Origin of the sequence: Vibrio sp. 1751 (genome assembly GCF_033339895.1) — a bacterium.
Lineage (GTDB): Bacteria > Pseudomonadota > Gammaproteobacteria > Enterobacterales > Vibrionaceae > Vibrio > Vibrio alginolyticus.
The window spans coordinates 1-57,671 of the sequence record NZ_JAWOVM010000004.1 but is presented as its reverse complement, the minus strand read 5'-3'; the positions used below and the strand labels follow the sequence as shown (position 1 = coordinate 57,671).

The following is a 57,671-nucleotide window of genomic DNA, read 5'->3' as shown; positions in this document are numbered from 1 at the left end:
GTTTTGTCGAAGCCTATGGTTCAGGAACCGTGGCAAGTGTTTGGGCTCATACTGATGAATACGCACTGGATTATTACCACAATCAAATCGAATTAGGCAGCAAATGGCAAGTCAGCAACCGTTGGCAGTGGGAGCTCAACTATCGATGGGTCTTTGCCGCTGACAACCATTTAGATGGACTGACGAAAAGCTTCCATAAACTTTTCGGTATCGGACAAAATGGGCGGGATAAAGTAGACAGAGATCGTTTTTACATTTCAATGCCGCAATATGATGTGCTTGAAGATGATTTCGAAGGACAAACACTGGCCAATAACCTATCTACTTACTTACAGTATCAAGTGTTCCAAAATGAACATCACGGCCTATCGATTGGCGGCAGTTTGTATTTTAACGATGTGGCTCACGGCACTTTTCAAGGCAGCAGTTTCGAGCAAGGCTTCCAATTAAACTACAGCTACTTAAGTGATGCTCATGCATTTTATTCGATGATTGGCATGACTTTTCGTTCGGATGACCGTGCCTTGCTCGATCTGCCTTATCGACATAATACGATTGCCATTGCAGGTGGGTACCGTTATGCCTTAGAAGATAACCATCACCTGATGTTGGAATATCATTGGTATCAAGGCTCAACAGAAGGACCCACAGAGTTTGCTGATGCCTCTAATGAACTGGTATTGGGCTATCGATATCTAATGGAAAATTCAGCGCTTGAGTTTTTAGCCGTAGAGAACGCAAGAAACATGGATAACAGTACCGATATCGCTTTCACAATAGGATATCGGTACATATTTTCATCAAGTTGATGAGAGCTATAGATTTAGCGTTGGTGCAACTGCGGCTGCGACTTGAGCATCGGTTGCATTGATCGGCAACGTAAACGAGCGATATTGGTCACCAGCCAAACTGAGCGAACGGTCAATCTCTGCCAAACAATGCATGACCTGTCCTTCCAGAATAAAAGAAAGCTCAATTTCTTTTGATGAGATAAAGCCGTTGTTACGGAACTCTAGCTCTTGATAAATACCAGAGCGAGAGGAAAACGAGCCACCGCGCAAAAAGCCTTTTTCAACATCGGCTTTAACCATAGTGAAACCAGCTTGCTCGATCGCTTGAATAACCCGAGATGCTACTGGTAAAGGTTTCACTTCAATATAGTCACGGTCACGCGGATCAATTGCAAAATCAATATCTAACGTCGTCTCGACCCAAACATGACATTGATTCTTAAGTGCGCTAACCGCAGTAATTGGTGTTTCATCATGCAGTTTTAGCTCAAACGGAACCTGCTTTTCTTCATTAGGTTGAATCACAAAAGGGTCAACTGCTTTCAATTGATCAATAGTGAAGGTTTGGTAACTTACGCTATCATCCACTTCGACTTTCATTTCCGTGTTCAATTTAATCGTAATAGCATCAATTTGTTGTTCGACATCTCCGCCTTTGATATGAACATGCCCTTTCAGCGTCGCTCCTTGAAACACGCTCATTTCGTCCAAAATGGTATCTACTTTTGCAGAGCCGATCCCCAGTGATGCTTTCAATTTTTTAAACATATTTTTCCTTTTTTAGCGACTTTTCTTCTAATAATCGTTTGTTTACACAATTGTTTTCTGCTGTGCAAGCAATAGACCACAAGAAAATGTTTGAATTCAATCATCAAGCCAAATAATGCTCAGCAGCAAGAGTCATTCAGCCCTGCTATAGGATTGTTCGGTCACTAAGCGGTACATTCGTCGAGAAATGTTTGCAATTTGTACCTAAATTAAGCAGTATTTGTATAGTCAAATAAAGGGAAATCATTATGTCTGCACCACTCTATATTCAAATTAAACAATTTATCCTGGATAAAATTGATGCTGGAGAGTGGGTAGTTGGTCATCGCATCGCCACCGAGATTGAGCTTACCGAGCAATTTGGTGTCAGTAGAATGACAGTGAACAAAGCAATTCGGGATTTAGTAAATGAGGGCCGATTACAACGTCGCCCACGCTTAGGCACGTTCGTGTGTGATCCTGGTGAAAAGTCAGAATCTCCCCTGCTAGACATTCGAAACATTGCCGAAGAAGTCAGCGATAGAGGGCGAAAGTATGGCAGTAAAGTGCTCAAACAGATTGCCATAAAAGCAGATGACAACATTGCGACAAAACTCGGCGTTATGCTAGGCACGACAGTGTTTTACAGTGAAATTATTCACTATGAAGACCAAACGCCGATTCAATTGGAGCTCCGCTGGGTGAATAGCCAATATGCCCCGAGTTATTTAAATCAAGACTTCACACAAATCACTCCAAATCAATACCTGTCAGATAATTGCCCACTCAGCGCGATAGAACATACTGTAGAGGCAATTGTGCCTGAAAGCCGTATTAAGCAAGACTTAAAAATGCAAGCCAATGAACCTTGCCTTCTCTTGAATCGCAGAACGTGGAGCCAAGATAAGTTAGTCAGTACCGCCCTACTTTATCACCCTGGTAACAAATATAAGCTGAGCTCAAAAGTGCTCATTTAAGGACAAGGTTTGTCCTCTAGATCTACGTTTTGATCACATTTTAGCAACATCAATCTTGTCAGTGTTCTTATTTTGCTCTATTTATTTGTATATACATTTAATGATACAAATAAACACAGGGACACAAACATGGATTTGCTGATTGAAAACGCACGTCTAGTTACCATGCAATCGGGAGAATGCGGATACCTTCCAACGCCTCCAGCGCGCATTGGTATTCAATCTGGAAAAATCGTTGCGATCAGTACTTGTGCCATTGGTGAAGACGCACCGCAAACCGAGTCTCTGCTGTCTGCCCAACATTACGCTCAGAGTATCGACCTTCAAGGCAAGTTAGTTCTGCCAGGTTTGATCGACTGCCACACTCATCTTATTTACGCGGGCAATCGTGCCAACGAATTTGAAATGCGCTTAAACGGCGTGCCATATCAAGAAATTTCCAAACAAGGCGGTGGGATACTTTCAACGGTGCATGCGACGCGTTCAGCAACCGAAGCGCAATTAGTTGAGTTAGCGTTGCCACGTTTAGACGGGCTACTCGCGAGCGGCGTCACTTCTGTCGAAGTGAAATCAGGCTACGGATTGACACTGAATGATGAAGTAAAAATGCTCCGTGCAGCCAAAATGCTTGAACAAGAGCGCAAAGTTAAAATCACCACTACACTTCTCGCCGCTCACGCCATTCCGCCAGAGTTCCAAGGTCGTGCAGATGATTATATTGAGCACATTTGTCAGGACATAATCCCTGTTGTCGCAAAGGAAGAATTAGCTACGAGTGTCGATGTTTTTTGTGAATCGATTGGTTTCAATCTTGAACAAACAGAAAAAGTGTTTGTAGCTGCAAAACGCCACGGCTTAAAGGTTAAAGGGCATACTGAGCAACTTTCTAATCTCGGTGGTACAGCCCTCACTGCGCAATACAACGGTCTGTCAGCGGATCACATCGAGTTTTTAGATGAGCAAGGTGTTAAAGCACTTGCTCGATCAAACACCGTCGCCACTCTATTGCCTGGCGCTTTTTATTTTCTAAGAGAAACTCAGTTACCACCGATTGAGTTGTTGAGAGAGCATAACGTGCCGATGGCAATTGCTACGGACGTCAACCCAGGTACATCACCATTTTCTGATCTCACACTCATGCTGAATATGGCGTGCACACTATTTCGCCTTACACCGCAAGAAGCACTGCGTGGTGTAACGCAACATGCAGCCAAAGCTCTGGGTTATCAAAACTCACGTGGCGAAATCAAAGTAGGGTTTGATGCGGACTTCTCTATCTGGGATATCGAAAGCCCTGCGGATTTAAGCTATCAAGTCGGAGCAAAACGTCTGGTAGGTCGTATAGTAAATGGTGAATACATTTCACACGGAGGCCAATAATATGTCTCAATTCGACCTACACTCTCCCCTATTTCATTGGCAAGGCCGTCATGATGCCGAGGACGGCAAGCTTGGTCAGCGAATTCATCACGTTGTTCAACGCCAAAAAGCAGATGAGTTGAGTGCCGTTGCGCATGGCGTCTCATTACTCGGTTTTGCTACCGACGCTGGCGTTGCGAGAAACAAAGGACGCATTGGCGCGAAAAAAGCGCCAGACTTAATCCGACGAGCACTCGCTAATTTAGCATGGCACCAAGACGCCCCACTATATGACTTAGGTACTGTGGTGTGTGAAGACGACTTACTGGAGGAGAGCCAAGCTCTATGTGCAGCAACCATTTCAAGCGCACTGCCCCATACGCCAGTCATCGTGCTGGGTGGTGGGCATGAGATTGCGTGGGCCTCCTTTTCCGGCTTAGCGGGGTATTTTAAAGAGCACTATCCAGAGAAGAAACCTAAAATCGGCATTATCAATTTCGATGCGCATTTCGATTTGCGCGCATTTGAGAGTAACCTCGCCGACATAAGACCAAGCTCTGGTACACCCTTCAACCAAATTCATCATTTTTGTCAACGTAACGATTGGGACTTTCATTACGCTTGTATTGGTGTAAGCCGTAGTAGCAACACTAAAGCGCTATTTGAAAAAGCAGATGCGTTAAATGTTTGGTATGTAGAGGACAATCAGCTCTGCTACTTAAACCACAGTTATCACTTAACTCAGCTTCAGCATTTTATTGACGACTGTGACTACCTCTATTTGACCATTGATCTAGATGTATTTCCTGCCGCAACCGCACCTGGAGTCAGCGCACCAGCAGCTCGGGGAGTGAGTTACGACACTATTGCACCCTTTTTAGAGCGAATTCTTCATTACAAAAATAAGCTAATGCTGGCTGATATCGCCGAATACAACCCAAATTATGACGTCGATAGTCAAACTGCACGATTAGCTGCCCGTTTGTGTTGGGATATCGCCAACGCGATGGCGGAAAAACAGCACAAACCATAATGCATCCCAGATGCCACTGATTATTACGACCAAGCAAGTACTTGGTCATCACGAGAAACTAAAGGAGTCTGAAATGACACAGCGCCAGGGACAAGATCCACGACTTGATACAAGCAGAACAATTCGTGCACCTCACGGAGATAAACTGCGCGCAAAATCTTGGCTAACCGAAGCCCCTCTTCGTATGCTGATGAACAACCTTGATCCTGATGTTGCAGAACATCCACATTCACTGGTTGTATATGGCGGCATTGGCCGAGCAGCGCGAAACTGGGAATGTTACGACAAGATTGTTGAAGTACTTGAAAGACTCGAAGATGACCAAACGCTTTTAGTTCAATCAGGCAAGCCTGTTGGTGTTTTCCCTACTCATAAAAATGCCCCACGCGTGCTTATCGCAAACTCAAACCTTGTTCCGCATTGGGCAAACTGGGAACACTTCAACGAGCTAGATAAACAAGGCTTGATGATGTACGGCCAAATGACCGCTGGCAGCTGGATATACATTGGATCGCAAGGTATCGTACAAGGCACATACGAAACGTTCGTATCTGTTGCAAAAAAACACTTTGACGGTGAAGCAAAGGGCCGTTGGATTCTAACAGGTGGTCTCGGTGGCATGGGTGGTGCTCAACCTCTCGCTGGTACAATGGCGGGCTTCTCCATGATTGCAGTAGAGTGTGATGAATCACGTATCGATTACCGCCTACGTACAGGCTATGTCGATAAGAAAGCGGCTTCTTTAGATGAAGCGCTAGCTATCATTAAAGAGTCAGACACACCAATATCGGTTGGCCTACTAGGTAATGCAGCAGACGTTTTCTCTGAGCTGGTAGAACGTAATATCACGCCTGATGTCGTAACAGACCAAACGTCTGCACACGACCCGCTCAATGGCTATTTACCACAAGGCTGGAGCATGTCTCACGCAGCAGAAATGCGTTTGCAAGATGAAGCAATGGTCGTAAAAGCCGCGAAAAAATCCATGGCTGTGCAAGTTCAAGCGATGTTAGAGCTGCAAAATCGCGGCGCCGCAACACTCGACTATGGCAACAACATCCGCCAGATGGCCTTGGAAGAAGGCATAGAAAACGCATTTGATTTCCCTGGCTTCGTTCCAGCCTACATTCGTCCTCTATTCTGTGAAGGTATCGGTCCTTTCCGTTGGGCTGCTCTCTCTGGCGATCCTGAGGACATTTATAAAACCGACCAAAAAGTAAAAGAGCTAATTCCAGATAATCCGCACTTACATAACTGGCTAGATATGGCTCGCGAACGCATCCAGTTCCAAGGTTTACCTGCGCGTATTTGCTGGGTTGGTCTTAAAGATCGTGAGCGTCTTGGTCAAGCATTCAACGAAATGGTGAAAAATGGCGAACTTAAGGCGCCCGTTGTCATTGGTCGAGACCACTTAGACTCTGGCTCTGTAGCAAGCCCGAACCGTGAAACCGAAGGTATGATGGACGGTTCTGACGCCGTATCAGACTGGCCATTATTAAACGCGCTACTCAACACGGCGGGCGGCGCAACTTGGGTTTCACTACACCACGGTGGTGGCGTAGGTATGGGCTTCTCGCAACACTCAGGTATGGTTATCTGCTGTGACGGCAGTGAAGATGCCTCAGAACGTATTGCCCGCGTGCTGCATAACGACCCAGCAACAGGCGTGATGCGTCATGCTGATGCGGGATACGATATCGCTAAACAATGTGCAGCAGAGCAAGGGCTAGATTTGCCAATGCTCAACGAAGAACTGAAGAAGCTCAAGTAAGGATGAAAGAGATGTTAAATTTAACGCTAAAGCCAGGTCATATTAGCTTAAACGAACTACGCCAAGTGAGCCGTTCACCAGTCAACCTTACTTTGGATCCTGAAGCCATTCCGGCCATTGAAGAAAGCACACAGGTCGTAGACCGAGTCATCGCGGAAGATCGAACGGTTTACGGAATTAACACTGGTTTTGGGCTATTGGCTAACACACGAATAGCACCAGAAGATTTAGAAACACTGCAACGCAGTATCGTTCTCTCTCATGCGGCAGGTATCGGTGAGTTTATGTCAGATGAAACGGTTCGTCTGATGATGGTATTAAAAATCAATAGTCTGTCTCGTGGCTTTTCTGGGATTCGCCTAAAAGTCATTAATATGCTGACCGACCTAGTCAACGCACAAGTTTACCCTTGCGTACCTAAAAAGGGCTCTGTTGGCGCATCAGGTGACTTAGCTCCTCTAGCCCATATGAGCACAGTATTACTGGGAGAAGGACAAGCTCGCCACAACGGTAATATCATTTCCGGGCAAGAAGCTTTAAAAATCGCAGGTCTAGAGCCTATCACTCTGGCGCCAAAAGAAGGCTTAGCGCTACTAAATGGGACTCAGGCATCCACAGCGTTCGCATTGGAAGGCCTGTTTATCGCGGAAGACCTTTTCGCGTCAGCAACCGTTTGTGGTGCAATGTCTGTTGAAGCCGCTCTCGGCAGCCGACGTCCATTCGATCCGCGCATTCACCGTGTACGTGGTCATCGCAGCCAAATGGACGCAGCACTCGCATACCGTCATTTGTTAGACACATCGAGTGAAATAGGTGATTCGCACACTAACTGTGAAAAAGTACAAGACCCGTATTCTTTGCGCTGTCAGCCTCAAGTGATGGGTGCGTGTTTACAGCAAATCCGCAATGCGGCGGAAGTACTACAAGTAGAAGCGAACTCCGTATCAGATAATCCGTTGGTGTTTGCTGAAGATGGTGACATCATCTCTGGCGGTAACTTCCATGCGGAGCCTGTTGCAATGGCAGCCGACAACCTAGCACTTGCGATTGCCGAGATCGGCAGCTTGTCTGAACGTCGTATGGCATTACTTATCGATAGCGCGCTATCAAAACTGCCACCGTTCTTAGTCGACAATGGTGGTGTGAACTCTGGTTTCATGATTGCTCAGGTTACCTCTGCTGCGTTAGCAAGTGAAAACAAAACACTCGCTCACCCAGCGTCAGTAGACAGCTTGCCAACATCTGCAAACCAAGAAGATCACGTGTCAATGGCAACATTCGCGGCTCGCAGATTGAAAGAAATGGGCGAAAACACTCGCGGTATTCTGGCTGTCGAATACCTCTCAGCAGCACAAGGCCTAGACTTTAGAGCGCCAAACAAGTCCTCTGAGCGTATTGAGATTGCGAAACAAATGTTGCGTGAAAAAGTATCGTTCTACGATAAAGATCGCTACTTTGCGCCGGACATTGAACAGGCAAACACTCTGCTTAAGCTGGCTATCCACAACACGCTCATGCCAGAGAGCTTGTTACCAAGTATTCAATAATTAAGCATAACTGGCATTTCATCGAATAAACAGATGATGACTTGAAGGCTCTACGTTCTGCGTGGAGCCTTTTTACATACGATTAAACATGTTGATGGCACTGTTTATGAACGCCTGTCTACTTTGATGGCTATACTTTAAAAGATAGGCGAGCGAAAAGGTCGTTGTTTATTGCTTTCACAAATAAAAGCGTTGCTAAAGTATGCGTTTTTAACGGTTTATCCGCCGAAATAGTGTCTTATTGTTAGGATACGGTGAAGTTTTCACTGGATGGACCATTGCTACGCAGATATTCGCATATAATCCCACACAGTTTTGGTTACTACGTAAAAATTATGTTTCTAACACCTTATTTTTCAAACACTAATCACCAGTTTCAGTTCACTCGCGAACAAGCAAGCCACTTTGCAAAACGTGTCGCAGGTGACTACAACCCAATTCATGATGAAGACAACAAACGCTTTTGTGTCCCTGGGGATTTACTTTTCGCAGTGCTCCTTAGTAAAGAAGGCGTTAGCCAAAAGATGCGTTTTAACTTCTCTGGCATGGTAAACGATGGTGTAGCACTTCATATTGAAAATAAGTGTGACAAAGAAAGCGCTGTTGTTGACGAGGCAGGTAAAGAATACTTACACATGTCCCGTGAAGGTGAAACTAACCACGATCCGGCATTTATTGAGCATGTAGTGACAAATTACGTGCAATTTTCTGGTATGAACTTCCCTCACATCATGGTTCCTCTTATGGAAGAGAAGCAAATGATGATTAACTGCCAGCGTCCATTAGTTATTTATGAAAGCATGGAAGTCGAATTTTCACGCTTAGACCTTACGCATCCAGAGGTGGATTTCACTGGCGCAACATTCGATGTAGAAGGAAAACGAGGTGTAGTCACCTTAAACTTTGCGTTCAAAGAAGACGGTGAAGTCGTTGGTAAAGGTATTAAGCGCATGGTTGCAAGTGGCTTGAAGCCATATGACCAAGAAGCGGTTGACGACCTTGTACGCCGCTTTAATGAACGTAAGGATGCATTCCTAGCAAAGTTCGTTAAGGCAGCCTAGTCGACTGCCCTATCAGAAGCGCACAAAAAACGTGTTTACTAAAAGAAAGCCCAACGTCGACCGTTGGGCTTTCTTTTTATGTCTCATCCAAACAAAACTAAACGCAATGCTTAGAGCCAACGACGAACATGGTTTTTATAATCCACATACTCTTCACCAAACAATCGCTCTAAAACGCGTTCCTCAGGCTTGATTTGAAACCGATTCATATAACTGACAAATATCACGCCACAAAGCACCACACTCAAGTGCTGCCACCACAAACCAGTTGCTATGATTAGAAGCAATAATGCCGTGTACATAGGGTTGCGTGAAAAGGCAAACACACCAGTTCTTACAACAGAAGATGCCGCTTCAGGTTTTACTGGGTTCACTGTGGTTTTTACTTTGCGAAATTCATACACGCCAGCAATGCCCATGTAGCCAGACAACAAAGTTAATACACCTACTACAAATTCAACAAAGGGGACTCGAATGTTCATGCTCGGCGTCAAAACTTTAAGTCCGTACATCAAAAGTATGACTAGCAAAAACACCGCAACAGGTGGGACTTTGAGTTCAAGTTTTCTCAAGATTCATATCCTTTGAAAGGGTCTAAGTACGGTTTCTAAAAAGCCCAGTAAAACTGGGCTTGATTTAGTCCGATTACAACAAAGTTAACAATGCCTGAACGGGATGCTTGGGCTTCGTTCCTTCAAAGCGTTTCACTTGGCTGCGGCAAGAATAGCCTGTAATCAAACATCTCTCGCTATCCAACTTATCTAAGCTTGGCTTCCAGCTTAAATTGTAAATGTCTTTCGACATCGACAACTTATCAACCTCATGACCAAACGTACCCGCCATACCACAACAACCAACAGGTACCGTATTCAAAACTGCACCAAAGTGAGCAAAAATAGCGCCCCACTCTTTTTCCGCATTTGGCATTTTGGTTTTTTCAGTACAGTGCGCAAACAGATACCAAGGTTCCTGCGCCTTATGCTCTCCGCTTTCAAACGCTTCTAGTCTTGGGTAAAGCCATTCGTGGGCTGTTAGTACATCGAAATTACCTCGCTTACTGCCAAGCACTTCAGCGTATTCATCTCGATAACACAGCACCAAAGCAGGATCGACGCCAACTAATGGAATATCCAGATCCGCTACCATCGCCAAGAACTTCGCTGTGTCGGCTGCTGTGTCCTTAAACTGACGTAAAAACCCTTTAATGTGTTGTGCTTTACCATTCGGCTTAAACGGCAGAAGCACCGGATTCATACCCAGCTTTTTCAATAACTTAACGAAGTCTTCAACGACATCAGCGTCGTAGTAACTAGTGAATGGGTCTTGAACAATTAAAACATGCTTGCTCTTTTCAGACGAAGACAAACCACTGAGCGCTTGCAGATCATAAGGCGTTGTCAGCGACTCTACTCGTTGTTTCAAGGTGGGTACTGATAACAACGGCGCATCGACATACCCGACCGTAGATGCCGTTAAACTTTTCACCCACGACTGCTTCAAAACACCATTTACGACACCTGGCGCTTTCGCCATCATCGGCAGCATAGTCTCAATGTTCGCAACCAGATAGTCTTTTGCAGGACGTTGGTAACGAGAGTGATAGATGTTTAAAAAGCGCGAGCGAAAGCTCGGAACATCGACTTTAATCGGACACTGACTCGCACACGCTTTACACGCCAAACAACCATTCATCGCTTCATACACTTCGTGAGAGAAGTCATACTCGTGACGACGATTGATAGAATGACGTACGCGGTCAATCATGGTTTTGATTGATGTTTTGTTTTCTAGTGTTTGCTTTTCTAAGTCAAGAATATCAATGCCTTGCTCAGTAAGCTGACGCAACCACTCGCGAACCAAACCCGCACGACCTTTCGGTGAATGACGACGATCGGCTGTTACTTTCATCGATGGACACATTGGCGAGCTGGTATCGTAGTTAAAACACAAACCGTTACCGTTACATTCCATCGCTTGTTTAAAGCTGTCACGTACTTGAACGTCAATCTGACGGTCATAGTAACCACGTTTGGTATCGGTAACTTTGACAAGCTCTGCATCACTATCCAGCGGTGTACAGATTTTGCCCGGGTTCATTTTGTTGTGTGGATCGAATGCCGCTTTCACACGTCTCAGTTCAGTAAACAACTCGTCGCCGAAAAACTCAGGGCCATATTCTGAACGGAAACCTTTGCCGTGTTCACCCCACATCAAACCGCCGTATTTCGCCACCAGCTTGACCACTTCATCAGAAACTTCGTGCATCAATGCTTCTTGGTGCGGGTCACACAAATCCAACGCAGGACGTACGTGAAGCACCCCAGCATCGACGTGACCAAACATGCCGTAATTCAGAGACTTGCTGTCTAACAGTTCTCGAAACTCTACAATGAAGTCCGCCAGGTTTTCTGGTGGCACACAGGTATCTTCAGCGAATGCGACCGGTTTAGCACGACCTTTTGCTGCGCCTAACAAACCCACCGCTTTTTTACGCATGTTGTAAATACGCCCAATGCTCGCTACATCGTTACAAACTTGGTAGCCGATAATGCCCGCTTCTTCTGTTTCCAACATGGTATCGAGCTTGGCGGTCAACGCTGCAACCTGAGCAGCAACTTCCTCTTCGTCCTGACCTGCGTATTCCACCATATTGATGCCAAGCATCTCTTTATTTGGAACATCGGTAAGTAAATCGCTCACGGTGTGCCAAACGATATCTTGCTTCGCGAGATTAAGCACTTTTGAGTCAACGGTTTCTACAGACAGCGCTTTCGCCTCTACCATAAACGGTGCATTACGCAGTGCAGAATCAAAGCTGTTGTATTTAACGTTAACCAACGTACGCGCTTTCGGAATTGGCGTCAGGTTCAGCTTTGCTTCGGTAATAAATGCCAATGAACCTTCCGCGCCGCAAAGTACTCGTGTGATATCGAAACGGTCACCGTCTTCATTCAAGGCATTTTTTAAATCGTAGCCCGTTAAAAATCGGTTAAGAGGAGGAAACTTATCTACGATCTGCTGGCGTTTTTCACGACATACGGATTCCGTTACACGTAGCGCCTTGGCAGCAAACTCGCCTTCTTTTGGGTAACCATGGGACAAGTCCGACTCTAAAATTGAACCATCAGCAAACACCGCTTGTAGCGACAAAACATGATCGGATGTTTTTCCGTATTTCAGAGAGCCTTGACCAGAAGCATCGGTGTTGACCATGCCGCCAATCGTTGCACGGTTACTGGTAGATAAGTCTGGAGAGAAGAAGTAGCCATAAGGGCGAACAGCGTCATTTAACTGGTCTTTCACTACACCAGTTTGTACACGAACCCAGCCTTCTTTCTCATTAATCTCAAGCACTTTGTTCATGTGACGAGACATATCCACCACAATACCTTTGGTTAGCGACTGACCATTGGTCCCTGTGCCGCCACCACGAGGTGAAAAGGTAATTCGTTCGTACTTTTCTTTATTGCTCAGTTTCCCGAGGAGAGAAACATCTTCTGTCGTTTTGGGATGAACGACAGACTGAGGAAGTTGCTGGTAAACACTGTTGTCAGTGGCAACCGCTAGTCGGCTTGAATATTGGCTTTCGATATCACCAGTGAATCCGGCGTGCTCAAGCTCTTTCAGAAAACTAAGAACAAGAGGATCGACATCAGTTTGCGAGTGTAATCTTGGTAACATTTGCTTCCTGCCCCTACGACGCTGATCCGATCAGCTGCGGGTTATGTAATTATTTGCTCACTTCTCATACAAATTGGCGCTAAGCGAAAAAAAAACACCACAAAAGAGTTAGTGAAGTAATATTCTTTGAATTTCGTCACTTTACAACATTTAAAAAGACGAGCAAATCAGAATCTCGATACAATAATTAAACTTATGCTTTATTTTTTCACGCTTGATGCCTTACATTGGGGAACGAATCGCGTTTCTAGATGAGTTTTCAGAATGAAAAAAAATAAAATTGTGACCACTGAAGATATCCTTCTCAAACTTTGCCAGTCTGTTTCTGGCGTACTTACTTCGGCGACATCTTCTCAAGTAAATTATTCAGCAATGGTGCAAAAAATCCACAAGACTAGCCTCAAACCAGATTTTGGCTGTTTTGTTCTGTTTGATGGCGGATTTACCGGGCTAGTTGTGATTAATTTTACGGCAAAAGCCGCACTGGAGATCTACACGAACTACATGCGTAATATGGGCATGCCAGAAGAAGAACTGGCAATATCTCATACTTCTGACGAGGTAGGCGATGTTCTGGGTGAACTCATGAATCAACTGGTCGGAGACTTCACTAATAAAATTCGTAAAGACCTGCAAACGAACATCACACAAAACCAACCAAAAATGCTAGCGCTGAATAAGCAAGTTATCTTACAAGTTGATACCAACCTTGACCGCCCTCAAGCGCGCAGAGTGACGTTCTCCACCGAAAACAACAATATTTTCTATCTCGAACTAGCAATGGATAAAACTGAGTTCATCCAACTGGAAGAGTTTGAAGTTGCTGAAGACGAAAACCCAGACGACATTTTAGAGGCAACACGTAAACAGTTGGCTGAGAAAGAATCTAAATCGTCGGGATCAAACGATGATGCCGATGACTTGCTCAACCAGCTCGGGTTGTAATTCTAACGAATCTTAATGAAGAATGGCTTCTTAGACACAAGTACGACTTCATACTGATTACGACGAACTAAAACGCCAGCCTCGCTTAATGCGAGGCTTCTTTTTATGTGCAGAAATTATCTTCAGTCCCACCTTGTATTTCGTTTTTATGTCAAAAAAGGTAATATGTCTGACTTCATAAATTTTCTGCTTTCGTTACTGGTTGTCGATGGATAAACAAAAAGCTCTGAAAAAAATCGCCAAGTGCTTAGAACTGGGCAATTCCGCTAATGTGAATGAGGCTGCCAATGCTATCAAAATGGCACATCGCCTCATGCTTAAATATGGTCTCGATAAAGACGATATTGAGTTCATCAGAATGGGAAAAACACAATCTTCTCATCTGCTACCAGCGAACATCAGTTCTACCATATTGCGAGTGATTCGCGGCATTAACACAAAATTCGGTGTCGAAGCAGTATTGTTGAATCACAAAGGGCTCAAACGTGTCGAATTTATCGGTGAAGCAGATCGCGCTATTTTTGCTGCATTTGCTTTCGATATTGTTTATCGCGAGATGAACGAAAGTACCGGACAATTCCGAAACAGCTTTGCTGGCACCGGCACCTCTTCTCAGGAAGTGACTCGCCGTGTGAACTCATTTGTATCTGGCTGGGTGGAAGGCGCGATTGAAAAATTGCCAATTATTTCTCCAGATGAAGAGTCGGCCAATAAAATTAATGACTATATTGATAAAGAATTCCAAAACATTGACCGCGAAACGTTCAAGAAGCAATTGAAAGAAGCGATGAAAAACCTAACTGAAGACTACGAAGTGGGCTTAAAGAAAGGTAGAAAGGTTTCAGTTAATCGTGGAGTGGGCGGCGAACAAGCACGCAAAATGTTGGGCGATTCATCGAAATAGCCAGAATAGTAAAGGATTCACATAAGCAGCAATGACTTCGATGTCGATGGGGCTTACTTTGAGAGCTTTGGCAGTATTGATAGGAATTTTCTTACAGAAACTCTTATCAATCTTACTTTCTCATAACAAATATTAATGCTTGTTTATTCATAATTCGCATCCCATTATGAGGCATGGTTTCGCCTCAGTTTTATACGGAGATTTTCCCTTGAAAAAGATGCCTATTGCACTAGCTCTAGTGCTAGCTCTTACTGGCTGTCAAGCCACTCAACGCCAAAATGCAACAACGGGTGAATACGAAACTAACTCCACCACGCAAGGCGCGCTTATTGGTGCGATCGCTGGCGCAGCAATCGGCCTAGCAACGGGTGATGATGCTAAAGAACGTCGTCAGCATGCACTCATTGGTGCAGCCGCAGGCGGAGCGACTGGCGCTGGCGTTGGTTACTACTTTGACCAACAAGAAGCGGAATTACGTCGCGCTTTGCTAAACTCTGGCGTACAAGTTCAGCGTGTTGGTGAAAATCAGCTTTTACTGCGTATGGAAAACGGTATCGGCTTCTCTTCAAGCTCTTACCAACTTGATGCTAGTATCCATAATACTCTAAGCGGTGTTGCTCGCATCCTAGTTGAGTACCCAGATACCAGTCTCGTTATTGATGGTTACACGGATAGCACAGGCAGTGAGTCATACAACCAAACGTTGTCAGAGCGCCGTGCAGAGTCCGTACGTCAATTCCTAGTATCTCAAAACGTTGCACCTGGTCGTGCAATTGCACGCGGCTACGGCGAACGTAACCCAATTTGCTCAAACCAAACTTCTGAAGGTCGTGCGTGCAACCGTCGTGTTGAAATCCAGATCTTGCCACTGAAGTAATTTGGTTGCACCATAACGGTAATAATAAAAAATTACCGGAGCAGGCCTAACCATTATCGTTAGGCCTGACATATTAATGTCTGTCAAAACGTCTGCCCTACTCTGCTTATTTAGCCTCAGCTTTTCTGGCTACTCACTTGCCTCTCAAGCTCCAAATGACCCCATCGAACAATACGAGTACGCACAACAATTATTGGCATCAAACAAAGCTGAAGCCTCACCAGAAACGCGCTACTGGCTAGAGCAATCCGCCAACCAAGGTTACCTCCCTGCGCAAAAACAGCTCGCGAACGACTTTGCTAAAGGGATAAATGGCGAAAAAAATGAAACACAAGCGTTATATTGGCTAACCTCTATCGCACTCAATGACCCAACCGATCGTGGCTTTCTTCTCGCCGATTTTATTCAGCGCAATCCAGATAAGGTCACAACTGCTCAATTGACTGAAGCCTTGTATCAAATGGCTTCTCAGCATAATCCAGCAGCAGAACAAGCTTATAATCAACTGTTAGAGCAGCGCTTCAACCAACTGCGAGCTAAACAAGTCTCCCAAATAAAGTCGCTCGATAAAAAGGCTGAGCAAGCACAGGAAGAGAAAAGCACAGTTGCAAACCCCAAAGTAGAACACTCGCAGTTTTTATGGCTGATCTGGCTAGCGGCGATACTCATCATCAGCGGCTTAAGTTTTCTCGTAATCAAGAAACTTAAGCAGAATAGAAAAGCGCTTGAAGCCAAAGAGGAAAGCCAAAATCAACGAATGGCGAAAAAAATAAAAGAGCTAGAGTTTACGAACAAGCAACTGAAACGCCAGCTAGAGAAAGTATTCAAAGAATTTAAGAAATCCAAAACCCAGGCAGAGAACCATAAGCTAAGCGTCGCGTGTGCTATGTTTGGCTACACACCACAACACATCCCTGATTTACAAGCAATCAAGCTACGCTATAGACAGCTATCAAAGCTTTATCATCCTGACACAAGAGGCAGTGAAGAAGAAATGAAGCGACTCAATCATGCCTTTAAGCTCGTCTCACAAAATGTTACAAAACAGTAAAAATAGGTCAGGATACTTTGGCTAGCATGCTTTTAGACCTATATAATCAAGCGCCGCAATCGATCTCCCTCTCAAACAAATTAACAGACATTTAACTTAAGTCGCGCTTTTATGCCATAATGCCCGGCGCAAAATAACACCTAACGACTCAAATTAATCTAGGTGGGGAGAAAATCAATGTTCACTGAAGAAGGCACCTGTGATTGGTGTAAAAAACCTAGCCTTGTAACTCGTCACGATTATTTAGATGGCAAGCACCACTACTCATGTAAAGCTTGTTACGACATGGCGAAAATCGACGTGCGCCTATTTAACCAAGGCGAATTACAAATGCGCGAACGCTTGCAACGAGCGAGCTAAGCAAGACGGAATCAACGGAACTGATTTTCAAAGGCGCCTCTTAAGGCGCTTTTTTGATCGGCCAAGCCCTATTTCCAATCTCTATCTCGTATTCCCTCCTATCTTACATAGCACGTCGCATCGGTTATCAGCCCTCTCCCACTGTATACAAACCATTGTCCGTGAAAAACACCTGTATATACAGTAGTAAACCCCTGTATGTCTCTCGTCCAGTTTTCTACTCACCTCACATTTTTAAATTGATGTTAGACATATCAAAAATGAAAAACAACCACATAAATTCAATTACTTAGAATCAAATCCTTTTATTTCCTTCTCAAAAAACCGCAAATAACTTTTGAGAAACTGGTTGATCAGGTCACCAAAACAAACTACTGTATACACATACAGCATGTATAAAGGAACAGTAAGATGCAGTTACAAAGTCAATCTCATACATACTCTCGTTACAACGTATTGGCACAAGCAACTAAGCCCATGGCCGTTTCGGATCAGCTTCTATCTAAGCTGGCTGTTTTATCGCAGCAGAAACAATGGATTTTGTTTACAGCAGACTGCCCTCGTCCAGACTTTGAACAACTCACTGCTTCTAATATTTGCTGTAAAAACGTTATTCAAATGAAGCCCTCTCAACAGCTTTCAGAAGTCGAGATCGTGATAAAAGCCATCTGCTCAGGCAATGCCAGTGCTGTTGTCGCATCCAATAAAATTGCACTTATGAATCAATCTATGTTGCGCGACATGGCGCAGCGCTATCAGTGTGAAGTCTTTTTCGTCGAAGGCAGAGTTAATAAGTACCACTAATAAGTTCGACGTTATCCATCCTGCATCTCGCCTCCTTTTTAAGGGGGCTTTTTTTGTATTAAAGAAAACAGGCAAACGTTTGCTTTTTCTCTGGCGAGTTAAAATAGTTCTGGTATGATGCCCACATTCGATTTATTCAGCGCCCACATTTTGCTGAATATCTTCTCTTTCTGACGTTTGATTAAGATGATAGGAATGTCGCAATGAGCCTTGCTAATCAAGTACTTGCCGTCAATGACGACCTGCCAATTCGCACCCATAAACCCGTTCATAGTGGAAAAGTTCGTTCAGTTTACTGGTTAACTGAAGAAGACAGCGCCCGACTGATCAAAGAAAAAGGATACAATGTCGCTCCAGATGCGCCTTTGGCTATCATGGTGATTAGCGACCGAATCTCTGCATTCGATTGTATTTGGCATGCTGAAGGTGGTCTTAATGGTGTCCCGGGTAAAGGGGCTGCGCTTAATGCGATTTCTAATCACTGGTTCAAACTGTTCAAAGAAAATGGCTTAGCAGATAGCCATATTCTAGACATTCCTCACCCTTTTGTTTGGATTGTACAAAAAGCCAAACCGGTAAAAATCGAAGCCATCTGCCGCAAATACATCACGGGTTCGATGTGGCGCGCTTACGCAAATGGCGAGCGCGAGTTTTGTGGAATCCAACTTCCTGAAGGGTTAGAAAAAGACAAAGCACTGCCAGAGTTGCTAATGACCCCATCCACAAAAGGCATTCTAAAAGGCATTCCCGGTGTGCCAGAAGCGGATGACGTTAATATTACTCGTCAAAATATCGTAGACAACTACGAAGCATTTAACTTCTCAAGTGCGGACGATATCGCACTCTACGAAAAACTGCTGAAAGAAGGCTTTAACGTTATCAGTCAAGCATTAGAAGCAATTGACCAAATCTTTGTCGATACCAAATTCGAATTTGGTTATGTTCATGATGCTGCTGGCAATGAAAAGCTGATTTACATGGATGAAGTGGGTACACCAGACTCGTCTCGTATATGGGATGCTAAAGAGTACCAAGCAGGTCACATCGTAGAGAACTCAAAAGAAGGTTTCCGCCAGTTCCTACTTAACCACTTCCCTGACCCAGATATCTTGCTAAATAAAGAACGTATGCCAGAGCGTGAAGCACTCGCTCGTGATAATGCTTTACCCGTCGAATCTTTGATGGCGATTTCGAGCACCTACATTGGTATTGCCGAGAAGATTACAGGCAAGCCGATTCATTTGAGTGAGAATCCGAAAGCGGAAATCATCGAAGTTCTGAGCAAAGAATACGGATTGATTGACTAGCACTGTCGCTAGATTGCTAAATGCTTTCCAATAAAAAGTCCGCACTAGCTTGCGGACTTTTTTCGTATTAGGCTCAGTTTAGCCGATATTTAACGTAGTGCCATCTGTTGTAGAGGCTGACTTGGTCGTCACCTGATATGTTTTGTCTTTAATCGTTGATACGAAATACCAGGTCGACTCTGCCTTGTCGGGCGTAAAAGTAACGCGCATAAAGCCACGCTGTTTGATGTCTGCCCACTGTAATTCTGACACTAAGTGCGGCAGCGTGTATTCCATTTGAGCGATCGCAACAGGGTCTAACGCGAGGTAGGCCTCTAACCCAGGGGAACTCACAGAGCTAGTCGCAAACTCTACCCCGATAGGATGCTTAGATACGTCTTTAAGCTCACTTGCCCATGCGTTGTGCGTATCTCCTGCCAAACAGACAAAGTTACCACTGCTGGCTTTGGCCAGTTGATAAACGTTCTCTCGCTCAACGTAGTAACCATCCCATGCATCTAGGTTATATGGCAAAGCAATGGTATCTAAACTTGGGTCAGAGAGATAACCCGTAATCGCAGAGTTTACCGCTAATAACGCCTCTGTTTTTTGTTCTTCAGTGGCAGTAAACAATTGAAACATCGCGGTCATAACCGAACTTGGCAACTCCATACGAGACATTAACACTTGTTGCCCTAGCACATTCCAAGTTGCGTCGTGCGTACTGAACGCATCCATCAGCCACGCGAGTTGGTCACCGCCTAACAGCTCTCGGTCTTGACTGCGCGACTGAGCAACTAAACCGCCAATCGCTTCCATCGTTGGTGAGCTGAGCGAGAAATAATCCAACGGTTTATCACGCCCCACAAGTCGCGTGTCGAGCATCATCAAATTGACTAAACTTCCAAACGAAAACTGACGGTAAATCAGCATGTTTGAGAAAGTGTTTTCACGAACGGGCAACCATTCTGTCCACGCGGCAGCCGCAGCTGCACGACGATCATTAAAGCTGCCTTCCTCTTCTTGATGGTTTTCCGCACCATTTTTCCAACTATCATTTGCAAGCTCATGGTCATCCCAGACTGCAATCATTGGTAGGCTCGCATGTAACGCTTGCAGATCAGCATCTTGGCGATATTGCGCATACCGTTTTCGGTAATCATCTAAGGTAATGCATTCAGTGCCTTTGCTTGGCTCTCGCCCTAGTGCCTCAGCATCTTCACTAGCGTAGCCACCAGCCCCATACTCATAAATGTAATCACCGAGATGAAGTACCACATCAAACGGTTCTTGCTCATGTTGATTTAAGATCTCTCGATACACATGGAAATAACCAGCAGGATAGTTTGCACAAGAAACAACGGCCATGGATGCCTTTTCTACACCACCCTCTGGTAATGTTTGAGTTTGCCCGACTTCGCTAGTGACATCTCCAACCATGAATCGATAGTAATAGTGAGAATTTGCGTTGAGGTTTTGAACATCAACTTTTACCGTAAAATCTCGGCTCGTATCTGTAGCGAAAGTGCCACTTTGCACGATATCAGTAAAATTTTCATTAGAAGAAACTTGCCAGCTTACATCTGCGTAGCTTGCTGAGGTCGTAACTCGAGTCCAAATGATTACTTGTGTTTGAGTAGGATCTCCACTCGCCACTCCGTGCTCAAAGGTAACCGCAGCAGATTCACTAGCATCGCTACCACAGCCCACCAGCCCGGTAACAATCGCCGTTGAAGAGGCAGCTTTCATAAAGTCTCGACGAGACAAAGACATATTGACTTCCTTTCTTATTGTGTTTGTTTTTATGCCCAAATGACGTGGTGACTCGATCATCCTTGTATGCCAATAAGGGACGTTAATTCGAACTTACAGTACCAACCACTTAGTCGGTAATTTGTCCTAAAAACACAAAGTTAGAAGCTAGTTATGACAATTGCATTTCCAAAGGTTACATTTTTGTTAATTTAAGTGCAAATACTCTATATTCATCACATTTCCTAAGACCTGCGACAAAAACCTCAAAATAAAAAGCGACCTACTTTGAGGTCGCTTTTCATTGCACTATTGTTAAGTGGTACATCGATGAAGTGGAAATGTTCAGCCTAAAACTTGATGTTAAGGACATCTTGTTCTGACGTATCCACCTTCAACTGACTGCGAGATTCTATGTACTCGATTTGCTGAACATCGAGCGAATATGGCATAACGACTCGCAATTCATTGATCCCTTCATGTTTAGCTAGCTGGGTTAAGCGGACCAAATTGGATTCATCACTTTTACGAGAAGACATCGATTTTAATGCGGCATCCCACAACCGATCTTCAGGCTTGCTCAATTCCGCAATGTTCTGTTTCCACATCAAACCGAAAATAGGCGCGATGGTGGCAAATGCCTCTAAAAAGGTCCATTTCTTACTACCTGTCGCTCCTAAAAAGCTAGTGTAGTCGAATTCAATGCACGTCTTTCCTTGTTGATCCATTCTATGCCCCCGACACTCGAAAATGAGATATACCAAATATCGTTCAACTGTTTTGATATAGCAATGGGATATAAAACATTCGTCTTTTATGCCCTAATTTACATACAAAAGGAAATATTAAAACCAGCTTTGTAACAACTGATGTACAGCTTCGCCATATATAAGCATTCAATTGATTAATATTTCAATTAAGAAACTAAAAACAACACACAAGTAACGCTATCAATATGAAATAATTATAGATTCACCAAGAAAATATCAATTCTTGTCACAACGTCATCCGCCGACCTACTTCACATCAATCACTCGACTGGCCTTTTTATACTGTATCTTCCAACCAGCCCAGCGTGGCAGCTCCCAACGCTTCGGGTCTCCCTTACGGTTTCCCTCTCGATAAACGACCTGTACCAGCTTGCGAGACGCGTAATACTCAACATCCAGTTGGAGTTCTGGCAGCGAAAGTTCTAAAGGGTACTGCTCCGTGAAATCGTCGTATTCCCATTCTGGAACACCGTTAAATGTTAAGTCTTCCGGTTCAAATAACGCCATATCATCGACATTTTCAACGCCTAATGTTTCCAACTGATCCTTTAACCAGCTAGAAAATGTCAAGGAGGCCAAGTCGTTAACCTCTTCTCCTTCGACATTAAGGCCCAATGCGTTGTAGAGTTTCCAGTGTTGGATTTGTTGTTTTCTTTGAGAAGCAAAACCTGGTAACAGTGTCTCGTCTTCTATCATTTCGACAATAGACTGAACAGCAACATCACCTTGTAACGCTTGGTGTTCAGAACAGACTGTTCGCCCGGCGTAGACCAAATGCATTGTTGCTCTTGGCGTCTCTTCTTCATAATTCGTCTCACCTTGTCGCCACTCCCCAAATTCAAGTTCGCGTAATAACGTCAGCGGGATAGGCATCATAACCGATGCGAGGTTTAGTGTTTGCTTAACGCCTCGTCCTGGCACGCTATGGCTATCTAGCACGATGGCCGCTTCTTCTTTATCAGGAAAGCGGCTGTTACGCCCAACCAGCATCTCGACTACGCCATTTCCTAGAGCATCTCTTCGACGAGCTCGTCGGACAAACACAAGCTCAGGGTGCAATGAGGCGATGGAAAAAAAGAGCGCTTCACGTTTATATCGAGAGGCAACGTCAAGTTCCGGTAATTCAAATACTTCTCGCATTTGTTTCGCTAAACCTTGCGCCTCTTCGAGTGCGCTGGCATCAATGACAATGCCCGGAAGTCGCTCCCCCCGAACCAAACGGATAAGCAAAGAGGCATCACACCCGTATGGCTCCTCTTGAGATAGAAGCTCAGCAACTTCACCACTTTGTCGCTGATAGAGCTGCGCAGGCACAGATAAGGCGGCAGCCAAATCAATCATTGCTTCCTTCTCTGGCTTCGCTTGAATTCTGGTAACGAGATCGGCAAACAGTGCATCAATGGGTAGTGGATATACTTTTCTCCCATGCTGCGTGACATTGCCATCCTCATCAATCGCTTCCATAGATAACAACGTCGAATGAGATGCCTCTAGCGACTTTGGGGGAATTGAGTCGAGAAAATCGAGTGTTGAGAGACGGTACCCACAACAAGCCGCTGCCAGCATGGGCTCGACGAGCTCTTCTCTGTGTAATTCTGGAGGTGTCACCAACTCTAAAGGCGCGTGCTCACCATATAGACGAATACAAGCCCCTTCGGTAACGCGACCTGCTCGCCCCATTCGCTGCGCGGCACTGGCCTTAGAAATGTTGGTTAATGTCAGTGCTGTACGTCCATTTCGTTGTACAGTTCTGCGCTCTAAACCACTATCGATTACCACACGGATATTAGGAATGGTCAGAGAGGTTTCCGCGACGTTGGTTGCCAATACGACTTTCCGTTGCTTTTGTACCGTCAGCGCACGATGTCGTTCTTCATCACTGACCGAGGCATGAAGTTTAACCACCATGACATCACTGCTGCTTTGTAGCATCTGCGCGCATTGGGCGATCTCTTTACGTCCTGGGAGAAAAACAAGAATATCGCCATCTTCATCTTCCAGTGCTTCTTTTACCGCTCCGACAACTTCCTGTTCACATCCCTTTTTGTTCGGTAAATAGCGGCTGTCTGTGGAACGATGTGTCACCGTGACTGGAAAGCAACGTCCTTCCGAACGCAGACGCTTAGCATCCAGGTAACGCGCTAGCTTTTCGCCTTCTAAGGTAGCGGAAGTGACGATCAATCGATGTTGATTTTCTTGCTTCAAAATGGCGGTTAATAGATCAATATCCCAGCGTCGCTCGTGAAATTCGTCCACTATCACGACATCAAAGTCTGCTAGCTTGTTTTCCGAAAACCAACGCAGTGCAACCCCCGGAGTCACAAATACAACTTCGGTTTTTTCATCAAAGTAGGCATGAAGCTTGATCGCGTAACCGACTTTGCGACCTATTGGCTCTCCAGATTGCTCCGCAAGAAATTCAGCCAGCGAGGTACAAGCAATTCGACGTGGTTCAATAACCAGAACGCGTCCGTGTTTTGCCGCCCACATGGGCAAGCGGGTAGATTTACCCGACCCGGTTTCGGCTTCCACCACAAGATGGTTAAGGCTTACATGATGGTCAAACTCAGCTTGCAGGCTGTCGATAGGTAGTTGAAACATAGAAATTGGATTTGATTTGATGATGCAAAACATTATACCCAAGTAAAAAAATCCTGCTTTAGGTATCTCTAAACAACCAATATTGCCGATATTTTCGTCGGTATCTGAATTTTTTTGCGACATTACATTGATGTGCATCAACGCATGTTTACAACTAAATAGTGAACCCGTTAAAATTTGGTGCGCATCCTTCAACCCTACATAAGGCACCCAATGAACAACGATAAACGCCCACTATATATTCCATATGCGGGTCCGGCTCTTTTAGCAACCCCTCTTTTGAACAAAGGCAGTGCATTCTCTGCTGAAGAACGTAGTTCATTCAACTTAGAAGGTCTGCTTCCAGAGTCGACCGAAACTATCCAAGAGCAGGTGGAACGTGCCTACCAGCAATACAAAAGTTTCGAAAGCGATATGGATAAACACATTTATCTGCGTAATATCCAAGACACCAACGAAACATTGTATTACCGCCTAGTGCAAAATCACATTTCTGAGATGATGCCAATCATCTACACGCCGACTGTTGGCGCAGCATGTGAAAACTTCTCTAACATTTACCGTCGTGGTCGCGGTCTGTTCATTTCATACCCGAACCGTGACCGTATTGACGACTTGCTGAACAACGCAGCAAACCACAACGTTAAAGTGATTGTTGTGACAGATGGCGAACGTATCCTTGGCTTGGGTGACCAAGGTATCGGCGGCATGGGTATTCCTATCGGTAAACTGTCACTATATACCGCGTGTGGTGGTATCAGCCCTGCTTACACGCTACCAATCGTGCTTGATGTGGGTACCAATAACCCGCAACGCTTAGCTGATCCGATGTACATGGGTTGGCGTCATCCTCGTATTACGGGTGCAGAATACGATGCATTTGTAGAAGAGTTTATCCAAGCGGTACAGCGCCGTTGGCCTGATGCTTTGATCCAGTTCGAAGACTTTGCTCAGAAAAATGCGATGCCTCTTCTTGAGCGTTACAAAGACCGCGTGTGTTGCTTCAATGATGATATTCAGGGTACTGCTGCTGTTACTGTTGGCTCTCTACTTGCAGCTTGTAAAGCAGCAGGAACTCAGCTTTCTAAACAACGTATTACCTTCCTAGGCGCAGGGTCTGCTGGTTGTGGTATCGCAGAAGCGATCATCGCACAAATGGTATCGGAAGGAATTTCTGACGAGCAAGCTCGCTCACAAGTTTACATGGTTGACCGTTGGGGTCTGTTACAAGAAGGCATGCCTAACCTTCTTGATTTCCAACAACGCTTGGTGCAAAAGCATACCAATACGAAAGAGTGGGAAAATGAAGGAAATGGCTTCTCACTACTCGATGTTATGCGTAACGCCAAGCCAACGGTACTAATTGGTGTTTCTGGTGCTCCTGGTCTATTTAGCCAAGAAGTCATCGAAGAAATGCATAAACACTGTAAGCGTCCGATTGTCTTCCCACTGTCGAACCCAACAAGCCGCGTGGAAGCGACACCGAACGACATCATTCGTTGGACAAATGGTGAAGCACTGGTTGCAACAGGTAGCCCATTTGAGCCAGTGGTTCATGAAGGTCGCACTTACCCTATTGCACAATGTAACAACAGCTACATCTTCCCAGGCATTGGCCTTGGTGTACTTGCTGTCAATGCAAAACGTGTCACTGACGAGATGCTAATGGAATCAAGTCGCGCGCTAGCAACATGTTCTCCTCTAGCAATCAACGGTCGTGGTGCACTACTTCCACCACTGGAAGAAATCCACTTAGTATCGAAAAAAATCGCATTTGCCGTTGGTAAAAAGGCAATTGAACAAGGTGTCGCATTAGAAATTACTGATGAAGCATTGAACGTGGCGATTGAACAGTCGTTCTGGCAACCTGTTTACCGCCGCTACAAACGCACTGCGTTCTAAGCTTGAGACAATTCGTTTAATAATTAGCCCCTACCATGTAGGGGCTTTTATTTTTTTATCATCCTAACCAGATTTTGGCATAAATGGGCTTCTCTCTTTTTGTTTCTATCAGATATGATGAGAACTACATTTTTAGTTAAGGATATAAAACGTTTTGTTGTTTTCTCGCATAAGATCAAAGTGGAAGCTGAAATTTTCCTGGAAGCGATTTGCTTTGATTTTGTCGATCTCTGCACTTAGTCTGCTTGTTTCTGTTATTGCCATCGACCGGTGGGTGGTTTTACAAGCCAAAGAGAGCATTTTCACTGAATACGAGCAAATCCCTCAACATGAGGTTGCCGTAGTTCTTGGTACCAGTAAATACATCGGAAAGATCCTCAACACTTACTACACTCATCGCATTAATGCGGCGATTGAGCTTTACAACCAAGGCAAAGTAAAACAGTTTTTATTGAGTGGTGATAACGCCCACCGTTCATACAACGAACCGTGGACAATGAAACGCGACTTACTTAAAGCAGGCGTGCCTGAAGAAGTGATTCACCTTGATTATGCTGGCTTTCGTACCTTAGATTCGATTGTACGAGCAAAAAAAATTTTTGCTTCGGAGCGATTTCTGATTGTGACTCAGCGCTTTCACTGTGAACGCGCACTGTTCATCGCTGATGCTTACAGCATTGATGCGCAGTGTCTCGCGGTAGCAGGGCCGACGGCCAACAAGCAAAAAACATCGATGCGTGTTCGAGAACTGCTAGCCCGTGTGAAAGCGTTTTTAGACCTGTACATTATCAATACGCAGCCTAAGTTTCTTGGCCCTCAAGAACCTATCGTCGCAGTAAAAGAGCCAAATAAAGCAGCTAACGAGCCTCTTCAAGTCCCCGTCGAATAGAGGAATAACGTGGCTCACAAGCCTAGTAACATTTCTATAAAACAAATGGGTAGTTTTCTACCCATTTCCAATTCTCAACATCACACTTTCTAATTTGCTCTACGATTCAGGCAAAACTCTTTTTCGCATTCAAAGTAACATTTCATCAATAAATAACTACAAGTCAGTTACTTTGCCATAAAAAAACCGACAAAAGGCAATGCAAAAGGAGCACTACCCATGACCGCACTCGCTGTGACATTGAAGAATTGGTTCTTCACTCGCAACAGCATGATTTTGAACGCGAATATCCTATTGTTCATTATCTTGTTTAATACCTTACCCTTTGAACCACAAGTAGTAACCGGCCTGAGCATCTTAGTTTTTGTTGCTATTTTGTGGCTAACCGAAGCGATTCACGTCAGCATTACTGCGCTGCTCATACCACTACTTGCGGTATTTTTGGGTGTGTTCAACACTCAAGCCGCACTGAATAACTTTTCCAACTCCATCATTTTTCTATTTTTGGGTGGTTTTGCACTAGCTGCGGCTCTACATAAACAAAAGTTAGATCAAGCTATTGCAGATAAAGTACTATTGCTGGCAAGAGGAAAAATGTCTGTCGCTGTATTCATGCTATTTGGTGTGAGTGCTGGCCTGTCAATGTGGATTTCAAACACCGCCACCGCCGCGATGATGTTACCGCTTGTGCTGGGTGTGATGACAAAGCTAGACGCCAAGAAAAACCACAACACCTTTTTGTTTGTTCTACTCGGTATCGCTTACAGTGCTTCAATTGGTGGTATTGCAACACTGGTTGGTAGCCCACCAAACGCAATTGCAGCAGCTGAAGTTGGCCTTAGCTTCACTGAATGGATGAAGTTTGGTGTACCTATTTCCCTAGTATTAATGCCAATCGCTATCCTCGTATTGTACACGATGACTAAGCCTGACCTTAGTCACAAGTTTGACCTTGACCATCAACCAGTCGAATGGACAAACGGCAAAATGATTACGTTGGCGATTTTCTTACTGACCGTAACTTTGTGGATATTCAGTAAGCCTATTAACGCTATGCTGGGTGGCTTCGCGAAGTTCGATACTCTTGTAGCCATTGGCGCCATCCTTCTACTTGGTGCTTCTCGCGCCGTCGAGTGGAAAGATATTGAGAAAACAACCGACTGGGGTGTGTTAATCCTATTTGGTGGTGGTATCTGTCTGAGTAACGTCCTAAAAGCAACCGGAACAAGCGTATTTTTGGCTCATAGCTTGTCAGGCTTCCTTGAGCAAGCCGGTATTCTCTTAACGATTCTTGCAGTGGTTGCTTTTGTTGTCTTCTTAACTGAGTTTGCGAGTAACACCGCCAGTGCTGCGCTACTTGTCCCTGTATTTGCGACCATTGCAGAAGCCTTAGGCATGTCTCCGGTTATTCTCTCTGCACTGATTGCCGTCGCTGCATCTTGTGCATTTATGTTACCTGTTGCAACACCTCCAAACGCGATTGTGTTCGGTACGGGTCATATCAAGCAAAAAGAAATGATGCGAATTGGTTTCGTATTAAACATTGCCTGTATTGCTGCACTAACGCTTTTCGCTTGGTTGTTCTGGTAAAAATAGCAAGTTCGATTAGCACTACACTGCTGCTCACGGTAATCGTATCGATAACCCAAACTTCCCCCCTAAGTGGTGTTCAGCAGTTTCCCTCTTGGTGGCCAGTTGGCCACCTTTTTTCTTTCCTTTTAGTGAACGGCTATCAGGCTTGCTTCTTTTCGCAAGCAAGTAAACCATAATGAGCTTCCACTCGGTTGCGACCATTGCGCTTCGCCTGATACAGCACTTCGTCAGCTCTCGCCATGGTTTCTGAGACGCGTTCATTCTGCATTTGGGCAACGCCAATACTGCAAGTTAATGATTCACCGTGCACCCACAAATGATCCTCCACATTTTTGCGAATCATTTCTGCCTTCTCTAACGCTTGTTCAATATTGGTATCAGGGCAAAATACGACAAACTCTTCGCCGCCCCAACGAACGAGTCGATCGTCTGAGTAAATAGAAGTCGCTACCACCATGACAAATTCGCGCAATATGTCATCCCCCATTTGGTGCCCAAATTTGTCGTTCACCTTTTTAAACTTATCCAAGTCCAAATAGAGAATACTGAAGGTGTTATGCCCCCAGCGAACCTGACGAGATTGTTGTTCCAGCCAGTGTTGCACAGCATATCGGTTCATCGCGCCCGTCAAAGCATCTCGATGCGCTAGCTCTGCAAACTCATAGTTTTGAGCTCGCAAAGTATCATTCACCTTTTCCAAATGACGGTGACGCTTTTGCGCTTTTTCATAAGCCACTCTATTTTTTCGTAACTCATGCAGTGAAAAAGCCAGTCCAAGCGCCATCCAAGAGAGTAATAATGCATACAACAATGTTTCTTGCGCAAGGTAAGCGCCTTCAAACTCAATTTTATCAATCACAATTCTATGTTTACCAAGTGCCGCACCAGACCCAGTTGCAATATCAATACGTGTGATGTTTGAAAATTCAGGTGCAGAGTGCTCAATCGCGACTCCGTTATCTGCTAACCACCAGGTCATCACCTGAAGATTTTTAATCGGAATTTCGACAATATCGCTCGAACCCGACGGAGAAAACTGCATGCCATTATATTTAATGGTGTACTCGTCGTCCGGCTTGGAATACTCAGAATTATAATTGCGAAGATACAAACGTAGGTCGTGGCTAGGGTTAGCCCCTATTCCTGCCTCTTCATATCGCACCTTCAATCGAATCGTATGGTAGTTGGAAAGGTCAATACCCTGTGTTGGCGTTGCTGAATCGGTATAAACCGAGATTCCGCAGTAAGGCCAAGCATACGAGCTCTGCTTTAGTTCACAGCTAAGAACTAGGCTTTGCCGATCGTATGTGATATCTGCCTCACTCACACCTCCTTCACTGGCATCTTTAGTTGCATAGATATTGAAATGCTCAGGTGTAATGGTCAGCTTTCGCGTATCGCCAAGCACACTATAAAGGGCAACCAAACTGATAGTGCAAATAGAAAGAGCAAAGATAAAGTTATGGATCCACTTCATGGGCAAGTGACCTGCTGAGATTATATGCAATACGTGAGGTTCAATAATTTCAAAAATGAAATCAAGGTGATTTATCAAGAAATAAAATCACTTTCTCATTCAATTCTTAGTTTCGACACATAGTAACGGATTTTGAACCGTTATCACGTTTTAAAATTTCTAAAAAGTGCAGCTCAACTTCTATTTGCGAAGCATTTCACAGCCATAATTTTTAGAAAATAAAACACGATGCATAATAATTTAGTGCAAGACATTTACTTTAAAGCTCCTGTCAACCCTGCATCTCTTCTCCACTTAAGTATATACTGTGCAAAAACACAATAATGAGTAATGTCATGTCATTAATTGCAACTGGCACGCTAAACAAAATGCGTGCTTCTCTGGACGGTGCCGTCAACTACCGTCTTCCTGTCGGTGAGGAAGAAATCGACTTAACTCCGTTTCTGGGTAAAACGCTCACACTGACTCACACTGGCAATATTTTTTGTTGCTCATGTGGAAAGAAAACGAAAAAGAGTTATTCGCAAGGCCACTGTTTTGTATGCATGAAAAAGCTAGCAAGCTGCGACATGTGTATCATGAAGCCAGAGACCTGCCACTACGATCAAGGGACTTGTCGCGAACCACAATGGGGTGAAGAGAATTGCATGGTGGATCACTTTGTCTACCTGTCCAACACATCCAGCTTAAAAGTTGGTATTACTCGTCATACTCAAATCCCGACTCGTTGGATTGACCAAGGCGCGACTCAGGGCTTGCCAATTTTTAAAGTAAAAACTCGCCATATCTCCGGTTTAATTGAAGTTGAACTGGCGAAACATATCGCAGACAAGACCAATTGGCGCACACTGCTTAAAGGTGACGGTGAACCTATGGCATTGCAGGGCCGTTTTGCTGAGCTATTGCCTTTAGTCGAAGAGAAAATTGCCGAGATAAAACAGCAATTCGGCGAAGATGCCATTGAAGTATTAAACGAAAGCATTACCGACCTTAGCTACCCGGTACAACAGCACCCAACGAAGATCATTTCGCATAACTTCGATAAAAACCCGGTTGTTACTGGCACTTTGCAAGGCATTAAAGGTCAATACCTCATCTTTGATACTGGCGTTATTAATGTAAGAAAATTCACTTCCTATGAAGTTGAAGTTAGTGAGTAATCGCTTGTAAAACGCGTTGATTCAAATAAAAACGAAAAAGCTCGAGTTTGACTCGAGCTTTTGTTTTTCTATTAGGAAGAAATCGTTAGTTATGCGTCAAGGATGCTTTCTAGCACATCGAATAACATATCGACTTCTTCTATTGTGTTGTAATGCATACAACCAATTCGCACTACACCACCCGATTCTTCTAAACCAAGTTGACGAACTAAGCCCAACGCATAAAAGTGACCATTCCATACACAAATGTTATGTTCACCCAGTGTTTTCGCGATGAACTCTGGAGAATATCGGTCAAACGTTAGCGCAAAAGTTGGCGTGCGGAGTTGGCTATCTTCCTTTACGATACCGAATAGATTGACACCATCTAATGCATTCAAACGCTGTAAGAAACGCTCACTCAAGCGCTGCTCATGTTGTTCATACAGTTGGTAGCTTTGCTCCAATCGTTGGCGAAGAGGTAAACCGACTTCACCAAATTGAGCCAGATACTCAACCGCAGAAACGACACCAGCAAGACCTTCAAAACTTTGCGTTCCTGTTTCAAATCGACCTGGGCCTATATTAGTGGCAGGCTCGACTTTGTAAGGGCGAATACTGTGGAGCCACTGATCGGCTATGTAAGCAATACCAACGTGCGGTCCGAAAAACTTGTAAGCTGAGCAAGCTAAAAAGTCACAACCTAACGCTTGAACATCAACCAAATGATGAGGCGCATAATGGACGGCATCCACATAAACTTGTGCCCCAACATTGTGCGCCATGCTGACTACTTGCAGTACATCCACAATAGAGCCCGTCGTGTTCGATGCATAAGTCACAGCGACAAGGCGCGTTTTATCAGAAAGAAGGCGGCTTAAATGCTCCATATCCAGCGTACAATCTTCTTCGTTGATACGAACTTGATGAACCGTAACGCCTTTATCTTCTGCCGCTTGCTGCCAGCTGGATACATTTGAATAGTGATCCAAAGCGGAAACAATGATCTCATCTCCTGCTTGCCAATCTCGACTAATCGCGCGACTAAGCTGAAAGGTTAGCGAGGTCATATTGGCACCGAAGACAATATTGCCAGATGAAGGTGCATTAAGTAGAGCCTGAGCCGACTCACGCGCATTTTGCATTACGTCAACGGTCACTTGGCTAGAAAAATAATGCCCGCCTAAGTTAGCGTTGAAACGACCTAAATACCCTACCATGCTGTCTAGTACTGATTGAGGCACTTGTGAGCCACCTGGACCATCAAAAAACGTCACGGGCTTGTCGTTGTGGTATTGAGCCAACGCCGGAAATTGCTCTCTGATCTGATTAAGATTGAAGTTCATTACGCTTATCCGTAGCCGTGAGTACAAATACATCCATATGGCCCGCTTCGTCATCAATAACAGAGCGGATTGGGCACGCGTTATGCCACAGCTTGCTATCAGCCAAGATTGCGACCTCTCCGGTTTCTAGCACTTTACGGAAAAATGGGGCTTGGTTATGGCTGCTGTACAGCATGATGTCGCCACCGATGATGTTATGGCGTCCCACACCAACCATTGCAATGTGATCAAAACCGTCTTGGTGCACACCTTCAGGTGCTACTTGGGTTTCTTCTTCCAGTGCCCTGATACGGATTTGGTGAATTTCTATTTCTTGACCGTTTGGCAGATGATTCGCATTGACAAACAATTCACACATTTCTCGAAAGCCATCGCTGGTAAGAATATCCTTCTCAATTGGCTCGAATTGTCTTACAACATCACCTTGAAATCGGTTGATATCAGAGGATTGAACAAAGCTATTTTTATTTAAGTCGATGACTTTGCCGTTATCAAAACCAACCACAGAATAACGTCGTAGTCGATACTGACCATCTGCATGTTCGGTACGAGGCAGTTCTTCAAACGATGGGGAAAGCTGCTCAATTGCTGCCATGCTGAGCTGTGTTAAATGTAGAGTATTCTCACGTGAATGTAACATCATTTGCTCCTTTAATGAGGCACATTAATTAACATTTAATTTACACACTAGGTTACGCAAATATTCTGCAATTACCAGCTTTTAACGTTGATAGCTTCAACAAAACGACGAAAACAACATAACAAACCAAACCAAACCACAAAAACAGAGCCATGTTTCAGTTTTACGCTTTGACAATATTTGAAACTAGACTTCTCTACTACGAATAGAATTTTATGCTAGAAGTCAACGTTCTCAATCAATATTTAGTGGGTTCTAATCTATAACCAATTATTCGATCACAATCGTTGTTTATGCTTTTAAAGCACTAAGAATTTCCATACAATCGAGGGAAATGTTACGCCCTTTTTGGAGCCATAATGAGCGACGTAAAACACTGTAAATTATTAATTCTTGGTTCTGGTCCTGCAGGATACACAGCTGCCGTCTACGCAGCGCGTGCAAACTTAAACCCTGTGCTTGTGACGGGAATGCAACAAGGTGGTCAGCTAACCACCACAACTGAAGTTGAAAACTGGCCAGGCGATGCTGAGGGACTGACAGGTCCAGCATTGATGGATCGCATGAAAGAACACGCCGAGCGTTTTGAAACTGAAATCGTATTTGATCACATCAATGAAGTAGAGCTATCACAACGCCCATTTCGTTTAAAAGGCGACTCAGGTGAGTACACTTGTGATGCCTTAATCATATCTACCGGCGCATCAGCAAAATACCTTGGCCTTGAGTCTGAAGAAGCATTTAAAGGTCGCGGCGTTTCTGCTTGTGCAACCTGTGACGGTTTCTTCTACCGTAATCAGAAAGTTGCAGTTGTGGGCGGTGGTAACACGGCTGTTGAAGAAGCGCTATACCTATCTAACATTGCGTCAGAAGTTCACCTGATCCACCGCCGCGATTCATTCCGCGCAGAGAAGATCCTTGTGAAACGTCTGATGGATAAAGTTGAAAGCGGTAATATCGTTCTTCATACCGATCGCACTCTCGATGAAGTACTGGGTGACGATATGGGCGTAACGGGCGTCCGCATTAAAGACGTGAACAGCGGTGCGACAGAAGATATCGATGTAATGGGTGCATTCATCGCAATTGGTCACCAGCCAAACACACAAATCTTTGAAGGCCAAGTAGACATGAAAGATGGCTACATCATCGTTCAATCAGGTCTTGAAGGCAACGCAACACAAACTAGTATCGAAGGTGTATTTGCAGCTGGCGACGTAATGGACCACAACTACCGTCAAGCGATCACCTCTGCAGGTACAGGTTGTATGGCTGCATTAGATGCTGAACGTTTCTTAGACTCACTTGGTGACAAATAACTTTTCACATTTGTGTCATATCCTTAAAGCCCAGCGGTATTCCCGCTGGGTTTTCTTTTGTATACTACCGCCTCATTAAAACAATTATCATTAAGCCTTCACGATGGATAAGAAAAAGCAAAGCAGCTTGAATAAGTGGCTGAAGCAACAAAGTAAGTTAGCCAAGCGCTGGCTTATGATTGCGATAGGCCTAGGCGTACTTTCAAGCGTGTTTTTATTGGCTCAAGCAGTCCTGCTCGCCTCCATTCTGCACCAGTTAATCATTGACCAAGTCGACAAAGCCGACCTCATTTGGCATTTTGTTGGGCTCGGTGGCACGGTTATCGGTCGAGCTGCTTGTACCTGGGGTCGAGAGCTTGCCGGTTACCGTTGCGGGGAGCAAATTCGAGTTTATATTCGCCAACTCATTTTAGATAAAGTTCATAAACTTGGGCCAGCTTACATCAAAGGCAAACCTGCTGGCAGTTGGGCAACGCTCATCTTAGAGCAGGTAGAAGATATGCAAGATTTCTTCTCACGCTACTTGCCTCAAATGTCATTATCGGTACTAGTGCCTTTCATCATTTTGGTTGTCGTATTCCCAGTAAACTGGGCAGCAGGCTTGATCTTCCTGGTCACTGCACCACTAGTGCCTATTTTCATGGCACTGGTTGGGATGAAAGCCGCAGAAGCAAACCGTAAAAACTTTAAAGCAATGCAGCGTTTGTCGGGTCACTTTTATGACCGCTTGCAAGCAATGACGACCATTCGCTTATTCGATAGAACAAAATCTGAAACTGAAACTCTTAAGGGTGCTTCAGAAGTCTTTCGTACTCGTACCATGGACGTTCTGAAAATCGCGTTTCTGTCTTCTGCGGTGTTAGAGTTTTTCACTTCTATTTCTATCGCAATTACCGCTGTCTACTTTGGCTTTAGTTATATCGGGGAGCTGGACTTCGGCTACTACGGCACGGGTGTTACGCTCTTTGCTGGTTTGTTCATTCTGATTCTTGCGCCAGAGTTTTATCAGCCATTACGTGATTTGGGCACGTTCTATCATGCGAAACAGCAAGCGGTTGGCGCAGCAGAAAGCATTGTCGAATTTCTGGATTTGGAAGTCGATCAAATCAAAGATGGTACCCAAGCGTTAGATAAAAACAGCCCTATCCATATTGAAGCGGACCAGTTAACCATTTTTAGTCCGGAAGGTAAGCAGCTCGCAGGTCCCCTATCCTTCTCTCTTGAAGCCAACAAAAGTACGGCTTTAGTTGGACCAAGTGGCGCAGGTAAAACAAGCTTGGTAAACACCATCCTCGGTTTCATGCCTTATCAAGGTAGCTTGAAGATTAATGGTTGTGAATTGTCGCAACTGGATCTAGCCACATGGCGAGAGGCAGTAAGCTGGATTGGTCAAAACCCGATGCTATTACACGGTAGCATTCGAGATAACATCACACTAGGTAAGCACAATATTCAGGATGCAGACGTACATTCTGTGTTGAATGACTCTCACGCTGCTGAATTTGTTGAAATGCATGGGTTGGATTATCCGATATCTGATCGTTCTGGTGGTTTATCTGTCGGCCAAGCGCAGCGTTTAGCACTGGCTCGCGCCATGCTACAAAATGGTCGTTTTTGGTTATTAGATGAACCAACCGCAAGCTTAGATGCTCGCAGTGAAAAACTCGTGATGAAAGGCATTAACAAGTATGCGCATGCCACAACGAATTTGATGATTACTCACCAACTTGCGCCTTTACAAAACGTATCGCAAATTCTTGTTATGCAGGACGGCCAGATTGTTCAACGTGGTGATTACGCCACACTGTCGACAGAATATGGCTTATTTAAAGACATGTTGGAAGCGAACCTCGCACAACGTGAAACAGACAAGGGGAACTTAGATGCGTGATTTACTCCCTTATCTAAAACTCTATAAGAAACACTGGTTTGGTCTTTCGCTAGGTATGCTACTGGCATTTCTGACCTTAGCGGCATCTATTGGCTTATTAACGCTATCAGGTTGGTTTATTTCAGCCGCAGCGGTGGCAGGCTTGACGGTTGCTCGTGAGACCTTCAACTACATGTTACCAGGTGCCGGGGTACGCGGCGCTGCAATGGCTCGAACCGCAGGTCGATGGGGAGAACGTGTCGTTAGCCACAATGCAACGTTCAAGCTGCTTACCGATCTACGTATCTTCTTCTTTAAGAAACTTGCACCACTGATTCCGGGTCGTGTTTCTACGATGCGTGATGCCGATCTGCTCAACCGCCTAGTAGCGGACGTAGATGCGATGGATCACGTTTACCTTCGACTTATCAGCCCTGTCGTGATTGGTGTTTTTGGCATATTGAGTTTAACGGCTGTCCTGGCGTTCTTTGATTGGCATCTCGCGCTGCTGCTTGGCTCGATTCTTACCGTCATGTTGTTTGTATGGCCAGTGTTGTTCTATAAACTTGGTAAAAGTAATGGCGAGAATCTCACTCATCATAAAGCGCAATTGCGAGTGGCGACACTGGACTGGCTTCAAGGCTACAGTGAACTGAGTATCTTTGGAGCAGAAGAACGTTATCGTAATCTCATTCTAGAGAAGCAGAAGCAGTTGCTGTCTAACCAATTTGTGAACGCGAATTTAACGGGCATGGCTTCAGGCCTGCTTATGCTGGTGAACGGCCTTACACTGGTTGTGATGCTTTGGTTTGCTGCAGACGGCGTAGGTGGTCGTGCTCCTGATCCTTGGATTGCGCTGTTTGCGTTTGCAACCATGGCGAGCTTTGAGATTCTGATGCCTATCGCGGGCGCATTCCAGTATCTCGGTCAAACGTTGACCTCTGCTCGTCGTTTAAATGAAGTAATTTTGGCTGAACCTGACGTTGTCTTCCCTGAGCTGTCGAAACATAAAGACACAACGTTAGACATTGAATTCGACAACATAGATTTTACTTACCCTGACGGTCAGCAAAAGGTGCTGAAAGACTTGTCACTCTCACTACCGTTGGGCACTAAAACTGCAATTGTAGGTCAAACAGGTTCAGGTAAATCAACACTGATTCAGCTTCTTTGTCGCTACTGGGATGTAAACCAAGGTGAAGTTCGAATCGGTGGTACAAAACTGCAAGATTGGAGCGAGTCGGACCTGCGAGCAGCAATGACAGTGGTCAGTCAACGCGTAGATGTACTAAACGGGACACTACGTGACAACTTACTCATGGCCGCTCCGGACGCAAGTGATGAGCAACTGTCTACTATTTTACAAAAAGTCGAGCTTGGCGGACTTCTTGAAGAGCCGGGTTTAGACGCTTGGTTAGGCGACGGCGGTCGTCAGTTATCTGGTGGTGAGAAACGCCGAATCGGTATTGCTCGAGCATTGCTACGTGATGCCCCAATCCTACTCTTAGATGAGCCGACTGAAGGCCTCGATAAACGTACGGAACAAAAAGTGATGGCGCTTTTCAATGAACACTTTGCTAATAAGACAGTAGTATTCATTACACACCGACTGATAGAGTTAGAAAGTATGGATAGCATCTGTTTGATGGAACAAGGTGAGATCATCGAACAAGGCGACCATCCAACGCTACTCGCTCAAAAAGGTCGTTACTACCAGCTATTACAATCTCTATAATTCGATTTTCAGTGACGAGAAGGGCTCATCAAACGATGAGCCCTTTTGTTATTCCTGTATTATTAGTTACCTAATTAAGCACGTATACAGTGCTGATTTACCGACCAGATTTTTTGAGATAAGCCGCCATTTCATCTTTCGGAACCATGCCCCCACCAGTTGCCCAAACAAGATGTGTTGCGTTTTTGAGTTTTTCTTCGTCAAATTTCATTTGAGACTGATAAGCATGGTTATTCGAGACGTGCACTGCCCCAATCATACCGGCTAATGCAGAAGGCTCTAGATTAATACCTTCCAGTTCACTTAACTCACCCAAGTGGTGATACATACGAGCGTCATCAATGGTGTAAAAACCATCAAGTAGCCTTTCCATCGCTCTTCCGACAAATCCCGAGGCACGCCCGACTGCCAAGCCATCAGCGGCGGTGATGTTATCGATACCCAAATCTTGTACCGAAATATCGTCATGCAAGCCTGTATGTACGCCCAACAGCATGCACGGGGAGTGCGTTGGCTCCGCGAAAATACAATGGACATGCTCGCCAAACGCTACCTTCAAGCCAAATGCCACCCCACCAGGCCCGCCGCCAACACCACAAGGAAGATAAACAAACAATGGATGATGCTCATCAACCACGATTCCCAAGTCATCAAACTGCTGCTTAAGACGCTCACCCGCAACAGAGTAACCTAGAAACAGCGTCCGTGAGTTTTCATCATCGATAAAGAAACAGTTGGGATCTTTTTCTGCCTCTTTACGACCTTGCTCGACAGCAATACCATAATCTTCTTGGTGCTCTACGACATTAACACCATGTGACCGGAGCTTATTTTTCTTCCATTCCCGCGCATCCGCAGACATGTGGACTGAAACTGAAAAACCCAGCTTCGCACTCATGATACCAATGGACATACCAAGATTGCCGGTTGAGCCAACTGCAATACTGTACTGCTTAAAAAACTGCCGAAACTCATTGCTGAACAATTTGCTGTAATCATCGCTTTCACAGAGCAAGCCGGCTTCAAACGCCAACTTTTCTGCATGAGTGAGCACTTCATAAATACCACCTCTCGCTTTGATCGAACCAGAAATTGGCAAATGACTGTCTTTTTTGAGCATTAAATGGCCCAATATTGGTGTGTCGTATTGCTGCTCCAAACGCACTTTCATATTGGGAATATCCACCACTGCGGACTCAATAACGCCACGCGACGTTTCCGTTTCGGGAAACGCTTTCATCAAATAAGGCGCAAATCGTGCTAGCCGTTCACTCGCCGCTTGAATATCTTTTTCATCTAACCCGACATGAGGTAAGCCTTCCTCCAAGGAAGTGATATGGGGGTTAAACCAACAAACCTCTTCAAGATCAATAAGTGCTGCCAAGAGTGGGAACTGCTTAGTCAGCGCTTCAATATTTGCCTTGGTCATTTTACCTTCCTGGAATGATGTGAGTTGAGATAAACAAAAGCGCCGCAATAGCGACGCTTTGGAGAACAAATATCAGTTATCAGTTTGAGCTTACGCGTAGTTTTTCTCAAACTCTTGCATGAAGTCTACTAACGCTTGAACGCCTTCAAGCGGCATTGCGTTATAAATGGATGCTCGCATACCACCAACTGCTCGGTGACCTTTTAGCGCTTTCAGCCCTTTAGAGTCTGCTAACTCAAGGAAGGTTGCATCCAGTTCAGGCTTAGCAAGTTGAAATGGAACGTTCATCAAAGAACGGTTCGCTGAGTGCACGCCATTACGGTAGAAATCAGACTGATCGATGTAATCATACAGTAGCGCGGCTTTAGCGCGGTTCACTTGCTCAATCGCTTTTACTCCGCCCTGTGCCTTCAGCCATTTGAAAACAAGACCAGACAGGTACCATGCAAAGGTTGGTGGCGTGTTGAACATTGATTCTTTTTCTGCCAAAACAGTGTAATCCAAGATACTTGGTAGAACCTGCTTCGCCATACCTAATAAATCATCGCGCACGATAGCAATAGCAATGCCGGAAGGACCAATATTTTTCTGAGCGCCCGCGTAAATCACACCGTATTTAGACACATCGATTTCACGAGAAAGAATTGTCGAAGACATGTCAGCAACAATCGGTTTGTCGGTGATAGGAAGATCGTTAATCTCAATACCATCAATGGTCTCATTTGGACAGAAGTGAACGTAAGCCGCTTCTGGAGCAATTTTCCATTCACTTACAGGTAGAACCGCGACTTTCCCGTTGATTTCTGTTTTTGCATCAAACACGTCTGGTTCGCAGTATTTTTTCGCTTCAGCTACCGCGCTTTCAGCCCAATAACCACCATTGATGTAAGTTGCCGTATCGGCATCACCAAGTAAGTTTAGAGGAACAGCAGCAAACTGAGCACGAGCACCACCTTGGCAGAACAGCACTTTATAGTTGTCCGGAATATTCAGAAGGTCACGTAAATCCTGCTCGGCTTCTTCTGCAACTTTGATGAACTCTTTGCTTCGGTGACTGATTTCCATGACCGAAGTGCCAAGACCTTGCCAATCGATTAGTTCCTGTTGTGCTTGCTGCATAACTGCTTTAGGCAGACCTGCTGGCCCTGCACTGAAGTTAAATACGTTGTCCGTATTTTGTTCCATGATGCTCATTGCTCCTGCTATGTAAATATTACGAAATTAATATCACGTTTTCGCAGTGATAAAAACAAGAAAAGAGGTCTTACGACCTCTTTTTAAAGACTAAGCGTTGAATTGGAACAAATTCGCAACAACACGAATTACTGTTGTTGCATCAAAGCAGGCATAAGTAGAGCCACCAATGGGAACTCATGCCCATTTTCGAACTTCAATTTGCCTTCACCAATTTCTGCTTTTAATTGATAACCGCCCTCTACTTTTTCGATCAACTCCATAATAAGGAGCTCATCAATCCCTTCTTGAATAAATGGGTAATGCGTTACTAATTCATCAGAGAAGTAAGTGCTAAGTTCACCAGTAGTGGCCGTCACCAACTTCATTGGATCTTGAGTAATATGCTCAGTACCTTCAGGGATGGATAGTTGCCACTCGTTGTGGAACTTGCCGTCACCGAACGCGAGTGAAAGCTCGTTCACGGATAAATCAAAACCTTTGCTAAACAGCGTATCGACATGCGGCAATAAATTCGCAATTTCCTGCTCATCTAGCATAGGAGAGCCTTGATAGATAGACATAATTTGATCAAAAGACTGGCTATCCACATCTGCAATTGAGAAATCCAACTTAAAGTTATCGACATCCGTCCCATCAGTTAAACGTAGTTTCTTAGCATCTAGGTTTAATTGACTGTTCAGCTTATCACCAGACTCACTCATCGTAGTGTTACCACGGTAGCTCGCATTTTCAATCAAAAAGACAGGCGTCAAGTTCGCATCAACCACATCCAGCTTCTCTAGAGAGAAAGATTGCTCGCCTAACCAGTAGCCTTTTGCTTGCTTTCCTTTACCTTGCCCTGTCAATGCATTCAGATGAAGCTCTTCACCGTTTTCAAAATCCACTTGAACAGAAGGAACGGAAACTTGGTAATTGAGATCACCCAATACCGTCACATCACCTGTTACTTTTGCAGGGCTTGTAGAAACAGAAACACCTTGCGCTTCGTTACGATAATGCCAACTGTCTAGGTCGAGGATAAATGCTGTATTGCCATTTAGTTGAGTCTGGCTATGCATCGTGAGAGGCAAAAAGTCATTGTCCACCAATTTTGAATCAGCTGTTAGGCTTGTTAGACCGTGGCTAACATCACTGGTTACGTCAAACGTCGTTGGCATACCATCACGCTCTAGCTGAGTTTTAAGCTCAGGATCAACAACTGAATAACGAGTCAGCACGACTGAAGACAAGTAGCCACGCTGATACTCGACCACTTCACCTTTAATCATTTCATCATTCATATTGGTAATACCATCTTCAATGATGGACTGACCAATTTGTCCGACAGCCAATGGCCAACACAGTGCTAATGAGATAGCACCACCAATGGCGCCGATTTTTTTAAGATTTTGCATAACGTCACTTATTAGATATTTTCGGTCAGTCTACCCCAAACCACCTGCGGAGAAAACATTGAGACAAATCAGACTATTGATGCTTATTCTAGTCCATTAATCAGGAATCATACTTGGCTCCCACTCATCATGTCCTTTTATTGTTAAAGTTTGCGTGGCGAAGTTTTAACCGGAGCTAAAACATCTGTGAATCGTTATGCTGTGTTGTGTCTCGACAACAACCCAATCAGTGCTGAACAGTTTCGATTGGAGCTGTCTGCCTTCTCAAGTAAGTTTGATATATTTTCTGTCGAATCGATAGAAGAGGCTCAAAGCGCTTTAGAGTATCTAGAAGAAAGAGAACAGACTGTTGCTTTAGTTATAGCGAGCCATCACGCTCATTTTAACGGCGTGGATTTTCTTATTGGTTTAGACCGGATGCCACATACCGAGCAAGCAAGAAAAATTCTTATTAGCTGCTCGTCTGATATAGAAGCAATTCTCACTGCCGTTAATGAAGGCAGGCTCGACCACTGCCTCACTAAACCTTTGCCAGATCACGTCTTATTTAACACAGTGCAAAAAGAGCTGACCCAATTTATCTTGCGAAATGGCAAAGAAGACCTGCTAAGTTACAGTCAGATATTGGATCATCACAGCTTGTTGCGAGCGCACATCAATAACCAGATGAGCCATTATCAAGCCGGATTCTTACACGACTACCACTCGATGTCTGATGCCGAGTTAGCCGAGCAAGTGATCTCCGCTCTCCAGCAATTTTTCAAAGATAATGACGAAACAAGAGCGTGCCGTACATACTCACCTGAACATTTGTTAACCGTGGAAGGCAAGCCAAATAGCTTTTTGTGGTTTATCACCGAAGGTGAAGTGGCTCTGTACAAGCGCGATGAGCAAGGCATGCAGCGAGAGGTTGTACGCCATAACAAAGGGAATATTGTCGGAGGCATGTCGTTTGTTACTGGGGAATGTTCTTTCTCGACAGCTCTAACACTAACCAAAACAGAAGTTATCAAACTCGATCGCAACGTATTCAATAAAGTGATGCAAAGCGACTCAAACTTACTGCCTCTTTTTACAAACTTGCTCTTACGCCACTTCAACCGCCGATTGCAAAGAAGCATCAACACCAAACTGCAACTTCAAAAAACGCTCGAATCTTTAGAATCAGCCCACCAGCAGCTCATTGAAAGAGAAAAAATGGCGATGCTTGGTCAATTGGTTGCGGGAGTGGCCCACGAACTAAACAATCCAGTAGCCGCGATATTAAGAGGCGTAGAGAATTTAACGCATACACTAGAACGATTACTTAACGATGCGCCCAGTTCCGATATACAAACCAAAGGCATTGAATTACTGAACAAAGCGCAAACCTCAAAACCCGCTTCAACCGCCGAGCTCAGATCACGCGTAAAAGCGCTTAGCCATACTCTTCCAGACCGAGCGTTGGCAAAGAAAGTGGTGAGCCTTGGTTTAGAATCCGATCACGAGCTACTTACCCAACTAACGAGAAAGCAGCAAACGTCTTATCATGCTCTCAATACACTAGAGCAATACCACAAAGCAGGTTCTACACTTCGCTCAATTAATGTCTGTGCAGCACGAATTGCTGATATGGTAAAAAGCCTGAAAGGATATGCTCGGTCAGATGATGAGACCCTGCACTATGCCGATATTCATGAGGGCATTGAAGACACCTTGGTGATTTTCGAGAACAAATTAAAAATGCACCAAGTTTCAACCGACTATGCAAACTTGCCTTCCATCCTTTGTCAACCGATCGCACTCCAACAGGTGTGGACGAACTTGGTCTCTAACGCCATTGACGCATTTCCAGAGAAAGGTGTGTTAAACATACAAACACGCCTTGTAGAAAAAGAGCACACACATTATGCCGTTATCTCATTTGAAGATAATGGATGTGGCATTCCTGAATCGCAAAGAGACGCCATTTTCGAGCTGAACTTCACCACAAAAAAAGAAGGTAATTTTGGCTTAGGCATCGGGCTGTCCATCTGCCAGCAAATCGTAACAGCACACAGAGGGTGGATTGACGTCGAATCAGAGATCGGCCAGTTCACACGAATGACCGTCTGGTTACCAGTCATCGAAGAAGGAGATGAAACATGACCAAGTATCTAATTTTATGTGTCGATGACGAACGAGAAGTCTTGGATAGCGTGCTCCAAGATCTTGCTCCCTTCGAGGAGAACTTTGTCGTCGAAGGAGCGGAATCGGTGACTGAAGCTCGGCAAGTGATTGAGGAGATGGCGGAAGAAGAAGTTCAGCTTGCGCTCATTTTATGTGACCACATTATGCCGGAACAAACTGGGATCAGCTTCTTAATCGAACTCAGTCAAAATGGTGACACAAAAGCAGCGCGCAAAGTTTTACTCACAGGACAAGCTGGTTTGGAAGACACCGTAGAAGCCGTAAATAACGCGAGTCTCGATTATTACATTGCCAAACCTTGGAAAGGTGAAGCATTGAGAAAAGCAATCGTGTCTCAGCTTACCGCGTTTGTGATTGAGAATGATGATAACCTGCTATCCTGGACTCAAATCCTTGATTCTGAGGCAATCCTCAACGCCATGGCAGAAAGAAGAGCAAGCTTTGGCGAGTAATAAAGTGTTTGGTTCTAACTTGAACTCAACGATGCTCATTGCACCACCTAACCTCGCATAGTCGAATGAGGTTAGAAAAACATCGTTACTTGTCCGAGTGAAATTCTCGGACACTACGTATATGGCGTAGTTTTTGCTTAAACCAAGGAACTATTAAGTTAATTGACAAAACATCGACACATTTTTGTTGGTCGTGGACCTTCCTTTTTATTATGATGTCGGACAAATCAGATTACGGTTCAAGTGGTTGCTTGAATCCATGGAAATAATGAACAAGGTTTATCGTTAGTTATGCGTAAAACACTATTAGCCGCTGCCTTACTAGTGGCATCAAGCCATGCCCTAGCTGCAAACGATCGCAATGCGCCAGCAACTATGAGCAACTTTAGCTACGACTATTTCGAAGCACGTATTGGCGCAAGTCCTGTGACATTTGGTGCTGGATTCAGCAAATCAATTCACCCGAACGCGCATGTTATTGCTCGTATTGACTCTGAGTTTGAAAGTGATTTTGACTCAGCTGCAGGCTTTGGCTTCCATTCTCCGCTAAACAACTGGGCAGATCTTACTGGTGAAATGCTAATGCGCGTTGTGCAACCTTCGAATGAGAGCAGCACAGATGTTGGTATGGAGCTTAACTTAGGTGTTCGCCAATGGTTGGGCCCTCAATTAGAAGTAGGCGGCAAAGTCGGCTACGTTTCTATCGATAACGATGACGATTGGACTGGCTCTGCCTACGCTCGATTCCACTCAACAGAGCTTTTCTCTTTGGGTGCTGAAGCACGTATCAACGATTTTTACGGTGATCAGGTAATGTTCACTACGCGTTTTAAGTTTTAAGATTTGTGCTATAAGAAAAGAGCAAATTAAAAAAACAAAAACCGAGGTCTCTGCCTCGGTTTTTTTGTCTAATTTAATGACTAACTCAATGAAGTGGTAAAAAACTTCAACGTCCTTTTTCCGCTTTTCACACTTGCCTTTACGACCCGCTAACTCCATCGAAACGAGTCAATCATTGTGCGATCAGCTTCGCTTAGTCACACAGTGCCAATAACTGTTTTTTACGCGGCTCTTGGATCAGTTTCCAATGTACGCCATCAGTTGCACCAGCAAATTTCCACAGTAGCTTTACATCAACATCATTACCGTAAGCCGTTTTAACTTTGTTGAAGACTTTTACAGGTCCAAGTTCTAAAAAGGTTTCTACGTCATCAACACCGGCTTTCTTGACCATACGTTCAAGGGTTAGTTGCATGTTGGGTAAGTCTCTTAAGCGTCTACTGGCAGAGGACTTTTGATATTTCCGTTCCTTAATTGAGTATTCAATTGATTTCTGTACCAGTTCATCAAGCCCTACATATCCGGATTCGAATAAATCGGTTACATCATAATAATTTACGGTTGCCGTCGTCTGTTTTTTGACGTGCTTATACTTCTCACAGCTCAGTTGAGTAAACACTTCATCTAGCCCATTACCACCACGTAAGTAGCAGCAATCATTGCTGACAAGCGCAAACATAGCATCATCGGTGAATAAACCAATACCACCGAACATAGAACGTTTTTGGTACTCACTGAAGGTGCGTACATATTTAAAAAAAGCTTGGTCTGTCATGTCCATTGACCTCTTTAATCTGAATAAATTACCCCGATTAGCGATGTCACCAGATAAACAGCAGCTTATAGCGAATTATAAATGTCGATTTGTTGGCGATATTTTTGTGAGTTGTGCTCACCAACTTGCTTAATCATACTTAACGTTGAAAAATAAGTTAGGACATAGGTCACATATAAAAAAGTATAAATTCTGCATACGTGATTAGTTTCACACTTATTGTTTGTGTGGTGATATTTTTTTGACGCATAGCATGCCTAAAACACGCCATCATTATGATCTCGCTGGCAATTACGGGCACATAATACGCATTTAATTGATAAAGAATACGCTGTAAGGGTACACTGTACGAAAGATCTCAAGTACAGCGTCACAATGGAACATTTATCATTTTTTTGGCTGCCAAATAATAAAGATAAGCTTATAAACGCACTGGAATCCGAGTTTGCTCAGCTGGTAGAACAGTCCATCGCCACGGGTAAGATTTCGTTACCTCCTATTCCTGATGTCGTGCTTAAAATTCAGCAGTTATGTGTCGAAGAACACACCACGATTGCCGATGTTGCTAACTGTTTATTGGAAGATCCCGGATTAGCAGCGGTCGTTTTACGAGTCGCTAACTCTGTGATTTTCAATCGCAGAAATATCACCTGCAACGACTTAACTACAGCGGTATCTCGTCTCGGAATACTTCGTGTACGTGATATTGTTACCGCACAAGCGATTGAGCAACTTAAACACTCAGTTAATCTCACTAAAGAATGCAATGCCATCTTGGTGAAGAGTGCCGCGATATCGCGTGAGCTCGGTGCCGTCATGGTGATGTTGGTTCAATCGTTTCGTAGCCACGAGCCAGGCACTTATGGCCATCTAGAGCAAGAAAAGGCGTTATTGGTCGGTCTATTAGCCGATATTGGGTTATTTTGCCTAATTAATGAGTACCACTTGTACTTAGATAGGGGCAATTACTTAGACCCAGATATTGCATTGCAAATCTTCCAAACACGTTGTTCTGCCACAAGTAAACTAGTGCTTGAGCGTTGGGGATTTGACAACGACTTCAGAGAAGTATCCTCAAACGAAAAATACGAATTAACGCGACCAGAAGTGAGTTATCTCGACATCGCTAGAATTGCGCATCATTTATTGATGTTTCGCAATCACGATGAACGCATTGACGAACACGAAGTTGAATTCAACTTAACTGGTGCAGAAGTCTTGTATGAACTTAGTAACATGAGTGATACTGACTTCAATGATCAAATCCGTGCTGTACTCAATGCTAGCGGTTTGTAATTTATCGCTTTCTGATAATACCTTATCCGTGATAAAACGATTCGCTCAAGGCTGAGCTGTGTGTGGTGAAATATCTCTAATTTCAACCGATAGATAATTTGATTTATGCGTGTTGATGTTATCTCAAAAAGGAATCATTGAGCTTTATGTTTTCAGGGATGCTATTTATTTTCGCTCCGCTTGTGGTGGGGTATCTAATTCCTATATCTCGATCTTCGTTATTGGAGAAGATCAATCAGTCAACGTCCTACCTTATTTACGTCATTTTGTCGTTGATGGGTCTTAGTTTGGCGGCGCTCGATAATTTAAGCAGCAACTTACAAAGTATTCTCCTCTATGCGAGTACGTTTTTTTTGTGTCTAAGTGCCTGCAACCTGTTGGCTCTGCCTATTATTGATAAAATTATTCCACTCCAGACCAATCAGAATCAAAAGAAGCTACCGTTATCTTCGATGGCTTTAGAGTCTGTTAAGCTTATTGTGGTCGTTGGCGGAGGGTTAGTGGTTGGCCTGCTGTTACCCATTGATTTGAGTTGGGTAGATACAGCAAGCGAATGGATACTCTTTCTACTTCTATTTTTTATTGGTATTCAGCTGCGCAATAGTGGACTTACTCTGCGTCAAATCCTATTAAATAAACAAGGAATGGCCATTGCGGCTGTTGTCATCGCAACATGTATGCTTGGTGGCGTTCTTGCAGCGGTGCTTTTGGATCTTCCTCTTTATCAAGCACTCGCAATGGCTTCAGGTTTTGGCTGGTATTCACTCGCAGGTATTTTAATGGGTGACGCTTTTGGTCCGGTATTTGGTGGCGCGTCGTTCTTGATTGAATTGATGAGAGAGTTAGTCGCACTGGTTGCCATTCCTCTCTTTATTCGTAGCTATCCGTGCACCGCAATTGGTTATGCCGGTGCAACAGCAATGGACTTCACCCTACCCGTTATTCAAACTACCGGTGGTGTGCGTTGTGTTCCTGTTGCTATCGTTAGCGGCTTTATTTTGAGTTTATTGGTACCAGTTATGATGCTTTTCTTTGTATCACTTGCTAGCTAGATCTCAGGTTTTCGCTTTAACATCCATTACAATACGGCAAAAATTTAAATACCCAGTTAACGTCAAAGTGGTCAATATTTTTTGGCAAGACCCCTCTTTCTTTTCGTCATTCAGCCCAACGATTTGTCACGACCAAATAGAAAGAAGGGAGAAACATCAACTGATGTGCATTGCGTTAATAAAGGGATAACAACCAGAAGGAAGAAGAATGAAACGCTTTGTCGTTGCAGCGCTCCTCGCTACAAGCTCAACTTTTACGCTTGCCGCAGATCAACAATGTCTTGCTAGCAAATACGATGGCTACGTCGATGCCTCACTACAGTGGTATCAAGATCTTGTTGATTTGACGGTTACCCAATATCCAGATCTGAAAGAAGTTAGTCAATGGTTCTTGGATGGACGTAAACATCACTTTGAATTAAACCGCGAAGCGGTTCACTACTTTCTAGAGAACGACCCTAGCCGCGTTGCGACGGAACAGCCAATCGAAGCATGGTTAAAACTAGAGCAACATGACGTTAAGCAGTTAGCGACCCGAAGCGATAAGTTAGGTGAAGTTGCAAAACAGACATTTAGCGACCGTCAATCAACTAACCACCCAAAAAACTACGAGCTTCGTTCAGCATTCGCTGATCTGCTTAGTCATCCCCAACAAATTGATACCGCACTTAATAAGTACAATCAGTCAATAGAAAAGATTGAAAAGCAGAAATGTGACTAAGATTGCTCGCATTAGTCGTTGATTCGCATTCGATAACATCAGAGTGTTTTAACGTACTCAATCTAGAATTTTTTAATGTGAATATCGTAACCTTCACCTAAAATTTTCATTTCTACAACTTGGGTTTCAACAATTAAAACGGGACTTTGCGCCCGTTTTAGTTTAGATTGTGCCGCTCGCATTACCAAAATAACTACAAAGATTCTTTGCTATGGTTAAGGAACAAAAAACCGCTGATGTTAGCTTTGAGAGCTTGCTAAAGATCTTCACTGTCCCAGAAGGTCCGGACTCAACGTTAACTAAAATTGACGAGAGCCTCTCGCGAAATCTAAATCAATTTCTTCGTGAACACATCGTGGCAGAAGAAAAGCCTTTACGCGAAATCGAAAAAGACTTTTCTTCTGCTCAGATTCCTGAGCAGCCAGAGTTCGTGTCAGATCATACAGAGCACTTACTCGACACTTTGGTGTCGCACTCAGTTCACACATCTTCACCAAGCTTCATTGGTCATATGACATCGGCACTGCCTTATTTCTTGATGCCACTGTCAAAGATCATGATCGCCTTAAACCAAAACCTGGTAAAAATAGAGACTTCCAAAGCCTTTACGCCACTTGAGCGTCAAGTTTTGGGTATGCTGCATCGCTTGATATATGGTCAGAATGATACGTTTTACAATCAGTGGATGCACAGTGCAAACCACTCATTAGGCGCATTTTGTTCCGGCGGCACCATTGCCAATATCACTGCGCTTTGGGTAGCACGTAACAAAGCGTTAAGAGCCAATGGCTCATTTAAAGGTGTGGAAAAGGAAGGCCTTTTTAAAGCCATGAAGCACTATGGCTATGATGGCTTAGCGGTGCTAGTGTCTGAGCGTGGTCACTACTCCCTTAAGAAAGCAGCCGATGTATTAGGGCTAGGCCAAGAGGGCTTGGTTGCGGTTAAAACCGATGCCAACAACCGTATTATTGTCAACGACCTGAAAGCGAAAATTGTTGAGCTCGAAAAACAAAATATCAAGCCTATTGCTGTTATTGGTGTGGCAGGCACAACAGAGACAGGTAATGTTGATCCATTGCCTGAAATCGCTGAAGTCTGCCAAGCTCACGGCTGTCACTTCCATGTAGATGCCGCATGGGGTGGCGCAACACTTATGTCGAACCATCACCGTCACCTTCTTAAAGGTGTGGAAATGGCAGACTCAGTAACTATTGATGCGCACAAGCAGCTCTACATCCCGATGGGCGCTGGTATGGTTCTGTTCAAAGACCCTGACGCAATGAAATCCATAGAACATCACGCTCAATATATATTGCGCAAAGGTTCAAAAGACCTAGGCAGCCATACATTAGAAGGTTCACGTTCGGGTATGGCGATGTTGGTCTACGCCGCAATGCACATCATAAGTCGCCCAGGTTATGAGCTTCTTATTGACCAAAGCATTGAAAAAGCTCGCTACTTTGCGGATTTAATCAAACAGCAAGATGATTTCGAATTAGTTTCTGAACCAGAGCTTTGTCTGCTCACATACCGTTATTTGCCGCCATTCATCCGTGAAGCATTAGCACAAGCAGAAGGCTCACAAAAAGAACAACTGAATGAGCTGATCAATGAGTTAACACAGTTTATTCAAAAGCGTCAGCGCGAAACGGGCAAATCGTTCGTTTCACGTACAAGACTGAACCCAGACCAATGGCAACGCATGAATACGATAGTGTTTAGAGTGGTTTTGGCAAATCCACTGACCACAAAAGAAATTTTGAGCTCAGTGCTTGATGAACAACGCGAAATCGCCAAGCAAGCACCAAATTTGATGAAAAGGATTCAACAGCTGGTTGTTGATATTCAATCGTCTTAACAGCCAGATCGAGTTACATCAATTTGAAATTTTTTTTCGTTTTGATGTAACTCAAACATCATTATCGTGCGACTAGCGCAACAAAACTTCGTTTACACATCCAATTCTGTAGTTTTTACAACATTTTGTTTGAGGCCTGTCAAATTCTCACTAAATAGTACCCGTTATTGGTTTAGACTGATTGAAGATCAGGTTTATACTGATTCTATGGCGCTGGTTGTTTTCGTTAACGCCCCACTCTACTCCGGAATCTTCGTGTTTCCTTTCGTTAGCAGAGCCAGCGAGTTGTTCTCTATACCCTCGTGAACACTATGAATACATTAGAAAAAATTCAAAAAAACCTGGAGAATTTCAGTAAGTCAGAGCGCAAAGTTGCGGAAGTAATTATGGCGTCTCCACAAACTGCAATTCATTCAAGCATTGCAACGCTGGCTAAAATGGCTGACGTTAGTGAGCCCACTGTAAACCGCTTCTGTCGTCGTCTGGACACCAAGGGCTTTCCAGATTTTAAGCTTCACTTGGCACAGAGCCTAGCAAACGGCACCCCTTACGTTAACCGTAATGTGGAAGAAGACGATGGCCCAGACGCGTACACCCATAAGATTTTCGAATCGACGATGGCGTGTTTAGATGTCGCGAAAAATAGCCTAGATCCAATGCAAGTCAACCGTGCGGTCGATTTGCTAACGCAAGCGAAGCGCATTTCATTCTTTGGCCTTGGTGCATCATCTTCTGTTGCCCGAGACGCACAAAACAAGTTTATTCGCTTTAATATTCCAATTACTTGTTTTGAAGATATTGTTATGCAGCGCATGAGTTGTATCAACTGCAGTGATAATGATGTTGTGGTTCTTATTTCTCATACCGGTCGAACAAAGAGTCAGGTAGAAATAGCGAACCTTGCTCGTGAAAATGGCGCAACGGTTATTGCGATTACAGCGAAGGATTCTCCTCTAGAAAAGGCAAGCTCGCTGGCCATCACGCTCGATATTCCAGAAGATACCGACGTTTACATGCCAATGGCAAGCCGGGTTGTACAAATGACAGTGATTGATGTGCTAGCAACTGGCTTCACTCTTCGCCGTGGTACAGGTTTCCGTGAGAACCTAAAACGCGTAAAAGATGCGTTGAAAGACAGTCGCTATGACAAACTAAGCCAGTACTAAGCACTAAAGCTTAGTCAATACTTTATCTAGGGGAGCTCAAGGCTCCCCTTTTGTTTTAATGCTGCTAAGGGAGCAATCACCCTAAGTCGTTGACACTCGATAAGTCCGTTCTTGATTCCAGTACTTCAACAGAACTGACATGTTGTGCACTCTCTGCTACACACTCTCCACTACAATCACAGACTTGCTGCAATATGTGTATCAAACGTTCCTGATTAAGAGGTAAAGGATTCCCTTTGATTGCCATTGATTTAAGCGCATCATTCGCCACTTGCTCAAAAGAGGTTTGGCATACTCCAAATTGAGCCAGTAGCGGTAACGCTAACTTATCTAGCACCATATTTACCCAAAGAATTCCATCGTGTTCGTTAGCATTTACTCGCTCAGTGACTAATTGGGCCAGCTTACGATAACGACTTATCACATCATTCCTACCCGCGAGTTTAGCAGCGTTAATGTTCTCCTGCATCACGTGCGGAGCTAGGCGAGCCGTAATAACGCTATGGGGGGCGTCTAACTTGCCTCCTAACGCCGATGCTAACCCATGAGCAGCACCTAATTTGGCATTAGTAATCGCCATACCACCAAGCAATGCAGCGAACGATAAATCAGAGCGCGCCTTATGATTATCTTGCTTACAAGCGGCAATCACTGAACGGCTTAAACGGCGTAGCCCCTCTTCGCAGACCATATCAGTAAGAGGGTTTGGCTCACCACACACATACGCTTCCATTAAATGAGTGAACGCATCCATTGCGCCACGTCCAGATGTGTATTGGTCGGTCCCGTAAGTAAGTGTCGGGTCTACAATGGCAACGTCTGCGAGCATATCAGGGCTTCGAAGACTCACTTTCACTTTATCTTGTCCAGATTTCAGCACAGCATTTCTGGTCACTTCTGAACCGGTGCTTGCTGTCGTAGGAATTGCAATAAAATGAAGAGGCTTTGCTTTTAAAGGGACGCTTCTTCCTACCACTTCTACGTAATCGTAAACATTGCCTTGATTGGGAATAATGGCAGCTAAGGCTTTGCCCATATCGATGACGCTGCCACCACCTATCGCAACCACCATATCAGGTTGGAATTTTCTACCGAGCACTGCGGTCTCTTCTACCATCGTGATGTATGGTTCACCAACGATAGCTACGTGCTGGTAACGCATATTTTGAGCTTTAAGATATTGGATAATGGGGGCGGCTCGTTGGGTATCCTGCCCAGTAACCAGCAAAACACTGTAGCCAAATTGGTTAATAACGGACAATGAAGATTGAAGTGCACCTTCACCAAATATAATCCTTGTTGCAGTCATAAACTGAAACATACACACCCTCCCAAAAGAATATACCCAAATAACCTCTCGCCCTCTGATTTAACACTTATGTAAGAGTTGAAGTTATTTGCGTATAGCCAAAATAGATTGCTATTTTTTTAAACAAAAAAAATTGACCAATTCCACCTTGCCATCATTAACCCTTTAGAATGTATGTTTTTTATGCGTCACTTCACATACTTCAGAGCCGTAAAATAAGCACGCGCGTTTAGTTTTTATTCGATAGATTTCACCTATAGAACCAAGAGGTAATTGCCGCTTTATTTCCGTATCTGGATCGGGCATAGTTACTCCAACAAAAGAAAGCGCACTCAGCCGCTATGTTTTGTACGCTTTCAAAAAAGAATAGATTTAGGAGAAATAAGATTATGTTCGTTGTTATCTTTGGTCGCCCTGCATGTCCTTTCTGTGTTCGTGCAAAAGAGCACGCAGAAACGCTAAAAGCAAAACGTGATGACTTCAACTACCGTTACGTTGATATTCACGCTGAGGGTATTTCTAAAGCAGATCTTGAGAAAACAGTTGGTAAACCAGTTGAAACCGTTCCTCAGATCTTTATCGACCAAGAGCACATCGGTGGCTGCGACGAATTCGAAGCATACGCGAAAGAGCACCTAGGTCTATTTGACGAGTAATAAAGACTGTTTTCAAAAAAGCCGCTTCATGCGGCTTTTTTATTATTTTTCAGCTGGTTATTACGTTAAGTCAACTAATGGTAAAACCTAAAAAAATTCACTTATCTTTTTGCTATATTTAGTTACAATTCACAGTTCTTAATCTTTTTTGGCACACACTCTACCGAGCCACACAGTGAACATAGACGTCGTATACCTTCTTGAGCAAAACCCTATCCTTCTAATCTTCGTCGTATTAGCCATTGGCCTTGCCATCGGAAAAATTCGATTTGGCAAATTACAATTAGGCAACTCTATTGGCGTTCTTATTACCTCTTTGGTAATGGGCCACCTTGGTTTCTCATTTAATGCAGAAGCTTTAACCATTGGCTTTATGCTGTTTATCTACTGCGTTGGCATTGAAGCTGGACCAAACTTTTTTGGTATATTCTTCAGAGATGGTAAGCATTATTTTATTTTAAGCATGACTGTTCTCGTGTCTGCGGTCAGCTTAACGTATGGTTTGAGTCACTATTTCGGCCTCGATTTTGGCTTATCCGCCGGTATGATGGCAGGCGCATTGACCGCAACGCCAGTACTGGTTGGTGCACAAGATGCTCTTAACTCTGGCCTTGCGACTATACCGCGGAATATGGAATTTTCTCTGGTATTAGAAAATCTATCCGTAGGCTACGCGATGGCTTATCTGGTCGGCTTAATTAGCATGATCATGTTTGCTAAATTGTTGCCAAAACTGCAAAAACAAAACCTTTCTGATTCCGCGCAGCAAATCGCACAAGAGCGTGGCCTTGGAAATTCAAGCCAGAGAAAAGTGTATTTACCCATTATTCGAGCTTACCGAGTGGGCCCAGAGCTAATTGACTGGACTGATGGTAAAAACTTGCGAGAACTGGGTATTTATCGTCAAACTGGCTGTTACATTGAACGAATCCGTCGCAATGGTATTCTCGCCCACCCAGATGGTGATGCTATCTTGCAAGAGGGAGATGAAATTGCACTGGTTGGCTTCCCTGACAGCCATGCTCGCTTAGACCCTAGCTTCCGTAATGGTAAAGAAGTATTCGACCGTAACTTGCTTGATTTGCGCATCGTTGAAGAAGAAATCGTCGTAAAAAGTGACGCTATCGCTGGTAAGCGTTTATCGGATTTGAATTTGTCTGAGTTTGGCTGTTTCTTAAACCGCGTAGTTCGCGCTCAGATTGAAATGCCTATGGACTTAGACATTGTGCTCGCTAAAGGGGACGTCCTTCAAGTGAGCGGCGAGAAAAGCCGAGTACATGGACTGGCGGAAAAAATCGGTTTCATCTCGATCCACAGTCAAATGGCCGATTTGCTCGCTTTTTGTAGCTTCTTTATTTTGGGTATTCTGTTTGGCCTCATCACAATGACGTTCGGTCAGGTGTCTTTCAGTTTGGGTAATGCGGTGGGTCTTCTGTTGTCCGGTATTACGCTTGGTTTCTTACGAGCAAATCACCCTACTTTCGGTTATGTCCCACAAGGGGCGCTGAATATGGTCAAAGATCTAGGGTTAATGTTCTTTATGGTGGGAATTGGTCTAAGTGCAGGTGGAAAGATGTTCGAGCACCTAACGCAAGTAGGACCAAAAGTCATTGGTTTGGCATTTATTGTCAGTGTTGTGCCTGTAGTTCTGGCTTACTTAGTTGGCGCACACGTACTCAAGATGAACCGTGCTCTGCTCTTCGGTGCCATTATTGGCGCCCGTACTTGCGCTCCAGCTATGGATGTCGTTAACGACTACGCTAAGTCCACCATCCCTGCCCTTGGTTATGCGGGTACCTATGCGATTGCGAATATTTTAATGACGCTAGCTGGTACGATTCTGATAATACTAAGTTAATACTCACTTTGACTATGAAATACAAAAAGGCGCTCAATGAGCGCCTTTTGTTTATTGGTTATCTAGTCTGTGATTCGATTAGATTTGAATGAAGTCTGCTTCAACTGCTGGATTCACATCCGCTTCGTAATCTACGCCTTCAACGCCGAAACCAAATAGTTTCAAGAACTCTTCTTTGTACTCAACGTAGTCAGTCAGCTCTTTTAGGTTCTCAGTCGTAATTTGAGGCCATAGCTCACGACAGTGCTGCTGAATGTCGTCACGAAGTTCCCAGTCATCCAGACGTAGGCGGTTCATCTCATCAACTTCTGCCGCGCTACCGTCTTCTTTGTATAGACGTTGGCTGAACATACGGTAGATTTGTTCCATACAGCCTTCGTGTACACCTTCTTCGCGCATTTTCTTGAATACCATTGCGATGTACAGTGGCATAACAGGAATTGCAGAACTCGCCTGAGTTACAACAGATTTAAGTACCGCAACATTGGCACTACCACCTGTTGCTGCTAACTTGTCGTTTAGCGCTTTCGCTGCACGGTCTAGGTCCATTTTTGCTTTACCTAGTGCACCATCCCAATAAATTGGCCAAGTTAGCTCAGTACCAATGTAGCTGTACGCGACGGTCTTACAACCTTCAGCAAGAACACCAGCATCAGACAACGCATTGATCCAAAGTTCCCAATCTTCACCGCCCATTACAGTGACAGTGTCTTTGATTTCTTCTTCTGTTGCAGGCTCAACGCTAGCTTCGATGATCACATCTTTGTTGGTATCAACAGCCGTTGATGTGTAAGTTTCACCGATAGGTTTAAGAGATGAACGAACTAATTCACCAGTTTCTGGCATTTTACGTACTGGAGATGCCAGTGAGTAAACCACCATATCGATTTGACCTAAGTCTTCTTTGATCAGCTCGATAGTTTTCTGTTTCGCTTCATTTGAGAAAGCGTCGCCGTTTAAGCTTTTTGCGTACAGACCTTCTTCACGCGCTAGCTTTTCAAAAGCAGCGGCATTGTAAAAACCTGCTGTACCTGGCTTCTTCTCAGTACCTTCTTTTTCGAAGAAAACACCGATAGTTGATGCACCGCCACCAAATGCCGCAGCGATACGAGAAGATAGACCGTAGCCACTTGATGCACCAACAACAAGAACACGCTTAGGTGCGTTTTTGATTGGACCTTGCGCTTTGGTGTACGCAATTTGTTCTTTTACGTTAGCTTCACAACCAACAGGGTGCGTTGTAGTACAGATAAATCCACGAATTCTAGGTTT

The 57,671-nt window shown here is 44.3% G+C and carries 46 protein-coding genes (1 of these 46 running past the window's edge); 31 read left to right on the top strand and 15 right to left on the bottom strand.

Features of this window, described 5'->3' with window-relative positions:
- Positions 1 to 809 carry the 3' portion of a DUF3187 family protein gene (locus tag R7041_RS02815; protein WP_025766827.1) on the top strand. The gene continues 169 nt to the left of window position 1, outside the view, so the window shows 809 of its 978 coding nt (coding positions 170-978); its start codon lies off the left edge, out of view; the stop codon is at positions 807 to 809.
- A gap of 6 nt (positions 810 to 815) precedes the next feature.
- On the opposite strand, the gene R7041_RS02810 is transcribed toward R7041_RS02815, so the two are convergent.
- Positions 816 to 1,559: a sporulation protein gene (locus R7041_RS02810; RefSeq protein WP_025766828.1), complete on the bottom strand. Its 744-nt coding sequence runs from the start codon at positions 1,557 to 1,559 to the stop codon at positions 816 to 818.
- Positions 1,560 to 1,807: 248 nt separating this feature from the next.
- On the opposite strand from R7041_RS02810, the gene hutC reads away from it, so the two are divergent.
- The 6 genes from hutC to R7041_RS02780 all read left to right on the top strand — a co-directional run bounded on the left by hutC (position 1,808) and on the right by R7041_RS02780 (position 9,286).
- Complete coding sequence (gene hutC / locus R7041_RS02805; protein ID WP_005385493.1) at positions 1,808 to 2,515, top strand: histidine utilization repressor; 708 nt, start codon at positions 1,808 to 1,810, stop codon at positions 2,513 to 2,515.
- A 129-nt stretch (positions 2,516 to 2,644) separates the two neighbouring features.
- Positions 2,645 to 3,895, top strand: a complete 1,251-nt coding sequence (hutI, locus tag R7041_RS02800) for an imidazolonepropionase (RefSeq protein WP_005377945.1) — start codon at positions 2,645 to 2,647, stop codon at positions 3,893 to 3,895.
- Between the two features lies 1 nt (position 3,896).
- Complete coding sequence (gene hutG, locus R7041_RS02795) at positions 3,897 to 4,907, top strand: formimidoylglutamase (protein ID WP_005377946.1); 1,011 nt, start codon at positions 3,897 to 3,899, stop codon at positions 4,905 to 4,907.
- A gap of 73 nt (positions 4,908 to 4,980) precedes the next feature.
- Complete coding sequence (gene hutU / locus R7041_RS02790; protein WP_104976004.1) at positions 4,981 to 6,678, top strand: urocanate hydratase; 1,698 nt, start codon at positions 4,981 to 4,983, stop codon at positions 6,676 to 6,678.
- Between the two features lie 11 nt (positions 6,679 to 6,689).
- Complete coding sequence (hutH, locus tag R7041_RS02785) at positions 6,690 to 8,225, top strand: histidine ammonia-lyase (RefSeq protein WP_104975253.1); 1,536 nt, start codon at positions 6,690 to 6,692, stop codon at positions 8,223 to 8,225.
- Positions 8,226 to 8,560: 335 nt separating this feature from the next.
- Positions 8,561 to 9,286 carry a DUF3581 domain-containing protein gene (locus tag R7041_RS02780; RefSeq protein WP_017821813.1) on the top strand — a complete coding sequence of 242 codons (726 nt, stop codon included), beginning with the start codon at positions 8,561 to 8,563 and terminating at the stop codon, positions 9,284 to 9,286.
- 110 nt (positions 9,287 to 9,396) lie between these two features.
- Here the strand turns inward: R7041_RS02780 and R7041_RS02775 are convergent, their stop codons facing one another.
- Both R7041_RS02775 and R7041_RS02770 read right to left on the bottom strand, forming a co-directional pair.
- On the bottom strand, positions 9,397 to 9,858 hold the full coding sequence (locus R7041_RS02775) for a methyltransferase family protein (protein WP_033905135.1): 462 nt from the start codon (positions 9,856 to 9,858) through the stop codon (positions 9,397 to 9,399).
- Positions 9,859 to 9,931: 73 nt separating this feature from the next.
- A complete protein-coding gene (locus R7041_RS02770; RefSeq protein ID WP_064368092.1) occupies positions 9,932 to 12,967 on the bottom strand; it encodes an FAD-binding and (Fe-S)-binding domain-containing protein in 3,036 nt (1,011 codons plus the stop codon).
- Positions 12,968 to 13,231: 264 nt separating this feature from the next.
- On the opposite strand from R7041_RS02770, the gene R7041_RS02765 reads away from it, so the two are divergent.
- The 7 genes from R7041_RS02765 to R7041_RS02735 all read left to right on the top strand — a co-directional run bounded on the left by R7041_RS02765 (position 13,232) and on the right by R7041_RS02735 (position 19,215).
- Positions 13,232 to 13,912 carry a DUF3334 family protein gene (locus R7041_RS02765; protein ID WP_005388843.1) on the top strand — a complete coding sequence of 227 codons (681 nt, stop codon included), beginning with the start codon at positions 13,232 to 13,234 and terminating at the stop codon, positions 13,910 to 13,912.
- 208 nt (positions 13,913 to 14,120) lie between these two features.
- A complete protein-coding gene (locus R7041_RS02760; RefSeq protein WP_005377954.1) occupies positions 14,121 to 14,816 on the top strand; it encodes a DUF2786 domain-containing protein in 696 nt (231 codons plus the stop codon).
- Positions 14,817 to 15,033: 217 nt separating this feature from the next.
- On the top strand, positions 15,034 to 15,693 hold the full coding sequence (locus R7041_RS02755; RefSeq protein ID WP_169644525.1) for an OmpA family protein: 660 nt from the start codon (positions 15,034 to 15,036) through the stop codon (positions 15,691 to 15,693).
- A 76-nt stretch (positions 15,694 to 15,769) separates the two neighbouring features.
- Positions 15,770 to 16,744: a molecular chaperone DnaJ gene (locus tag R7041_RS02750; RefSeq protein WP_054577920.1), complete on the top strand. Its 975-nt coding sequence runs from the start codon at positions 15,770 to 15,772 to the stop codon at positions 16,742 to 16,744.
- Between the two features lie 177 nt (positions 16,745 to 16,921).
- Positions 16,922 to 17,104, top strand: a complete 183-nt coding sequence (locus R7041_RS02745) for a hypothetical protein (protein ID WP_005377960.1) — start codon at positions 16,922 to 16,924, stop codon at positions 17,102 to 17,104.
- Positions 17,105 to 17,515: 411 nt separating this feature from the next.
- Entirely contained in the window at positions 17,516 to 17,908 is a 393-nt protein-coding gene (locus R7041_RS02740) for a SulA-like leucine-rich domain-containing protein (protein ID WP_064368089.1), read from the top strand.
- A gap of 203 nt (positions 17,909 to 18,111) precedes the next feature.
- Positions 18,112 to 19,215, top strand: coding sequence for a phosphoribosylaminoimidazolesuccinocarboxamide synthase (locus tag R7041_RS02735; RefSeq protein ID WP_064368087.1), 1,104 nt, complete (start codon positions 18,112 to 18,114; stop codon positions 19,213 to 19,215).
- Positions 19,216 to 19,293: 78 nt separating this feature from the next.
- Here R7041_RS02735 and R7041_RS02730 read toward each other — a convergent pair whose 3' ends face one another.
- From R7041_RS02730 to R7041_RS02720, 3 genes are all read right to left on the bottom strand, one after another.
- Positions 19,294 to 20,967: an alkaline phosphatase D family protein gene (locus R7041_RS02730; protein WP_054577921.1), complete on the bottom strand. Its 1,674-nt coding sequence runs from the start codon at positions 20,965 to 20,967 to the stop codon at positions 19,294 to 19,296.
- Positions 20,968 to 21,296: 329 nt separating this feature from the next.
- Positions 21,297 to 21,674 carry a hypothetical protein gene (locus tag R7041_RS02725; RefSeq protein ID WP_005377965.1) on the bottom strand — a complete coding sequence of 126 codons (378 nt, stop codon included), beginning with the start codon at positions 21,672 to 21,674 and terminating at the stop codon, positions 21,297 to 21,299.
- A 288-nt stretch (positions 21,675 to 21,962) separates the two neighbouring features.
- Entirely contained in the window at positions 21,963 to 24,317 is a 2,355-nt protein-coding gene (locus R7041_RS02720) for a helicase-related protein (protein ID WP_206949103.1), read from the bottom strand.
- 213 nt (positions 24,318 to 24,530) lie between these two features.
- Between R7041_RS02720 and R7041_RS02715 the strand changes: the two genes are divergently transcribed.
- From R7041_RS02715 to R7041_RS02705, 3 genes are all read left to right on the top strand, one after another.
- Complete coding sequence (locus R7041_RS02715) at positions 24,531 to 26,219, top strand: NAD-dependent malic enzyme (protein ID WP_005377977.1); 1,689 nt, start codon at positions 24,531 to 24,533, stop codon at positions 26,217 to 26,219.
- 154 nt (positions 26,220 to 26,373) lie between these two features.
- A complete protein-coding gene (locus R7041_RS02710; protein ID WP_005388862.1) occupies positions 26,374 to 27,108 on the top strand; it encodes a vancomycin high temperature exclusion protein in 735 nt (244 codons plus the stop codon).
- 219 nt (positions 27,109 to 27,327) lie between these two features.
- Positions 27,328 to 28,698 carry an SLC13 family permease gene (locus tag R7041_RS02705; protein WP_017634863.1) on the top strand — a complete coding sequence of 457 codons (1,371 nt, stop codon included), beginning with the start codon at positions 27,328 to 27,330 and terminating at the stop codon, positions 28,696 to 28,698.
- A gap of 142 nt (positions 28,699 to 28,840) precedes the next feature.
- On the opposite strand, the gene R7041_RS02700 is transcribed toward R7041_RS02705, so the two are convergent.
- On the bottom strand, positions 28,841 to 30,178 hold the full coding sequence (locus R7041_RS02700; RefSeq protein ID WP_031781257.1) for a GGDEF domain-containing protein: 1,338 nt from the start codon (positions 30,176 to 30,178) through the stop codon (positions 28,841 to 28,843).
- A 335-nt stretch (positions 30,179 to 30,513) separates the two neighbouring features.
- Here R7041_RS02700 and R7041_RS02695 point away from each other — a divergent pair, with 335 nt between their 5' ends.
- Positions 30,514 to 31,338, top strand: a complete 825-nt coding sequence (locus tag R7041_RS02695) for a DUF2797 domain-containing protein (protein ID WP_206949104.1) — start codon at positions 30,514 to 30,516, stop codon at positions 31,336 to 31,338.
- 89 nt (positions 31,339 to 31,427) lie between these two features.
- Here the strand turns inward: R7041_RS02695 and R7041_RS02690 are convergent, their stop codons facing one another.
- Together R7041_RS02690 and R7041_RS02685 are read right to left on the bottom strand one after the other, a co-directional pair.
- On the bottom strand, positions 31,428 to 32,663 hold the full coding sequence (locus tag R7041_RS02690) for a cysteine desulfurase-like protein (protein WP_064368082.1): 1,236 nt from the start codon (positions 32,661 to 32,663) through the stop codon (positions 31,428 to 31,430).
- Positions 32,647 to 33,303 carry a 2OG-Fe dioxygenase family protein gene (locus R7041_RS02685; protein ID WP_005377989.1) on the bottom strand — a complete coding sequence of 219 codons (657 nt, stop codon included), beginning with the start codon at positions 33,301 to 33,303 and terminating at the stop codon, positions 32,647 to 32,649. Before R7041_RS02685 ends, R7041_RS02690 begins: the two co-directional genes overlap by 17 nt.
- A gap of 359 nt (positions 33,304 to 33,662) precedes the next feature.
- Between R7041_RS02685 and trxB the strand changes: the two genes are divergently transcribed.
- The 3 genes from trxB to cydC all read left to right on the top strand — a co-directional run bounded on the left by trxB (position 33,663) and on the right by cydC (position 38,227).
- On the top strand, positions 33,663 to 34,622 hold the full coding sequence (gene trxB, locus R7041_RS02680) for a thioredoxin-disulfide reductase (protein WP_005377991.1): 960 nt from the start codon (positions 33,663 to 33,665) through the stop codon (positions 34,620 to 34,622).
- 103 nt (positions 34,623 to 34,725) lie between these two features.
- Positions 34,726 to 36,513 carry a heme ABC transporter permease/ATP-binding protein CydD gene (cydD, locus tag R7041_RS02675; protein WP_318114524.1) on the top strand — a complete coding sequence of 596 codons (1,788 nt, stop codon included), beginning with the start codon at positions 34,726 to 34,728 and terminating at the stop codon, positions 36,511 to 36,513.
- Positions 36,506 to 38,227 carry a heme ABC transporter ATP-binding protein/permease CydC gene (gene cydC, locus R7041_RS02670; protein ID WP_064368079.1) on the top strand — a complete coding sequence of 574 codons (1,722 nt, stop codon included), beginning with the start codon at positions 36,506 to 36,508 and terminating at the stop codon, positions 38,225 to 38,227. Before cydD ends, cydC begins: the two co-directional genes overlap by 8 nt.
- Before the next feature lie 97 nt (positions 38,228 to 38,324).
- On the opposite strand, the gene R7041_RS02665 is transcribed toward cydC, so the two are convergent.
- The 3 genes from R7041_RS02665 to R7041_RS02655 all read right to left on the bottom strand — a co-directional run bounded on the left by R7041_RS02665 (position 38,325) and on the right by R7041_RS02655 (position 42,247).
- Positions 38,325 to 39,656: a D-serine ammonia-lyase gene (locus R7041_RS02665; RefSeq protein WP_064368077.1), complete on the bottom strand. Its 1,332-nt coding sequence runs from the start codon at positions 39,654 to 39,656 to the stop codon at positions 38,325 to 38,327.
- A 90-nt stretch (positions 39,657 to 39,746) separates the two neighbouring features.
- Complete coding sequence (gene serC, locus R7041_RS02660; RefSeq protein ID WP_064368076.1) at positions 39,747 to 40,841, bottom strand: 3-phosphoserine/phosphohydroxythreonine transaminase; 1,095 nt, start codon at positions 40,839 to 40,841, stop codon at positions 39,747 to 39,749.
- 137 nt (positions 40,842 to 40,978) lie between these two features.
- Complete coding sequence (locus R7041_RS02655) at positions 40,979 to 42,247, bottom strand: DUF945 family protein (RefSeq protein ID WP_064368075.1); 1,269 nt, start codon at positions 42,245 to 42,247, stop codon at positions 40,979 to 40,981.
- 186 nt (positions 42,248 to 42,433) lie between these two features.
- Between R7041_RS02655 and R7041_RS02650 the strand changes: the two genes are divergently transcribed.
- The 3 genes from R7041_RS02650 (at position 42,434) to R7041_RS02640 (ending at position 45,708) form a co-directional block, all read left to right on the top strand.
- Positions 42,434 to 44,374, top strand: a complete 1,941-nt coding sequence (locus tag R7041_RS02650) for an ATP-binding protein (RefSeq protein ID WP_064369085.1) — start codon at positions 42,434 to 42,436, stop codon at positions 44,372 to 44,374.
- A complete protein-coding gene (locus tag R7041_RS02645) occupies positions 44,371 to 44,868 on the top strand; it encodes a response regulator (protein WP_005378005.1) in 498 nt (165 codons plus the stop codon). The genes R7041_RS02650 and R7041_RS02645 overlap by 4 nt, the downstream gene beginning before the upstream one ends.
- Positions 44,869 to 45,159: 291 nt before the next feature.
- Entirely contained in the window at positions 45,160 to 45,708 is a 549-nt protein-coding gene (locus R7041_RS02640) for a hypothetical protein (RefSeq protein WP_005378006.1), read from the top strand.
- Between the two features lie 193 nt (positions 45,709 to 45,901).
- On the opposite strand, the gene R7041_RS02635 is transcribed toward R7041_RS02640, so the two are convergent.
- Positions 45,902 to 46,489: a TfoX/Sxy family DNA transformation protein gene (locus R7041_RS02635; protein ID WP_005378007.1), complete on the bottom strand. Its 588-nt coding sequence runs from the start codon at positions 46,487 to 46,489 to the stop codon at positions 45,902 to 45,904.
- Between the two features lie 369 nt (positions 46,490 to 46,858).
- On the opposite strand from R7041_RS02635, the gene R7041_RS02630 reads away from it, so the two are divergent.
- From R7041_RS02630 to R7041_RS02610, 5 genes are all read left to right on the top strand, one after another.
- A complete protein-coding gene (locus R7041_RS02630) occupies positions 46,859 to 47,779 on the top strand; it encodes an HDOD domain-containing protein (RefSeq protein ID WP_005378009.1) in 921 nt (306 codons plus the stop codon).
- 146 nt (positions 47,780 to 47,925) lie between these two features.
- Positions 47,926 to 48,831, top strand: coding sequence for a lysine exporter LysO family protein (locus tag R7041_RS02625; protein WP_005378011.1), 906 nt, complete (start codon positions 47,926 to 47,928; stop codon positions 48,829 to 48,831).
- A gap of 208 nt (positions 48,832 to 49,039) precedes the next feature.
- Positions 49,040 to 49,552 carry a hypothetical protein gene (locus tag R7041_RS02620; RefSeq protein ID WP_017634875.1) on the top strand — a complete coding sequence of 171 codons (513 nt, stop codon included), beginning with the start codon at positions 49,040 to 49,042 and terminating at the stop codon, positions 49,550 to 49,552.
- Between the two features lie 211 nt (positions 49,553 to 49,763).
- Positions 49,764 to 51,410, top strand: coding sequence for a pyridoxal-dependent aspartate 1-decarboxylase PanP (gene panP, locus R7041_RS02615; protein ID WP_005378019.1), 1,647 nt, complete (start codon positions 49,764 to 49,766; stop codon positions 51,408 to 51,410).
- 311 nt (positions 51,411 to 51,721) lie between these two features.
- The gene (locus R7041_RS02610) at positions 51,722 to 52,576 is read left to right on the top strand and encodes a MurR/RpiR family transcriptional regulator (RefSeq protein WP_005378021.1); all 855 of its coding nucleotides are present in this window, start codon (positions 51,722 to 51,724) and stop codon (positions 52,574 to 52,576) included.
- Positions 52,577 to 52,652: 76 nt separating this feature from the next.
- Here R7041_RS02610 and R7041_RS02605 read toward each other — a convergent pair whose 3' ends face one another.
- On the bottom strand, positions 52,653 to 53,897 hold the full coding sequence (locus R7041_RS02605) for an iron-containing alcohol dehydrogenase (RefSeq protein ID WP_054576427.1): 1,245 nt from the start codon (positions 53,895 to 53,897) through the stop codon (positions 52,653 to 52,655).
- Between the two features lie 377 nt (positions 53,898 to 54,274).
- Between R7041_RS02605 and R7041_RS02600 the strand changes: the two genes are divergently transcribed.
- Positions 54,275 to 54,541, top strand: a complete 267-nt coding sequence (locus R7041_RS02600) for a GrxA family glutaredoxin (RefSeq protein WP_005378026.1) — start codon at positions 54,275 to 54,277, stop codon at positions 54,539 to 54,541.
- Positions 54,542 to 54,716: 175 nt separating this feature from the next.
- Positions 54,717 to 56,399: an aspartate:alanine antiporter gene (locus tag R7041_RS02595; RefSeq protein WP_005378028.1), complete on the top strand. Its 1,683-nt coding sequence runs from the start codon at positions 54,717 to 54,719 to the stop codon at positions 56,397 to 56,399.
- A gap of 78 nt (positions 56,400 to 56,477) precedes the next feature.
- On the opposite strand, the gene fabV is transcribed toward R7041_RS02595, so the two are convergent.
- Positions 56,478 to 57,671: enoyl-ACP reductase FabV (gene fabV / locus R7041_RS02590; RefSeq protein WP_318128593.1), on the bottom strand; the 1,194-nt coding region annotated here is incomplete at its 5' end.

Excerpts from the sequence above, each read along its gene's own strand:
- R7041_RS02725 (WP_005377965.1), bottom strand. The coding sequence starts at position 21,674 with ATGGATCAACAAGGAAAGACGTGCATTGAATTCGACTACACTAGCTTT.
- panP (WP_005378019.1), top strand. The coding sequence starts at position 49,764 with ATGGTTAAGGAACAAAAAACCGCTGATGTTAGCTTTGAGAGCTTGCTA.
- R7041_RS02610 (WP_005378021.1), top strand. The coding sequence starts at position 51,722 with ATGAATACATTAGAAAAAATTCAAAAAAACCTGGAGAATTTCAGTAAG.
- R7041_RS02685 (WP_005377989.1), bottom strand. The coding sequence starts at position 33,303 with ATGTTACATTCACGTGAGAATACTCTACATTTAACACAGCTCAGCATG.
- hutI (WP_005377945.1), top strand. The coding sequence starts at position 2,645 with ATGGATTTGCTGATTGAAAACGCACGTCTAGTTACCATGCAATCGGGA.
- R7041_RS02705 (WP_017634863.1), top strand. The coding sequence starts at position 27,328 with ATGACCGCACTCGCTGTGACATTGAAGAATTGGTTCTTCACTCGCAAC.
- hutH (WP_104975253.1), top strand. The coding sequence starts at position 6,690 with ATGTTAAATTTAACGCTAAAGCCAGGTCATATTAGCTTAAACGAACTA.
- R7041_RS02630 (WP_005378009.1), top strand. The coding sequence starts at position 46,859 with ATGGAACATTTATCATTTTTTTGGCTGCCAAATAATAAAGATAAGCTT.
- R7041_RS02735 (WP_064368087.1), top strand. The coding sequence starts at position 18,112 with ATGAGCCTTGCTAATCAAGTACTTGCCGTCAATGACGACCTGCCAATT.
- R7041_RS02635 (WP_005378007.1), bottom strand. The coding sequence starts at position 46,489 with ATGGACATGACAGACCAAGCTTTTTTTAAATATGTACGCACCTTCAGT.
- R7041_RS02645 (WP_005378005.1), top strand. The coding sequence starts at position 44,371 with ATGACCAAGTATCTAATTTTATGTGTCGATGACGAACGAGAAGTCTTG.
- R7041_RS02690 (WP_064368082.1), bottom strand. The coding sequence starts at position 32,663 with ATGAACTTCAATCTTAATCAGATCAGAGAGCAATTTCCGGCGTTGGCT.
- R7041_RS02600 (WP_005378026.1), top strand. The coding sequence starts at position 54,275 with ATGTTCGTTGTTATCTTTGGTCGCCCTGCATGTCCTTTCTGTGTTCGT.
- R7041_RS02750 (WP_054577920.1), top strand. The coding sequence starts at position 15,770 with ATGTCTGTCAAAACGTCTGCCCTACTCTGCTTATTTAGCCTCAGCTTT.
- R7041_RS02755 (WP_169644525.1), top strand. The coding sequence starts at position 15,034 with ATGCCTATTGCACTAGCTCTAGTGCTAGCTCTTACTGGCTGTCAAGCC.
- R7041_RS02780 (WP_017821813.1), top strand. The coding sequence starts at position 8,561 with ATGTTTCTAACACCTTATTTTTCAAACACTAATCACCAGTTTCAGTTC.
- R7041_RS02730 (WP_054577921.1), bottom strand. The coding sequence starts at position 20,967 with ATGTCTTTGTCTCGTCGAGACTTTATGAAAGCTGCCTCTTCAACGGCG.
- trxB (WP_005377991.1), top strand. The coding sequence starts at position 33,663 with ATGAGCGACGTAAAACACTGTAAATTATTAATTCTTGGTTCTGGTCCT.
- R7041_RS02640 (WP_005378006.1), top strand. The coding sequence starts at position 45,160 with ATGCGTAAAACACTATTAGCCGCTGCCTTACTAGTGGCATCAAGCCAT.
- R7041_RS02620 (WP_017634875.1), top strand. The coding sequence starts at position 49,040 with ATGAAACGCTTTGTCGTTGCAGCGCTCCTCGCTACAAGCTCAACTTTT.
- R7041_RS02720 (WP_206949103.1), bottom strand. The coding sequence starts at position 24,317 with ATGTTTCAACTACCTATCGACAGCCTGCAAGCTGAGTTTGACCATCAT.
- R7041_RS02740 (WP_064368089.1), top strand. The coding sequence starts at position 17,516 with ATGCAGTTACAAAGTCAATCTCATACATACTCTCGTTACAACGTATTG.
- R7041_RS02605 (WP_054576427.1), bottom strand. The coding sequence starts at position 53,897 with ATGTTTCAGTTTATGACTGCAACAAGGATTATATTTGGTGAAGGTGCA.
- R7041_RS02695 (WP_206949104.1), top strand. The coding sequence starts at position 30,514 with ATGTCATTAATTGCAACTGGCACGCTAAACAAAATGCGTGCTTCTCTG.
- hutC (WP_005385493.1), top strand. The coding sequence starts at position 1,808 with ATGTCTGCACCACTCTATATTCAAATTAAACAATTTATCCTGGATAAA.
- R7041_RS02625 (WP_005378011.1), top strand. The coding sequence starts at position 47,926 with ATGTTTTCAGGGATGCTATTTATTTTCGCTCCGCTTGTGGTGGGGTAT.
- R7041_RS02745 (WP_005377960.1), top strand. The coding sequence starts at position 16,922 with ATGTTCACTGAAGAAGGCACCTGTGATTGGTGTAAAAAACCTAGCCTT.
- R7041_RS02810 (WP_025766828.1), bottom strand. The coding sequence starts at position 1,559 with ATGTTTAAAAAATTGAAAGCATCACTGGGGATCGGCTCTGCAAAAGTA.
- serC (WP_064368076.1), bottom strand. The coding sequence starts at position 40,841 with ATGGAACAAAATACGGACAACGTATTTAACTTCAGTGCAGGGCCAGCA.
- cydC (WP_064368079.1), top strand. The coding sequence starts at position 36,506 with ATGCGTGATTTACTCCCTTATCTAAAACTCTATAAGAAACACTGGTTT.
- R7041_RS02665 (WP_064368077.1), bottom strand. The coding sequence starts at position 39,656 with ATGACCAAGGCAAATATTGAAGCGCTGACTAAGCAGTTCCCACTCTTG.
- hutG (WP_005377946.1), top strand. The coding sequence starts at position 3,897 with ATGTCTCAATTCGACCTACACTCTCCCCTATTTCATTGGCAAGGCCGT.
- hutU (WP_104976004.1), top strand. The coding sequence starts at position 4,981 with ATGACACAGCGCCAGGGACAAGATCCACGACTTGATACAAGCAGAACA.
- cydD (WP_318114524.1), top strand. The coding sequence starts at position 34,726 with ATGGATAAGAAAAAGCAAAGCAGCTTGAATAAGTGGCTGAAGCAACAA.
- R7041_RS02765 (WP_005388843.1), top strand. The coding sequence starts at position 13,232 with ATGAAAAAAAATAAAATTGTGACCACTGAAGATATCCTTCTCAAACTT.
- R7041_RS02715 (WP_005377977.1), top strand. The coding sequence starts at position 24,531 with ATGAACAACGATAAACGCCCACTATATATTCCATATGCGGGTCCGGCT.
- R7041_RS02770 (WP_064368092.1), bottom strand. The coding sequence starts at position 12,967 with ATGTTACCAAGATTACACTCGCAAACTGATGTCGATCCTCTTGTTCTT.
- R7041_RS02760 (WP_005377954.1), top strand. The coding sequence starts at position 14,121 with ATGGATAAACAAAAAGCTCTGAAAAAAATCGCCAAGTGCTTAGAACTG.
- R7041_RS02655 (WP_064368075.1), bottom strand. The coding sequence starts at position 42,247 with ATGCAAAATCTTAAAAAAATCGGCGCCATTGGTGGTGCTATCTCATTA.
- R7041_RS02700 (WP_031781257.1), bottom strand. The coding sequence starts at position 30,178 with ATGAAGTGGATCCATAACTTTATCTTTGCTCTTTCTATTTGCACTATC.